The sequence below is a fragment of the Dactylosporangium sp. NPDC049140 genome (assembly GCF_040648435.1).
Window position 1 is genome coordinate 16023 of sequence record NZ_JBEZDS010000021.1, and the last position, 56580, is coordinate 72602.

Here is a 56580-nt window from a genome sequence, read left to right on the forward strand (position 1 = left end):
CGGCCTGCTCGGCCTGCTCGGCCTGCTCGGCCTGCTCGGCCTGCTCGGCCTGCTCGGCCTGCTCGGCCTGCTCGGCCTGCTCGGCCTGCTCGGCCTGCTCGGCCAGGAGTGAGGCGAGCGCGGGGGCCGGCAGCGGGCGGGCGAACAGGAAGCCCTGGGCCAGGAGGACGCGCCGCGGGTCAAGCTGCACCAGACGTTCCTCCCCGGCGGCGGCCCGCCGGCGGACGCGGTCAGCCACCTGCTCGCCCTCGGCCGGCGGCTGGACCTCAAGGTGGATGTTTCAGGCTACGGCGGCGGCACGATCTCCCTCGTTCTCGTCGGCTGACGCGGTGCCCGGAAAATACGGTATTTTTCGGGCACCCAACCGGCCGGCTCCGGGCCCACACGGTTGCGTGGGTGACATCGTGCAAAAAATTGCGTAGTCATGCACTACGCTTGCGGGCATGACTCGACGACTCGCTGAGGTGGCGAAGTACGCCGGCGTGAGCGAGGCGACCGTGAGTCGGGTGCTCAACGGCAAGCCAGGCATCTCCGACGCGACCCGCACGGCGGTGCTCACCGCGCTCGACGTGCTCGGCTACGAGCGCCCGACCAAGCTGCGCGGCGAGCGGGCCCGCCTGGTCGGCCTCGTGCTGCCGGAACTGCAGAACCCGATCTTCCCGGCCTTCGCCGAGGTGGTCGCCGGCGCGCTGTCCAAGCGCGGCTTCACCCCGGTGCTGTGCACCCGCACCGCCGACGGCGTCTCCGAGGCCGACTACGTCGAGATGCTGCTGGACCAGCACGTGTCCGGCATCATCTTCTGCGGTGGCCTCTACCACCAGGCGGCCGCGGAGCACGAGCACTACCACCGCCTGCACGACCGCGGCCTGCCCGCGGTGCTGGTCAACGCCGCGATCGACGACCTGGGCTTCCCGCGGGTGTCGGTCGACGACGGCCACGCGGTGGACCAGGCGTTCAACCACCTCACCTCGCTGGGGCACAAGCGGATCGGGCTGATCCTCGGCCCGGCCGACCACGCGCCGTCCAACCGCAAGCTGGCCGCCTTCCAGGCCGCCGCGGCGGACTCGGGCACCGTCAACCCCGACGACGTGGAGCGCGTCATCTTCTCGATGGAGGGCGGCCGCGCCGGCGCCACCCGGCTCATCAAGCACGGCGTCACCGGCATGATCTGCGCCTCCGACGTGCAGGCGCTCGGCGCGATCCGGGCCGCCCGCCGGCTCGGCCGCGAGGTGCCCGACGACATCTCGGTGGTCGGCTTCGACGACTCGCTGTTCATGAACTGCACCGACCCGCCGCTGACCACGGTGCGCCAGCCCATCCAGTCGATGGGCCAGGCCGCGGTGACCCTGCTCGTCAGCCAGGTGGCCGGCACGCTCGTGCCGACCGAGGAGATGCTCTTCGAGCCCGAGCTCGTCGTGCGCGGCTCCACGGGTGCCCTGCAGGAGGCGCGGGCGGCCACCACGGCCGCGTAACCCCGACCGACCTCGAGCGCCACGACTCCTGCGGGAGTCGTGGCGCTCTTTGCGTTGGTTGCGCAACCGGCTTGCTGGGCGCGCTCCCACCGGCCGCCGCCGGGCGCCGCGCTTTCCGCCTGCGCGTTTTCGGGCGATTCCGTGCAAGTTGCGGGCCCTTGGGAGCGTGTTCGTGCAAACGCCTGTACGGAGATCATTAAAATTTTGCAACGGACCATGGACTTCTTGTGCGACGTGAGCCTAATCTCTTGCCAACGCCAGGCGGAAACCCTGACGCGATGCGATGGAAACCGAGCAGTAACGCGCTTGATGCACTCCGGCAGCCGACGTCAGGCTGCGCGCCCGTGCGGAGCGGCCCAGGTCGGACGCCCCCCGCCCGCATGCCTTGCCGAAACACCCCCCAACAAGGAGCGACGATGAAGTTCTCACGTACCACGATGGCGCTGGCCGTCGCGGGTGCGCTCGCGCTCAGCAGCACGCTCGTCGCGTGCTCCTCGAGCGACAGTCCGAGCGGCGATGCGGGATCGACCACGCTCGACCCGAACACCAAGGTCACCCTCAACGTCGTGGGCCTGCTCCCCGGCGCCAAGCCCGAGGCGCAGAAGGCACTGGCCGACGAGGTCGCGGACTTCCAGAAGGAAAACCCGAACATCACGGTCAAGACCCACGACTACGAGTGGAAGGCCACCACGTTCGCGGCCGACCTCGCGGGCGGCACGCTGCCGACGGTGTTCGAGATCCCCTTCACCGACGCCAAGACGCTGATCGCCAACCAGCAGATCGTCGACATGCAGGCGTACCTCAACCAGCTGTCGTACGCGGGCAACTTCAACAAGAACCTGCTGCAGTACGGCCAGGGCCCCGACGGCCACGTCTACGCCATCCCGGCGAAGAGCATCTACGCGGTCGGCCTGCACTACAACCGTGACCTGTTCACCCAGGCCGGCCTCGACCCCAGCAAGCCGCCGACCACCTGGGACGAGGTACGCACCGCCGCCAAGACGATCGCGTCGAAGACCGGCCAGGCCGGCTTCGCCCAGATGGCCAAGGACGGCACCGGCGGCTGGCAGCTGACGGTCGACACCTACGCCCGCGGCGGGCGCATGGAGGACGGCAAGAAGGCGACGCTCACCAACGAGCAGACCAAGGCCTCGCTGCAGTTCCTCAAGGACCTGCGCTGGACCGACAACTCGATGGGCGCGAACTTCGACTACGACTGGTCGAGCATCAACCAGGCCTTCGCCGCCGGCAAGGTCGGCATGTACACCTCGGGCCAGGACGTCTACACGAGCCTGGTGCAGACGAACAACATCTCCCCGAAGATGTACGGCCTCACGATGATCCCCCTCGCGGGCGGTGACTCCGGCGTCCTCGGCGGTGGCACCATGGCCGCCGTGTCCAGCAAGGCCGCGGGCAACGACAAGGCCGCCGCGGTCAAGTGGATCGACTACCACTACCTGCGCAAGTACACCAACCAGGACGCCGCCAAGAAGAGCGCGGAGATCCAGATCGCGAGCAAGCAGCCCGTGGGCACCCCCGAGCTGCCGATCTTCTCGCAGCAGCAGTACCAGCAGTACCAGGACTGGATCAAGACGTACGTCAACGTCCCGGTGGACCAGATGACCACGTTCACCGGCAAGGTCTTCGACGCCAAGCTCGTCAACGAGCCGGCCGTGGCCACCCAGGACGTGTACAAGTCGCTCGACACGGTCGTGCAGGCCGTCCTGACCAACAAGGACGCCAACATCGACCAGCTCCTCACCGACGCCAACACGAAGGCGCAGCGCGCCATCGACGCGGCCGGCTGACCCGCACCGCGATGACCCGCACGGTGTGGGCCGCCGGGAGTCCGGCGGCCCACACCGGGCACTGTCCCCGAACATCAGGACGAGGAGTGATGTTGTCGTGAGTACCTCGGACGTCGCCGGGGGCGGTCAGGGTGGGCGGGTCCGCCGGCGCAATCCGGTGACCTGGGTCCAGCGCGGCGGGCTGAGCTCGGTCGTGTTCGCGCTGCCGCTGCTGGTCATCTTCGGCGTCTTCTCGTGGTGGCCGATCGTGCGGTCGGTCGTCATGAGCTTCCAGAAGACCAACCTCGTCGGGGACCCCCGCTGGGTCGGCTGGAACAACTTCCACTACGTGCTGACCGATCCGGACCTGCCGACCGCGATCGGCAACACCCTCTACTTCGCGCTGCTGGCCCTGGTGATCGGCTTCCCGATCCCGCTGGTGACGGCGGTGCTCATCAGCTCGGTCCGGCGGCGCAAGGGCCTGTACTCCGTGCTCGCCTACCTCCCGGTGGTGGTACCGCCGGTCGTCGCCGTGCTGCTGTGGAAGTTCTTCTACGACGGCGCCCCCGACGGCGTGTTCAACACGATCCTCGGCTGGGTCGGCCTCGGCCCCTACACCTGGCTGTCGAGCCCCGGCCTGGCGATGCCCTCGCTGGTCGTCGAGGCGACGTGGGCCGCGGCCGGCGGCACGGTCATCATCTACCTGGCCGCGCTCATCGGCGTCCCGGACGAGCTCTACGACGCCGCCGAGGTCGACGGGGCCGGCCTCTGGCGCAAGGTGTGGCACGTGACCATGCCGCAGCTGCGCGGCGTCCTGCTCATCACGTTCATCCTGCAGATCATCGGTACCGTCCAGGTGTTCCTGGAGCCCTACCTGTTCACCGGCGGCGGCCCCGCGAACGCGACACTGACGATCCTGCTCATGATCTACAACTACGCGTTCGGCAGCTCCCTGGGCGCGAACTACGGCGCCGCGACGGCCCTGTCCGTCCTGCTGGCCGCCTTCCTGGCGATCCTGTCGCTGGTGTACTTCAAGCTCACGTCCGGCTGGAGCAAGTCGTGACCGGTCCCGAGGGGAAGCGAAGCACCATGGCCGTCATCGATCCCGCCCGGCAGCGGCCGGGCGCCGGGCCCGTCGCGACACCGGTCGACGTGGCCAAGGCGGCCCGCCCGCCCCGCAAGCGCAAGACCTCCCAGTTCGAGGGCAGCCGCGGCTACGTCTCGGCCCAGGACTGGCGCAGTCCCCGGGTCGGCCTGGTCATGAAGACCATGCATACGATCCTGCTGGTGTTGCTCCTCGTGGTCGGCATCGGGCCGGTGCTGCTGCTGGCGAAGTACGCGATCACGCCCACCCAGGACATCATCCGCACGCCCCTGGCGATCTTCCCGCACGGCGTGCGCTGGCAGAACATCAGCGAGGCCTGGAACGACGTCCATATCAGCCACTACTTCCTCAACACGATCTGGCTCGCCGCCGGCTCGTGGTTCGTGCAGCTGCTGGTCGCGACCACGGGCGGCTTCATGCTCTCGGTCCTGCGCCCGGCCTGGGCCCGGTTCGTCAACGGCCTGGTGATCGCGACCCTGTTCGTGCCGAGCGTCGTGCTCCTCGTGCCGCTGTACCTCACGATCCTGAACCCGCCGCTGGTCGGTACGTCGCTCATCAACAATTTCTTCGCCGTCTGGCTGCCCTCGGGCGCGAGCGCGTTCAACGTGGTACTTGTGACACGGTTCTTCGACAGCCTCCCGCGCGAGGTGTTCGAGGCGGCCCGGGTCGACGGGGCCAGCTCGTTCCGGCTGTTCTGGTCGGTCGTCCTGCCGATGTCCAAGCCGATCCTCGGCGTGGTGTCCGTGTTCGCGGCGATCGCGAGCTGGAAGGACTTCCTGTGGCCGATGCTGGTGCTCAAGGATCCGAACATGCAGCCGCTGTCGGTGCGGCTGCCCGCGATCGCGTCACAGACCGACCTGGGCGTGTTCCTCGCGGCCCTGGCCATCTCGACGCTCATCCCGGTCGTGTTCTTCCTCATCTTCCAGCGCATGTTCCTGTCGAGCGCCGGCCTGGGAGGAGCGGTCAAGGGCTGAGCCCGGGACCGTAGTTTCAACACCTTCGATCTTCGTGAGAAAGCAGGTTCCACGTGGCCGACCAAGCTTGGTGGCGTAGCGCCGCTATCTACCAGGTGTACTTGCGGAGCTTCGCCGACGGCAACGGCGACGGCGTCGGCGACCTGGCGGGCCTGCGGTCGCGCCTGCCGTACCTGGCCGGCCTGGGCATCGACGCCATCTGGATCGTGCCGTGGTACCCCTCGCCGCTCGCCGACGGCGGCTACGACGTCGCCGACTTCCGGGCCATCGACCCGATCTTCGGCACCCTCGCCGAGGCCGAGAAGCTCATCGAGGAGGCCCACGCCACCGGCATCCGGGTCATCTGCGACATCGTGCCGAACCACTGCTCCGACCAGCACGCGTGGTTCCAGCGGGCCCTCGCGGCCGCGCCCGGCTCGCCCGAGCGGGACCTGTTCTGGTTCCGCAAGGGCCGCGGCGAGCACGGCGAGCTGCCCCCGACCGACCTGCAGTCGATCTTCGGCGGCCCGGCCTGGACCCGGGTCGCCGACGGCGAGTGGTACCTGCACCTGTTCGCGTCCGAGCAGCCCGACTTCAACTGGGACCACCCGGCGGTGCGCGAGGAGTTCGAGGAAATCCTGCGGTTCTGGTTCGACCGCGGCATCGACGGCATCCGCATCGACTCGGCCGCCGTGCTCATCAAGGACCCGCTCGTCAGCGACGTCTACGAGGACAACGAGGGCATCCACGAGGTGTACCAGGCGTGGCGGCGCATCGCCGACACGTACACCCCGCGCCGGGCGCTCATCGGCGAGGTCTGGCTGCCCGACCACGAGGCGTTCGCCCGGTACCTGCGCCCCGACGAGCTGCACACCGCGTTCAACTTCGCGTTCCTGGGCGCCCCCTGGGAGGCCGCGCAGCTGCGCCGCGAGATCGACATGACGATCGAGGTGCACGCCCCCGTCGCCGCCCCCGCCACCTGGGTACTGAGCAACCACGACGTCACCCGCGAGGTGACCCGCTTCGGGCGCGAGGTGACCAACTTCGCCTTCGCCGACAAGCGCCGCGACGTGCCCTCCGACCTGGAGTTGGGCACCCGCCGGGCCCGGGCGGCCGCGCTGCTGACCATGTCGCTGCCCGGCGCCTACTACCTCTACCAGGGCGAGGAGCTCGGCCTGGAGGAGGTCGAGGACCTCGACGACGCGCTGCGCGAGGACCCCATGTTCCACCGCTCCGGGGGTGTGAACCCCGGCCGGGACGGCTGCCGCGTGCCGCTGCCCTGGTCGGGGACCTCGGCCCCGTTCGGCTTCAGCCCGCCCGACGCCACCGGGGAGCCGTGGCTGCCGCAGCCGGCGCGCTGGGGCGGGCTCGCCGTCGCCGCCCAGCAGGGCGAGCCGGGATCGTTCCTGCAGCTGTACTGCGACGCGCTGCGCATCCGCCGCAACGAGCCCGCGCTCGGCGACGGGCCGATGCACTGGCTGGACTCGGCGCCGCAGGTGCTCGCCTTCACCCGCGGCGCCGGCGACTTCGCCAACGTCACGAACCTGGGTGCGGAGCCGGCCGTGCTGCCGCCGCACCGCGAGGTGCTGCTCAGCAGCGCCCCGCTCAACCCGGACGGCACCCTGCCGGCCGACGCCTCCGCCTGGCTGCGCCTGGCGTAACGGCACCTGCACGGGGGACTCAGACGCCGGGCGGTCGCACAAGTTGGCGGGTGCGGCCGCCCGGCCCTTTCTCGCTAACTTAACTGTTAATACCGGGTCGACCCCAGAGCGTTAACTGTTAAGACGATCCACAATCTTGATGGTCCGCGGCGCCGCCCAATATGTTCTTGGACAAGGAAAGACACTTCCTTGTGGAGGCGGCACATGCGTTCCACCCTGACCGTCGCGGCGACATCCCAGCCGTTCCGATGGTGACGCCGGATTGTTCCGGGAACAGAGGCGGGGCGCTGGCCACACCGGCGCCCCGTTGTTCTTCACTGCCATCGAAGGTGCTGTGAAAAATGCCATCGAAGATTCTGTAGACCCCGCCGGGCGGCCCGACCCGCTCGCGCTACTCCCAGTCCCAGCGCAGGCCATAACGCCCGGGACCGTAGTCGAGCGCGATCGCGTGCACCGTGTGGCCCGTGTCGACCTCCATTGACAGGACCTGTTCGTCCTGCCCGTCCATCTGCTGGAACTGATACACGGCCCGGGGTAACGCGGCGGCGTCGAAACACACCTCGACGACGTATTCACGCACCGGCAGCCGGAACTTGCGCTCGTACTGAGTCGCCAGCGGAAACGGCGGATAATTGTGCAGCGCGTGCTCGGTGATGACCGTCTCGCCCTTGGCGAGCGGGCGGTCGAACAACAACTCGGCCAGCAGCAGGCCGCTTTCCGGGTGCTCCACGACCCGGCCGAGCCGGCAGTTGCGCACCGGGGTCAGCAGCGGCAGCGGGTTCCCCGGCACGTCGAGGCGGATGATCGCCACCCAGCGGTCCGGCCCGTCGGCCTCGGCCCGCAGCACCTGCCGTACCAGGAACGACACCTCGCCGCGGTCCGGGCCCACGTTGACCCGGTCGTGCTGGCTGAGCCGGGTCAGCCGCTCGTCCCACCGGGTCTCGATGCCCTGGGCGAGGTCGACGATCAGGTCCCGCTCGGACCAGAACGCGCCCAGCTCCACGGTGTCGGGGCTCTTGTGCAAGTGGCGGCCGCGCGGCCGCGGCGGCCCCACCAGGGCCGCGAGGGAGCCCGGCTCCACCTCGAGAATCTTCTCGAGCTCGGCCAGCGCCGCGAGTGACTCGCGCCGCTCCGGCCGGCTGCGCCCGGTCTGCCAGTAACTGAGCGTGGCCAGGCTCACCGAGTAGCCCTCCGCGCGCAACCGCTCCTGGATGCGCTCCAGCCCCAGACCACGTGCCTGGATTGCATCTCGTAGCGCGCCAGCGAAGTCGACCATCAGCCCCCCGGGAGCCATCCTCGCGTTCCGGGCCGCACACACGCAAGCGCGCGTTTGAGCCGAGGCCGATTCGGTTACCCGTCCGTCATGGGCGAGCGGTGGTACACCGAGAGTGTCATCTACTGCCTGGACGTCGAGACGTTCCAGGACTCCAACGGCGATGGTATCGGCGACTTTCAAGGTCTCATCGGCCGGCTGGACTATCTGACCAGGCTCGGAGTCAACTGCCTGTGGCTCAGTCCCATCCATCCGACGCCCGGCAAGGACGACGGCTACGACGTCACGGACTTCTACAACGTCGATCCGCGGCTGGGCACCCTCGGCGACTTCGCCGAACTGCTGCACCAGGCCGCGAACCGGGGCATCAAGATCATCATCGACCTCGTCGTCAACCACACCTCCGACGAGCACCCGTGGTTCCAGTCCGCGATCTCGTCGCCGGACTCGCCGTACCGCGACTGGTTCGTCTGGGCGGACAAGGAGCCCTCCGACCGCCACCAGGGCATGGTGTTCCCCGGTGAGCAGGCCGAGACGTGGACGTACAACCGCAAGGCCCGGGCCTGGTACTACCACCGCTTCTACAACTTCCAGCCCGACCTGAACTTCACCAACCCGCAGGTGCGCGCCGAGATCAAGAAGATCATGGCGTTCTGGCTCCAGCTCGGCGTGGCCGGGTTCCGCATGGACGCGGTGCCGTTCATCATCGAGCTCACCGAGCCCGGCAACCCGAACAGCCCGATGGACTTCGACTTCCTCTCCGAGCTGCGCGCCCACGTCCAGTGGCGCCGCGGCGACTCGATGCTGCTCGCCGAGGCCAACGTCGAGCCGGAGAAGCTCCCCGAGTACTTCGGCGACTCCGGCGGCTCCGGCAACCGCATCCACATGCTCTTCGACTTCATGCTCAACGTCCGCCTCGTGCTCGCCCTGGCCCGGCAGAACCCCGAGCCGGTCATCGAGTGGCTGCGCACCACCCCGAAGCTGCCGGCGGGCGGGCACTGGGCCACGTTCCTGCGCAACCACGACGAGATCGACCTGTCCCGGCTCACCGCCGAGCAGCGCGACGACGTCTTCGCCGAGTTCGGCCCCGACCCCGACATGAAGCTCTACGAGCGCGGCATCCGCCGGCGGCTCGCCCCGATGCTCGGCGGCGACCGCACCCGCATCGAGCTGGCGTACTCGCTGCAGTTCACCATGCGCGGCACGCCCGTCCTGCGCTACGGCGAGGAGATCGGCATGGGCGAGGACCTGTCCCAGCAGGGCCGCTACGCCATCCGCACCCCGATGCAGTGGTCGTTCGACAACAACGGCGGGTTCTCCGCGGCCGAGCCCATCCGGCCGGTGATCAGCAAGGGCGAGTACGCGTACCAGAAGGTCAACGTGACCGCCCAGCGCCACGACGACAAGTCCCTGCTCGCCTGGTTCGAGCGCATGATCCGCACGCTGCGGGAGAGCCCGGAGGTCGGCAACGGCACGTGCACCGCCGTCGACCAGCCGCTGCCGCCGGGGGTCCTGGCGCACCGGGCCGACGGGCCGACCGGCTCGATGCTGTTCCTGCACAACCTCGGCACCGACGACGTGGTCGCGGACCTGAGCTCGCTGGCGGCCGACACCAACCACCCCAACGACGTGTTCGCCGACAAGGAGTACCCGGAGGTCGGGGACTTCTCCGCGCTGACGCTCGGCCCGTACGGGTACCGCTGGATCCGGCTTAAGCGGGAGAACGTGTAAGAGGGATTTGCACGGGTTCGACCGGGCGGCCGAAGTGCCAGCCCTGACCCAGGTCGCAGCCCAGGGCGGCCAGGCGGGCGGCCTGGTCGGCCGTCTCGATCCCCTCGGCGGTGACCGTCATCTGCAGCGTGTGCGCGAGGCGGATGACGGTCTCGACGATCTGCTCGTCGACGTGGTCGCTCTCCAGCTTGCGGATGCCGGCCATGAAGGCGCCGGCCAGCTTCAGCCCGTGCACCGGCAGGTGGCGCAGGTAGGCCAGGTTCGAGTAGCCGATCCCGAAGTCGTCGATGACGATCCGCACGCCCAGGTCGGCCAGCTGCCGCAGGGTCTGTACCGGGCGGCCGGTCTCCTGCATGAGTACCGTCTCCGTCAGCTCCAGCTGCAGGCTGGCCGGCTCCAGCCCCGACTCGGCCAGCGCCGCCCGCACGTCGTCGAGCAGCCGCGGGTCGGAACACTGCCGGGGCGAGACGTTGACGCTGATCAGCAACGGCGCCCCGGACGGGTCACGCGGCCACGCGGCCGCGGCCAGGCACGCCTCGCGCAGCACCCACCGGCCCAGCGGCAGGATCATGCCGGACTGCTCGGCGACCGGGATGAACGTGTTGGGCGAGACCGTGCCGAGCTCCGGGTGCCGCCAGCGCAGCAGCGCCTCGGCGCCGCGCAGCCGGTTGTCGGCCAGGCCCACCAGCGGCTGGTACACCAGCTCGAACTCGCCGCGGTCCAGGGCGCCCGAGAGCCGCCCGGTCAGCCCGTACTGCAGCAGCTGCTGCGCGTTGCGCTGCTCGTCGAACACCGCGTAGCGGGCGCGGCCGTCGGCCTTGGCGAGGTACAGCGTGGCGTCGGCGGCCCGCAGCAGCTCCTCGGGCTCGGCCCCGCGTGCGGGCTGCTCGACGATGCCGATGCTCGCCGAGACCGCCAGCTCGTGGCCGTCGAGGTGCACCGGCCGGGACAGCGCCTCGAGCATCGACTCGGCCAGCGCGGTCAGCTCGTCGGGCCCCTTGGTGTCGCGCACCACGACGACGAACTCGTCGCCGCCGACCCGCGCCACGAAGTGCCCGGCCCCGTTGACACAGCCCCGCAGCCGATCGGCGAGGGCGACGAGCAGCTCGTCACCGTACCCGTGCCCGAGCGTGTCGTTGATGGTCTTGAACTCGTCGAGGTCCAGGAAGCACACCCCGATGCGGGCGCCGTCCTCGGCCTCGCGCAGCGCCTCGGTGAGGTGGCCGTAGAGCAGTACCCGGTTCGGTAAGCCGGTCAATGGGTCGTGGTGGGCCTGGTGGTGCAGCTCGCGCTGGAGGGTGTGCTCGGCGTCGGTGAGCGCCCGGGTCCACGCCCGCCGGATGCGCTCCTGGTCGTCGAGGATCTTCTGCCGCTGCGCCCGCGCGAACCCGGCCGCGAACCCGCCGAGCACCTCGCCCGTGGCCGTGTTCGTCAGCACCCCGATCGAGCGCTGCAGCGCTTCCGGGCTGTTGAGCCCGATCTGGATGAGGGCGGCCCCGACCTCCTCGGCCGCCGCCGCGTCACCCGTCGCGAGGGCGCCGGTCAGCTGGACGGCCTGGCGCTCGAAGAAGCGCTGCAGAGCATCGGCGCTGAGGTCGAGATAGCTCGTCTGCCGCACGGCCGCGAGCCACTGCCGGGCAAGCTGCGACAGCGCCGGATCGATGCTGTCCGTGCCCGCCACTCCATCACCCCCGGCGAAGATTACTGCACGGCGGCCCCGCGAAGAATCGACGGTCAGTACCGTTCTGCCGCCGTTTCGGTGAGCCCGTCGACGAACCGCGCCAGGAGCTGCGCGAACGCGGCCCGCTCGGCGCGCGACCAGTTCCGCGTCGCGTCGGCGAACCGCCCCCGGCGCGCCTCGTGGACGCGCTCGCAGAGTTCCCGGCCCGTCACCGTGAGTACCAGCAACGCTTTCCGCCCGTCGCGCTGATCCGCCTCCCGCCTGATCAGCCCCGCCTCGACCGCGTTCGCGACGAGCTTGCTGGCGCGCGGCTGCGCCACGTCGAGCGCGCTCGCGATGTCGGTCACGGTGACGGGCCGTTCGCCGGCCGCGCCGCCCTCGACCGCGTCGACGACGTCGAAGAGCGCGGGGTCGGCCTCGGGCGAACTACGGGCGAGCGCGCGCCGCGTCTGCCGCCGCCGGATGGTGACCATCGCGCCCTCGATGACGGCAAGCACTCTTGCGTCTTCGTCGTCGTGTTGCATAACCTTTATTATCTACATTCTCTCGTGTATGTAGTTCCGTCTCGTCAGGAGTGTGCCATGCGTCCCATCGGGTACTGGCTGCGCGAGCTCGACCGCCGCCTGGAACTGGCCTTCGCCGAGGCCTTGTCGGCGTCGGGGGCGACGCGACGGGAGTGGCAGGTGCTGAACGGCCTGGGCCCGGACGCGCCGTTCTGGGTGGCGGGCGAGCCCACGTACGCGGACGTGGTGTCATCCTTGACCGCGCGCGGCTGGACCACGCCGGACGGCACCGTGACGGAGACGGGCGCAGCGGCGCGGTCGGCACTGGCCAAGTCGGTCGAAGAAATCCGGGCGAAGTCCTTGACAGGCGTGGAGGACGATTCTTACCTGGTCACGGTGCGGACGCTGGAGCTGATGGCCGCGAACCTTCCGGCGGGGGGTCACGGATAGCTACGGCGGTTGACGGTGGGCGATCGGCGGAGATCGACTGAGGCCGAAATTTGGATGGCCTGGGTAGCGTGGATTTAGCGGAACGGCCCACCGCACGGCAGGGGTGCGTTGTTTCGCTCGTGCTTTGGTTGCTGTTGCCTTTCGCCTGTCGTTTGGTTACGGGTCGCTCGCTCGCTCGGGTCGTGGCTTGCTCGGGTCGTGGCTTGCTCGCTCGGTCGTGGCTTGCTCGCTCGGGTCGCATGCTCGCTCGGGTCGCATGCTCGCTCGCTCGGGTCGCGGTTCGCTCGCTCGCGCGCGTGGCTCACGGCGATGGGGTAGGTGCTGTCGTCGTCGGCGGCGGGTGTCTGCCGCCGCCGCGGCGGTCACGGCCGCTCGGTCGCCGGGGCGCGCTGTCAGCGGCGGTTGATGGTGGCGGCTCGGGCGATCGCGGCCAAGGTGTACGGGGTCAGGCGCCCATCGCCCAGGCCGAGCTCGATCAGCGCGTCGAAGACCCGCTGGTCGCGGTCGGCGGCTCGGACGGCGGCGTCGACGACCCACTGGCGCTGGCTGAGGGCCGCGGCCACGCGCGAGTGGCGCAGGTGCGGGCCGAGACGGGCACGTAGGGCGCGGCGGTAGCGGCCGGCCGGGTCGTCGCGGTGGGCCGCGGCGGCGCCGGCCAGGGCGCCGGAGAGTACGGCGTAGAAGATGCCCTCGCCGGTGAAGGGGTTGATCAGGGAGAGGGCGTCGCCGGCCAGGAGGAGGCGGCCGCCGGCCGGGGGCGGGCGGTGCGTGGAGAGCGGGAGGTGGTGGGCGCGCAGGTTCGTGGCGGCCGTTGTGTCCAGGTCCGGGAGGAGCTCGGCCAGGCGGTCCAGGAGCCGGCGGCGCGACAGTGCCGGGCCGCGCAGGACCTCGCCGTAGCCGATGTTGGCGCGACCGTCGCCGATGGGGAAGGCCCAGGCGTACGCGGGCCAGCCCGACTTCGTGGTGACGATTCGCTGCTCCGGGGCCAGGTTCGGCGCGGGGGCGTAGCCGCGGATGGCCAGGGCCAGGTGGCCGGGGCCGTTGGGGGCGTGGCCCAGGGCCTTGCGGACCAGGGAGTACGCGCCGTCGGCGCCCACCACGGCGCCGGCGTGGATCTCGCCGTCGACGACGGCGTGGGTGCCGTGGTCGGCGACGCTGCGCACGGTGTGGCGGCGTAAGACCGCGCCGGCCCGAATCGCGGCCTCCACCAGGTGGTTGTCGAAGATCGTTCTTGGGATCGTGTACGCGGGGCGGGCATGTGGGCGGGCCACCGCGCCGCCGGACGGGCCGACCAGGTGCAAAGCCGGAATTGGCGCGAAATTTGCGGAAATGTCCGGCACGCCCAGATCTGTCAGGACGTCCAAGGCGTGCGGCGCTATGCCGTCGCCGCACGGCTTGTCGCGGGGAAAGTCCGATTTGTCCAGCAGGAGGACCGTCGCCCCCGACCTGCGGGCTGACAGGGCCGCCGCCGCGCCGGCCGGGCCGGCGCCGATCACGACCACGTCGTACCGATCTGTGCCGGTATCCATGGGCATGACACTGCCACACGCCACGCGGGGAGGAGTGATAGCGGCATGGCGGAACCAACCGGCCGTCCGTCCTGCGCAGTCCGTCGATTCGTCGCCCACGCGGGACGCACGGTGGTTCACGCCGGTTGCCGTGGATCGTTACGCTCGCGGCATGCCCTGCCCTACTTGTTACTTTCCGGGCAACGACCCTGCCGCCACGCAGTGTGCGCAGTGCGGTTCGGCGTTGACGCCCACGGCGGGCGCATACCCCGGCTCGCCCGTCGCCTATGACGTGCAGCCGATGTCCGACCAGGGTGCGATGCCGGCGCCCCCGGCGCAGTACCCGCCGGGCTATATCGCGCAGCCGCCGTTTCCCGGCCCTCCGGGCCAGTACCCGCCCGGTCCTCCGGGCCAGTACCCGCCCGGTCCTCCGGGCCAGTACCCGCCCGGCATTCAGGGCCAGTACCCGCCCACTAATCCCGTGCAGTACCCGCCCGCCAACCCGGGCCAGTACCCCTCCGGCGCCTACCCGCAGTACCCCACCGGCGGATACCAGCAGGTGCCGCCCGTCTCCGGCGCGCCCTATCCAGGGGTTCCGGTCTCGCCCACCCCGATCTCGGTAACGCCGATCTCCGGCTCGCCCCAGCCGGAGTACTACCAGCCGCTCAAGCCGTCCCGATCCCGCGTGCTGCTGCCGCTCACCGTCATCGTGGTCGTGCTCGTCATCGCCAGTACCGTCATCGCCGTCGTCAAGCTCACCGGCGGGCCGAGCGGCGGGGCGGTGGCAAGTCAGTCCTCCGACGCGCCGGGGCCGGGGCCGGTGCCCACCACGACGGCGCCCGGGCCGACACCGACCACGGCCGGGCCGACACAGCCGGCCGGCGACCCCAAGGCGCAGGCCGCGGCGGTCGACGCCTTGCTCGATGCGAGCATTTCCAGCCGTACGAAGCTCAACGCCGCGATCGACCTGGTGAACAACTGCACGTTGTTCGAGAAGGCGATCGGGGACATGCAGACCGTCGGCACCGAGCGGCAGTCCCAGATCGACAGCGTCAGCCGGTTCGACCTGTCGGCCATCCCCGAGGGCGAGCAGGTGCGCTCGATGCTCAAGGAGGCGCTCGGGTTCTCCCTCGCCGCCGACCGCAGCTTCGTGCCGTGGGGGCAGGCTCGGCAGTCCAGCGGGTGCAACGGCGGCGGGCAGGCCGACTACCAGGAGGCGCAGCGGCAGTCGCAGAACGCCAGCGACGCCAAGGGCCGGTTCCTGGGCGTGTGGAACCCCGTCGCGAGCCGCTACGGGCTGCGCACGCGGTCGTCCAACGACATCTAGGTGCCGTCCTCCGAGCGGCGCTGCGGGAACGGCCCACCCGCGACCGCCTCGGCGCGCAGCGGCTCGCCGGCGACGCGATCAGCAACGCCAGGAACAGCGTCGGGAACCGCGCCATGCCGAGCACCTCAGCCACCCACCAGGCTCAGCCGCTCACAGAGCATCGTGGTCCACTGGAACGGCTGTGTCACCGTCCATGGCGGTGCGGGATGAGCGATCCTTGCTCACTGGGGCCATCGGCCCGATACGCGCGATGTTGAGGCAGAACGGTGCTTTCCTCGGTTGCCACTCGGTGGCACCGTGTGGGCCCTGATACTCAGGGAAACCCCCGGTTCGCGGATCCGGGTGCGGGGCGGGTGCAGCCCGGATGTCCGCGGCCCGCCGGATCCATAGCGTCGACGGCGTGGAGAAGAGACCAGTCACCGTTCGCGTCGCCCGCTGGAGTGCCGAGCACCCGTGGCGCGCCATTGCTCTGTGGGTCGTGTTCGTCGCCGTCTGCTTCGTCGGCGGGAGCATGGCCGGTACCGTCGAGGCCACCAACCGCGACCAGGCCATCGGCGAGTCCGGCCGGGCCGACGTCATCGTCGACGACGGCCACTTCGACAACCCGGCCGCCGAGAGCATCCTCATCACCGCGCGCACCGGCGCGCTGGACAACGACGCGGCGATGCGCGCCGCGGCCGACGTCAAGACCGCGATGCAGGCGCTGCCCGACGTCGCCGAGGTCGCCGACCCGCTGCCGTCGCACGACAAGAGCGCCCTGATGGTCCGGGTGACCCTGAAGGGCGACCCCGACACAGCTCAGGACCGCCTCGCCCCGCTCGTCGCGGCGACCGCCGACGTCCAGCAGCGCCACCCGGACCTGCGCGTCGAGGAGACCGGCGGTCCGTCCATCTCCAAGGCGATGGACGACACCCTGGGCAAGGACTTCCAGCGCGCGGAGTACCTCAGCCTGCCCGTCACCTTCGCCATCCTCATCGTCGCCTTCGGCGCACTCATCGCGGCCGGCGTGCCCGTGCTGCTCGCGCTCTCCTCGGTCGCGGCCGCCCTCGGCCTCTCGACCCTCGCCTCGCACCTGGTGCCGTCGACCGACACCACCTCCAGCGTCATCCTGCTCATCGGCATGGCCGTCGGCGTCGACTACTCCCTGTTCTACCTGCGCCGCGAGCGCGAGGAACGGGCCCGCGGCCGCAAGCACCTCGACGCGGTCGAGATCGCCGCGGAGACCTCCGGGCACGCCGTCGTCGTCTCCGGCATCGCCGTGACGATCGCCATGGCCGGGCTCTTCCTCGCCGGCGACGTTGTCTTCTCGTCCCTGGCCATCGGCTCCATCCTCGTCGTGCTCGTCGCCGTGCTCGGCTCGCTGACCGTGCTGCCGGCGCTGCTGTCGAAGCTCGGCCGCTGGATCGACCGGCCCCGCGTGCCGCTGCTGTGGCGCCTGACCCGCCCCCGCACCGATGAGAAGGGTTCCCGAGTCTGGTCGGCGATCCTGCGCCCGGCCCTGCGCCGGCCCGCCGCGACGCTCGCCATCTCGGTGCTGGCCCTGCTGGCGCTGGCCGCGCCGGCGCTGAGCATGCGGCTCACCTTCCCCGGCATGGAGGACCTCCCGCGGACCACGCCGGCGATGCAGGCGTACGACCGGCTCGTGAAGGCGTACCCGAGCAACGGCACGACGCACACCGTCGCCGTGCGGGTCCCGGCCGGGCAGGCGGACAACGCGAAGGCCGCGCTGACCCAGCTGGCCCAGAAGGCGGCGGCCGACCCGCTGTTCGCGCCGCTGGACCAGGAGCCGCAGATCGAGGTGTCCGCGGACGGGCGGGTCGCCGTGCTCGACGTCGCCACCCCGTTCGAGGGCCGCTCCGAACAGGCCCGGGAGTCGCTGACCCGGCTGCGCACCCAGCTCGTGCCGCAGACCCTCGGCGCGGTCCCCGGCGCCGAGACCGCCGTCGGCGGGTTCGTCGCGGCCGACGTCGACTACGCCGACCACGTCCAGCAGAAGCTGCCGCTGGTGATGGGTTTCGTACTCGTACTGACCTTCATCGTCATGGCGTTCACGTTCCGCTCGGTGGTCGTCGCGCTGACCTCCATCGCGCTGAACATGCTGTCCGCGGCCGCCTCCTACGGCCTGGTGGTGCTCATCTTCCAGGGCACCTGGGCCGAGGGCATCCTCGGCTTCAAGTCCATGGACGCGGTCGTGTCCTGGCTGCCGCTGTTCCTCTTCGTGGTCCTCTTCGGCCTGTCGATGGACTACCACGTCTTCGTCGTCAGCCGGATCCGCGAGGCGGTCCGCCGGGGCCTGACCACCCGCGAGGCGGTCGCCCAGGGCATCTCCGGCTCGGCCGGCGTGGTCACCAGCGCGGCCGTGGTCATGGTGGCCGTCTTCACCATCTTCGCCACGCTGAGCACCATCGACATGAAGCAGCTCGGCGTCGGCCTCGCCGCGGCCATCCTGCTCGACGCGACGATCATCCGGGCGGTCGTACTGCCCTCGCTGATGACCCTGCTCGGCGACGCCAACTGGTGGGCGCCGCGGTTCATGCGCCCGCGGCCCAAGCCGCAGCACGCGCTCGCCGAGGGCGAGCGGGTTTTCCTAAAGGTGTGATTCGGGTGCCGATGGGGCCGGTGTGCGCGACAACACACGCCGGCCCTGTGCGGCCGCCATCCTGCCCTCCCGGCGCTGCGTCACCCTGGCCCGCCCGGTCGCGGCGCGGGGCTGGGACGTGCTGACGATCGAGCCGGACCGGGGCCCGGCGCTCCTGCTCCAGTCATCGTGAGGAATCTATGAGCGTCGCGACCGTTGACAACCCGGAGACGACCACGCTACCGGTGATCGACTTCGTCGCGCCGATCCCGGGCTTCCCGGAGGACCGCCGCTTCGTGCTCGTGCGCCTCGACGACGCCGGCGTGCTGTTCTCCCTCAAGTCGGTCGACTCGGACGGGCTGCGCTTCCTTGTGGTACCGCCGACGCAGTTCTTCCCCGACAACGAGGCCGACCTGCTCGTGCTGCTGGTGGTCACGGCCGGCGACAGCGGGGCCGAGGACGCCACCGCCAACCTGATGGCCCCGATCGTGCTCGACCAGCGCAGGCGCCGCGCGGTGCAGCTGATCCTGAGCCACAGCGGCCTTCCGGTGCGGCAGAAGCTCATGGTCGCCTGAACGGGGTGGCGCCGGGCATACCGGCCCGGCGATGCCGACAATTCGGCTACTGTTCGCCTATCGCCCAGCGAAGGAGCGGCTTGTGCTCGTCCTGACCCGACGTCCCGGGGAAAGCGTGATGGTCGGTGACGACGTCGTCGTCACCGTGCTCGACGTGCGTGGCGACGTGGTGCGGCTGGGCATCAAGGCGCCCCGCAGCATCCAGGTCCACCGCGAAGAGGTGTACCGCGAGCTGCAGAAGGCCAACCGCGAGGCCGCCTCGCCCAGCGACGTGGCGGTGCGGGCGCTGAGCCGGATGCTGCGAACCGAACCCAAGTAGCAACATCGCGGGCACCGCCACCCGCAACAGCAAGGAGGCGGGCACCTCGCTCACCGCGGCCCAGTCCCTCGCGGGCATGGCCGAGCGGATGAACGGCCTGGTCACACGGTTCAGGTTCTGAGCGCGTTCGTCCGCGTCGGCCCGGCCGAAGATCGGAGAACGGTGGCATGGCCCAGGTCGACGCGCCGCCGAAGTCCATTGTGGAGCGCCACTGCGGCCGGATCTGGGCCGCGCCCGCGCCCGGCGAGGGCACCGTGGTCACGTGCCTGCTGCCGTGGACGGGCGCGGCCCGCGCGGACAGCACGGACCGCACCCACGCATTGGACTAGATGTGGCCGGTTGCAGCGTCCTCGTACGCCTCGGCGAGCCAGCCGTGCAGCCGCTCGTCGACCTGGCCGCCGCCGGTGAGGCGCACGACGTTGACGAACCGCTCGCGGCCGATGGCGTAGTGCCGCACGACCCGCGCGTCGCCCTCGATCCTTCGGGGGAGGTAGAGCTCGACGGAGAGGGCGCGGGCCATGGGCCGGACCTCGGCGAGCTTGCGGTCGGCCTTCAGGAAGACGCCGACCTTTACCGCGTCCTCGTGCACCGGCCCGAGCTCGGCGAGGAACGCGAGGATGGCGTCGTAGGCGGCGCGCTGGTACGCCGGCCGTCCTTCGAACGTCTCGTCCACCGTGCCCCCAGGCACGCACACGTGGCCCTGCCGGGCCTTGTCGAACTCCCGCTCGCACTGCGGGCACACCCACCGCGCCATGGACCGATTGTGCCGGGTGCGGCGCGCCCGCGAACTATCGCCGGACGGCGACGTTCACCCGGCGGGCCGGTGCCGGGTGGGTGTCGAACGGGCGCAGATGGGCAGCTAGCGGGCCATGGCGTCGCGGGCGCATTTGCCGAAAGTCACCCCTGCGGGGGGTTGCGCGGATCAGAATGGATTCGTGCCGAAGATCGACACTGGTCTGGCGGTGGTCCTGCGGGCCCTCCTTCCGCTGGTGCTCTGCGCGGCCTGGCTGGTGGGCGAGCCGCCCCCCGTTGTGCAGACCGCCCAGTTCGCCATCGTGATCCCGGGCCCGCCGACCGGGCAACTCGCCGAGGCGGCCCTGGACAGCCGTCGCTGCGCCGACCCGGCCGGGACCTGGCTGGGCATGCGCTGGCGCAACGAGCTCAAGTGGCGCGTCAACGAGCAGACCATCCCGGCGTACCTGGGCGACCGCGCGGCCGTCGTCAACGCCCTGCGCAGCGCGGCCTACACGGTCGACACCGGGCGCAACGACTGCGGCCTGCCCGAGAACCTGGGCATCTCCGAGTCGTACGAGGGCAAGACCGACCACATCGCGGGGGTCACGCCCACTGGCGGCTGCGGCGAGCGCGACGGGCACAACGCCGTGTCGTTCGGCCCGCTCAACCAGGGGCTGCTCGCGGTCACGTGCATCTGGTGGTACGGCGGGAAGGACAACGGCCGCAGCGTCGAGGCCGACATCCTGATCGACGACACCGAGGGCCTGTTCTTCCTGAACACCCCGCCGGCGTGCGGCAGCCGCTGGGACCTCGAGGGCACCGTCACGCACGAGTTCGGCCATGCCTTCGGGCTCGGCCACGTCGCGTACGCCCAGCACGCCGCGCTCACCATGACCGACGGGCTGCCCGACTGCTCCACCGCGTACCGGGGCCTGGGCCTCGGCGACTACCTGGCGCTCAAGCAGCAGTACGGCACCAACTGAACCGGCTCGTGCCGCAGGGCTCCGGCGCGCTCGAGCGCCTGCGCGCCCTGGGTGTCCGCGTGGGGCTGGCAACGGTCGTGCACCCGGCGAGGAACGAGGCACGCAACGCCGGTTGACGATCTGCAGGGCGAGCGGGCAGTACCTGCGCGGAAACGTGCGCCGCAGCGCGCAGTGGGACCGCCCCCGCCCCGGCCGCGCCGGCCGCGCCCGTGGCCGCGGTGCCGGCCGGCCCACCGGCACCATGACCAACGAGCAGTTCCTGGCCGCCTCGATCCCGGCCGCCCAGCAGAGCCAACGCGACACGAGGGTGCCGGCGTCGGTGACCCTGGCGCAGGCGATCCACGACCTCAGTGTGTGACCTGGTCGAACTGCGGTCAGTAAACAAAGTTAAACAATTCATAGTTGGACATTGTTCGATGGCTGGCCGGTGGGACACACTGGGCGCTCCTGACCCGTCCGCCAACGGGAGATGCCCATGTTTCGATTGTGGTTCCAGCCGAGGCGCAGGGTTCTGGTCATGCTGGCCGGGGCTCTGCTGGTTGTCGGTGTCGGTACGGCGCCTGCGTGGGCGCAGCAGCAGGGGCCGCCGGATCCGGTGGTTCCGGCGAATGACGGTGCGCGGGGTTTGGACTATGACGGGTTCAAGGTCGGTACCGGGCGGTGTAAAGGCCTGTTCGAGGTGCGGAGTGTGCCGGGGGCGTGTACGCACGGGCCGGATGCGGCGTTCGCCGGGTCCGATGTGCGGCGGTCGGTGGCGCCGTTGGCCGCCACGGTGGCGGCGGTGCCGGCGGGTGTCGTGTGTGATGGTGATGGGCAGTCCGGGAACCGGGTGCAGGTGTTGTATGTGCACGGTTCGGGGAACGCGGACCGGTACGGGCAGTATCTGGCGTCGATCCGGACGTGGACGTCGGGTGTGGACGATATTTACAGTGCCAGTGCGGCGCAGACGGGTGGGGTGCGGCATATCCGGTTCGTGACGGATGGTGCGTGCGCTGTTGCGGTGGCTGATGTGGCGATCGCGAACGGTGCGTTGAGTGATTTCGGGAACTCGGTCAATGCGGTCAAGGCGGTGGGGTACAACCGGACCGACCGGAAGTATCTGATGTATGTCGACGCGACCGCGTTGTGTGGGGTGGCGTATGTGACGTTGGATGACCGGCCGGGGCAGGACAACGCGAACAACTCGGGGGCGAGTTTTTCCCGGGTGGATTCGGGGTGCTGGGGTTCGGGGCCGGCCGCGCATGAGTTGACGCATGCGATGGGTGCGGTGATGTCCAGTTCGCCGAACCACACGGCGTATGGGCACTGCACCGATGATTACGACATCATGTGTTACAACGACGGGCCGGGGACGGTCCTGCGGGTCGTCTGTGGTGACCAGGCGCAGGACAACCGTCTGGACTGCAACAAGGACGACTACTTCAACACCAGCCCGCCCGCCGGGTCGTACCTCGCCACCCATTGGAACACGGCCAACAACCGGTTCCTGCTCACCAGCGGCGGAACCGGCGGCGGAGGGGCGAAGACGGGTCCGGTGACGCTCGTGCAACTGGGCAAGTGCGTCGACGTGAACAACTCGGGCACCGCCAACGGCACGAAGATCCAGGTCTGGGGCTGCAACGGTACCGGCGCCCAGCAGTGGACCTTGCCGGGTGACGGGACCGTCCGCGCGCTCGGCAAGTGCCTCGACGTGACGTCGGCCGGCACCGCCAGCGGCACGAAGATCCAGCTGTGGGACTGCAACGGTACCGGCGCGCAGCAGTGGACCTACGTGTCCGGCACGCAGGCGCTGCGGAACCCGGCGTCGGGGCGCTGCCTCGACGACCCGAACAGCAGTACCGCCGATGGCACCCAGTTCCAGATCTGGGACTGCAACGCCACCAACGCCCAGCGCGTGACCGTCCCGGCGTAGAACGGGAAACGGCCCGGCTCCAGGGGAGGAGCCGGGCCGTTCGTCCACGCCCCCGCCAGGCGGCGTCCGCCGAGACGAGCAGGCCCTGGTTGACCGCGGCCATGAGCGCCTGCGAGCGGTTGTTCACGCGCAGCTTGCTGTACGAGGGCTGCAATGGACCTGCGCTCGGCGGCACCCGTGCTGCACCGGATGACAATCGGACACCGGCTGACGCTCGTCCTCATCTAGGGTGAAGCGCATGACCGATGTGGTGACACGGGTCCGCGCGATCTGCCTCGCGCTGCCCGGCGTGACCGAGCACGTCAGCCACGGCACGCCCCTGTTCAAGCGCGGGCGGAAGGCGTTCGTGCAGGTCTGGCCGGACGGTCACCACCAGAACCGGTTCCCGCACCTGTGGGCGGCGGCCCCGGAGGGCGTGCAGGAGCTGCTCATCGAGCAGGATTCCGAGGTGTACTTCCGGCCGCCCTACGTCGGGCACCGGGGCTGGGTGGGCGTCGCGCTCACCGCGCCCGACTGGCAGGACGTGGAGGAGCGCATCGACTCGGCGTACGAGTCGGTCCGCTGAGCAGCGCCGGACCGATCTGTTCGACCGGCTTGGGCAGCGTCACGCGCAGGATTGCAGCGGGCGGGGAGGGCGATCCGGACGGTCACGCCCGGTCGGCCGGCCGACGTGACCATCGCGCCGCCGTGCCGGGCCGCGATCTCCCGGTCGAGCATGAGGGCCAGGGCGCCGGTGCGGTGCTCGCCGGGCTGCTCGTTGTGCAGGATGCGCATCGACAGTAGCCGCTCGGGGTCGGCGCCGAGGTCCGCGACGACGGCGTCGGCATCGGCGCCGAGGAGCGGCCGCAGCTGTTCACGCGCTTCTTCCGCGGCACCTTCGCGGTAGTCGTCCGCGCCGGCCCCGAAGCCGACCTCGACGTCGCCCTCCTGGGCACGCGCGGTCAGCAGGATGATCGGCAGCGCCTTGGTGCCCTGCTCCTGGCGCAGCTGCCGGCAGACGTCGATGCCGGACATGCCCGGCATCATGACGTCGAGCACCACCAGGTCCGGAGGGTTCTCGGTGAGGGCGGCGAGGCCGTTGTCGACCGCCACCACCTCGTAGCCCGCCTGCTCCAGCTTGAAGGCGACGAGGTCCCGGATGTCCATGTCATGGGTCCGCTCGCTCCTCTCAACCGGTGCGATTCAGATCATATGCGGCTTTCGTAGGTATATCTGCGGGATGGCCAAAGGGCGCCGGTCGGTCGGCCGACGCCCCTGGATGCGCGGTCCTAGAAAGGCTGCTGCGGCGTGGGCCGGGTGCGCGAGGCCCGCTCCGGGCCGTGGTGCGCGCCGAGGTTGCCGCTACTGGGCAGGGGTTGCGCGGGCCGCTCGTTGGCCGCGTGCGCGGGCTTTTCGCCGGTCCCGGGCGTCCCCGGCGCGATGCCCTGGGCTGGTGCGACGCCTCGCGCGACCGCACCCGGGCCGGGCCGGGCGCCGGGCATGTTCGCCGGCGACGGCCTGATCTCCCGCGTGGCCGCGCTGCCGCTCCCGGTGATGGTGGTGTTCGCGGTCGTGTTCATCGCGTTTGTCGCGTTCATCGCGCGAGGCCCGGCCGACTCCTCGCAGAAGCGCTTGAAGCCCTTCAGGTCGGCCTTGAGACGGTGGTTGAGCACCTCGACCGCGTGCTCCTCGGCCGGCATCAGCTCGCGCGCGTCGATCTGCAGCTCGGCGATGACCCGGGTCATGTCCCCGGCCATCGGCTCCAGCCGCAGCGTCTCGATGACCTGCGGGCCGTCCATCGCCTCCCAGCACAGGAACTCGTCGGTGCGGCTCTCGGTGATCCGCGCGTCGAACTCGGCCCGGTTGCCGCCGATGTCGAGCACCATGTGCGCGGTGGACGCGTCGATCGGCGCCATGCTCATGACGCTGGACATGAACTGCGGATAGTTCTCGAAGTGGGCGAGCTGCTCGTAGGCCACTGCCACCGGTACGGCCACCTCGATCGAATCTCGGGCGGTGCTCATGGTGGTCCCCCTTGCCGTCGGAGCCTGATGATTGCCCACACCGTACGGCCGATTCGCCCCTTTTGCGGGTGATTCCGGGGAATGGTCGGAGACGCCGGAAAGCCCCCGCCGAGATGGCGGGGGCCTCTGGTGTGGATGGGTCAGACGGTGAGGGTCCAGCCGGTCAGGGTGCCCGCGTCGCCCGCGAAGACGTCCTTGACCTGCAGCGTCCAGATGCCGTTGAGGTCCACCGTGTAGGTCGCGGTGCCGAAGGCCACGTCGTCGGCGGAGATCGAGCTCTTGACCTTGTAGTCGGTGCCGTCCGGGGCGATCAGGTCGCCGCGGTCGAGGTGGGCGATCGCGACCTTGACGGTGGCGGTCCTGGACGCGGTGCCGGCGCAGTTGGCCACGGTCACCTTGCTCGCGACGGTGGCGCGGTCGGCGATCGCGACCGGCGTGGTGCTCACGGCCGGGGTGCAGGTCGCCGGGGTGCTCGGCGTGGTCGGGACGGCGGGGGTGGTGACCAGAGGGGTCGCCATCGAGGTGCCGCTCATCTTCTGCGTGCCGGTGTACGACGCGTTCGACGCAGCACCAGGAAGAACGGCTTGGCCGCTCAGGCTCTTCTCGAGCCACGCGGTGTCGGCGACGCGGCTGAGCGTCAGCGTGCCGGGCAGGTTGCCCGAGTCGCGGGTCAGGGTCACCTTGGTGCCCTTGACCGTCGCGCCCGAGGCCGGCGTGGCGACCTTGAACTTCAGGAAGCCGATCATCTGGTCCCCGCCCTGGCGGCCGGCGACGACCGTGGGGGAGGCGCCGAACTTGTACGTCGGGCGGGCGCTCGAGCTGTAGGTGTCCTCCGCGGCGCCCGAGCGCACAACGCCGGTCGTCTCGGCAGCGGCGGCAATACCGCTGTGCACCGTGGCGCCGATTCCGGCACCGATGGCAAGCGCGCCGATCGGCATGAATGTGCGGGCGTTACGGGGAAACATCTATTGGGGCCCTTCCGTGGCTGGCGAATCCTGTGGAGCAGGTTCTGCATCCGGCGTTGTCATCCGGACCTCCACAAGATTCGGCAGTCGGGGTTACACCCCCGGTTCGCCGGAAGTTGCCGTTCGGGGGTGCACCGGCCGGTCGATGTGTCCACAGTGGATTCGCCGCGCTCGGGCCGCGCTCAGGACCGCCGTCGGCGACCTCGCCGGAGGCCTGGTGTCGAAACGTTGCCGGGCGGGTATGCGAATTGCCCGCGTGATGCATCGGACGATCGGACAGGAGTGGCAACCGAGCGGTGACCGAATGCCAACGCATCTGAACTAGGCGCTCAAATCCGACGAACGTAATGTTGGTTAGGTACGGCGCAACTCCCGGATAAGCCTCAAAACGGACCGCACATACCCCGTCACGATTTTTCGAGGAGACTTGAGATGACCCCGATGCTGATCTCGCGCCCGGCCGTTCACGTCGTCCCCGAGCTGGCGGGCGAGCGCTGCGACAGCTGCAACGCCGCGGCCAAGGCCGTCGTGACCTTCGCGAACGCCGGCGACCTGGCGTTCTGCGGGCACCACGCGAAGAAGTTCGCCGACCGAATCACCGCTACGGCCGACAAGGTCGTGGTGGAGGAGGGCTTCGACTGGCGGAACTGAGCCACCAGGCAACCGGCGGGGCGTCGCGGCATTGTGGCCGCGGCGCCCCGCTGTCGTTTGTGCCGCCTGGGGGCGACGCGGGGCTGGCGCTGCAGGCGGCCAAGGACGGCGGCAAGGACCGTATCGACCGGACCTTCGTCGCCACCGCGGTCGACACGACCCTCATGCGCGCGATCCTGCAGCTGGCCGGCGGGCTGTCGCTGCAGACCGTCGCCGAGGGCGTGGAGACCGAGGAGCAGGCGGCCACCCTGCGCGCGCTCGGCTGCGAGTACGCCCAGGGCTTCCTCTTCTCCCGCCCGGTGCCGCCGGCCGACCTCGACGCGCTGCTCTCAGGCCGCCTCGAGCTCGGCGCGGCGCGGGCGGGGTAGCGGGACGGGCCACTCGTCGGTCACGGGCTCGTCGTGCTTGGCCGCGCCGGGGGAGATGGCCACATCCGCGGCTGCCGCGCGCCGGTCGACAGGCGCGGTCGCGTTCGCGGCGTTCGCGGCGGCCCAGTCGCGCGGGGCGCCCGCCGGTGGCCCGCCGACGGCCTCCGCGGCCCGGTCGCGGGCGGCGCGCGCGGGCGGCGTGTCCATGGCGTCTGCGGCGCGGTCGCGAACGGCGGTCTCGGCGCCGCCGGCCCGGTCGCGCGTGGCGGCCTTGGCCTCTGCGGCTCGGCTGCGCGTGGCGCCCTTGGCGCCCTTGGCGCCGTTGGCGTCTGCGGCGCGGTCGCGCGTGGCGCCCTTGGTGCCGGCGGCGCGGTCGCGCGTGGTGGTCTCGGCCTCTGCGGCTCGGCTGCGCGTGGTGGTCTTGGCGCCGGCGGCGCGGTCGCGCGTGGCGGGCCTGGCTGCGAAGGCCCGGTCGCGCGTTGTTCCGGGGCGCGGCGCCGGGGTGGCGGCGACCACGCGGTCGCGGCCCGCGCGCTTGGCGGCGTAGAGGGCGCGGTCGGCCAGGGGAATGAGCTCGTCGGGGCTTGTGGTGTCGGTGGGCAGCACGGCGGTACCGGCGGAAATTGTCACGACGCGAACCGCGCCGCCGCCCAGGTCGACCGCGGTCGCGCCGATCGCCGCGCGCAACCGGTCGGCCAGGCGGGCCGCGTGCGGGGCGTCGGCGTCGGGGATGAGCAGGGCGAACTCCTCGCCGCCGTAGCGGGCGACGGTGACGCCGGGGCCGGCCGCCTCCCGCAGCCGGTGCGCGACCGCGCGGAGGACCCGGTCGCCGGCCGGGTGGCCGAAGGCGTCGTTGATGCGCTTGAAGCGGTCGATGTCCAGCAGCAGCACGGCCACCGGGCGCCCGCGCCGCAGCCCGTGCAGGCGCTCCTCGAACGCGCGGCGGGTGCACAGCCCGGTCAGAACGTCGGTCGCGGCGATGCGGCGCTGGTCCGCGACGAGCCGGGCCATCCGCCCGAGGACCAGCAGGAACACCAGCGCTCCGGCGATCGCGGCCGGCGGCACGTCGCGCATTTGATTTTGGGTGTACCGCACGAGCAGTACACCCGGAGCCACCAGCGACACGAGAACCAGCGTGGCCGGGCCGGCGGCTCGGGCGACCGGAAGCCGGCGCAGCCACGGGTGCAGCGTGATCACGGCGAGCAAGGTGGCGAGCGCCGCCGGCACCGCACGCGGGCCTGGCAGGTACACCCAGCTCAGCAGGCCCGTGACGACCGCCGCGACCCCGGCGTCGAGCGCCGCCGGGCCGAGCCTGTGATCACGGAACGTATTCACTCCACTATTTTCCGTCATCTCGTCAAGGATCGCCAGGTTGTGTCGCCGGACCGATACCACCCGGTCTGCACCTGTCCCGGACCGCCCGTGCTCTGGCGGAGGCGTGGACCGGGTTCAGGCGAAGGGAGCAAGTCATGACGCCACAGCTGCTCGAACACGTCCGCGCCGACGCACTCTTCGTGTCGGACGTGCAGTCCTCGGACACGCTGGACCCCGAGCGCATCCGCCGGGCGGTCATGCTCAGCGTGTGCCGGCACGGGCCCCACGGCTGTGCGGCGCTGGTCGCCCACGAGTTCGGCGAGCACCCCGACATCGCCGTGAGCCGGATGGGCTGGGTGCTGGACTGCATCCGCCGCGCGATGGTCTGAGCCGGGTTTTTGTCGTACCCCTGGGCGAGAATCCGGGGTATGCGATTCGAGCAGCTGGCCGAGGTCTCCGGGGCGGTGGCGGCCACCCCCGCCCGCAACGCCAAGATCGAGCTTCTGGCGGCCGCCCTCCGCGACCTGGCCGCCTCCGGCGACGAGCGCACGGTCTCGGCCGGGGCCGGGTATCTCGCGGGTGAGCTGCGCCAGCGCCAGACCGGGGTCGGGTATGCCAGCCTGCGCGACCTGCCGCCGCCCGCGACCGGCGCGTCGCTGAGCGTCGCCGAGGTCGACCTCGCCTTCGAGCGCATGGCCGGGCTGGCCGGCAAGGGCTCCCAGGCCGCGCGCCGGGCCGAGGTCGCCGCGCTCTTCGGCGCCGCCACCGAGCCCGAGCGCCGCCTGCTGGTCGGGCTGCTCAGCGGCGAACTGCGCCAGGGCGCCCAGGCCGGGCTCCTCGCCGACGCCGTCGCCCGGGCCGCCGGGATCCCCTCCGCCGCCGTGCGCCGCGCCCTGCTGCTCGCCGGCGACCTCAAGGCCGTCGCCGCCGACGCGCTGCTGCACGGGCCCGAGGCGCTCGACGCCTACCGGCTCACCGTCGGGCGGCCGCTCGCCCCGATGCTCGCCTCCAGCGCCCCCGACGCCACCGAGGCGCTCGCGGCCACCGGCACACCGGCCGCGGCCGACATCAAGATCGACGGGGTGCGGATCCAGGTGCACCGGGACGGGGACGCGATCTCGGTGTACAGCCGCAGCCTCGACGACATCACCGCCCGCGTGCCCGGGGTGGTCGCGGCCATCGCCGGGCTCGGGGTGTCCTCGGTCGTGCTCGACGGGGAGGCGGTCGGCGTCGACCCGGGCACCGGCCGGGCGATCCCGTTCCAGGAGACGTCCAGCCGGGCCGCCCGGCGCGACGGGGTGTCGATCCTGCAGCCGTACTTCTTCGACGTGCTCCACCTCGACGGCGAGGACCTGCTCGACCGCCCGGCCGGGGAGCGCTGGGCGGCCCTGGAACGGGTCGTGCCGGAGCCGATGCGGGTCGGGCGCACCGTGGTCGACTCGCCCGAGGCGGCCGAGGAGGCGTTCGCCGCGGCGGTCGCGGCCGGGCACGAGGGGCTGGTGATCAAGTCGGCCGCCGCCCCCTACGACGTCGGTCGGCGCGGCGCGGCCTGGGTCAAGGTCAAGCCCCGGCACACGCTCGACCTCGTGGTGCTCGCCGTCGAGTGGGGGCACGGGCGGCGCCGCGGCTGGCTGTCCAACCTGCACCTGGGCGCCCGCGACTCCGCGACCGGCGGGTTCGTGATGCTGGGCAAGACCTTCAAGGGCATGACCGACGAGATGCTGCGCTGGCAGACGGAGAAGCTGCGGGCGCTGGCCGTCGAGGAGTCCGAGTGGGTGGTGAAGGTGCGCCCCGAGATGGTCGTCGAGATCGCCTTCGACGGGGTGCAGACCTCGCCGCGCTATCCGGGCGGGGTGGCGCTGCGGTTTGCGCGCGTGTTGCGGTACCGGGAGGACAAACGCCCCGACGAGGCCGACACGATCGACGCCGTCCGGGCGATTCACAAGGGGGCGTTGTGAACCGGCTCCTCCTCCTCGTCCAACTCCTCGTCCAGCAGGTTGTCCGGCCGCGGGCCGATCGCCTCCCGGCGCGCCAGGTAGCCGAAGCCGTAGAGGGTCATGGCCGCGAAGAGCCACCACTGCAGGACGTAGCCGGCGTTCTGCAGGGCGTTCTGCTTCTCGGCGGGCACGGCGGTGAAGCCGGCCGCGGGCTCGTCGGAGCTGACGTAGGCGTCGAAGAGCGCGTAGGGCACGGTCGGCGCGATCGCCGCGGGCGTGATCCGGCGGATCTCCGCGTGGCCGGCGACCTCCTGCGGGCGGCCGCCCCGGCTCTCCGACGGGCGCAGCCGGCCCGCGACGGTCACCGCGCCGGAGGGCGCGGCGGGCACGTCGGGGGCGGTCAGGGCGCCGGACGAGGCGGGCCGCACCCAGCCCCGGTCGACGAGCACCGCGGTGCCGTCGCGCAGCACGAGCGGGGTGAGCACCTCGAAGCCGACGGCGCCCTCGACCGTACGGCCGCGGACGAGGATCTCGTGCGCCGGGTCGTAGGTGCCGGTCACGGTCACCCGCGTCCACTCCGAGTGCTCCGCCGGCTCGGGCCCGACCGTCCCGGCGCCCGCCCGCGGTGCGCCGACGACGTCCGTCAGCGGCACCGGCGTCGCCGAGGTGCCGGCGTTGATCCGGGCGTTGATCTCCGCCCGCTGGTCGTAGCGGTCGAGCTGCCACAGGCCGAGCAGCACCATGACCGTCGCCGCGGCCAGGGTCAGCGCGGCGTAGCCGAGCCACCGGGGCGTCGCGAGAAACCGGTACACAACCATGCACGGTAGCCCGTCCAGTTCCGGACGGTCATGTTGGCGCCCGTTCGGTATCGTCCGGGACACACGTATGCCTCAGCGCCGGAGGAGCCCATGAGCACGATCCCGCGGCTGGTGATCAGCGCCCCGTCGTCCGGTCACGGCAAGACCGCCGTGTCGGTGGGGCTGCTCGCCGCGCTTTCCGCCCGTGGCTACCGCGCCGCCGGCTTCAAGATCGGGCCCGACCACGTCGACGCCGCCTACCTGGGCCTGGCCGCGGGCCGCCCGGGGCGCAACCTCGACCCGCGCATGGTGAGCGCCAAGCGGATGGGCCCGCTGTTCGCGCACGGGGCCGCGTCGCTGGACATCGCCGTGGTCGAGGGCACGATGGGTCTCTTCGACGGCCTCGCCGGGCGCACCGACAGCGAGTCGACCGCGCAGATCTCCGGCCTGCTGCGCGCGCCGGTGATCCTGGTCGTCGACGTCGGGGCGATGGGGCAGTCGGTGGCCGCGCTGGTGCACGGCTTCCGGGCCTACGACGAACTGCTCTGGCTCGGCGGCGTGATCCTCAACCGGGTCGCCTCCACCCGCCACGAGCAGCTGCTGCGGGAGGCCCTCGACGACATCGGGGTCCCGGTCCTGGGCGCCCTGCGCCGCCACGCGCTCACCGACGCCGGCGAGTCGGGGGCCCCGCTGCCCTCCCGCCACCACGGCGTCGCCCCGGTCGTGCACCACAACCTCGACGCCGTGCGGGCCGTGCGCCGCCTCGGCGAGGTCATCGCGGGCGCCGTCGACATCGACCGCACCATGGCCCTGGCCCGCTCCGCACCCCGGCTGACCTCCGACCCGTGGAGCGCGGAGGCCGAGATCGCCGCGGCCGCCGAGAGCCAGTCCCCGGTCGCCGCCACCCGCATCGGCCGCCGCCCGATCGTCGGCGTCGCGTTCGCCTACCCGGAGACCGCCGAGCTGCTCACCGCGGCCGGCGCCGAGGTCGTCCCGTTCGACCCGCTGCGCGACGAGGTCCTCCCGGCCGGCGTCGACGGCCTGGTCATCGGGGCCGCGCTGCCCGAGTCGTACGCGGAGGAGCTGACCTTCAACGGCCGGCTCCGCAGCGCCGTGGCCGCGCACGCCGCCGCGGGCAAGCCGATCGCCGCGGAGGGCACCGGCCTGGTCTGGCTCTGCCGCGACTTCAACGGGCGCCCGATGTGCGGGGTCGTGGACGCCTCGGCCCGCGAGACCGACCTCGTCGTGCTCGGCTACCGCGAGGCGACCGCCCGCTCCTCCTCGGTCCTGCTGCCCGTCGGCGCGCAGGTCATCGGCCACAAGATGCACCGCACGAGCATCACCCCGCGGGCCGGCCTGCAGGCCGCCTGGACCTGGGCCGGCGGCCCGGCGGAGGGCTTCGTGCAGCGCGGCGTGCACGCCTCCTACCTCGGCCTGCACTGGGCCGGAACGCCCGCGATCGCGTCCCGCTTCGTGGCGGCGGCCGGGGCCACGGCGGCGCCGGCTCCGGGGCAGTGGAGCACGCCGTCGGCCAGCCCGTACGGCCGGCCCTCCGTGCCCGTCATGAACTTCCCGACCGCGCCGGTGCTGCCCGCTGCGCCGATCACCGGGATTCCGGCGTCGGCCTCGGTCACCGCGCCGCCGGCCGCCGCGCTCGCCTCGTCTCCGGCCGGCGCGCTCGCCTCGTCTCCGGCCGGCGCGCTCACCTCGTCTCCGGCCGGCGCGCTCACCGCGTCTCCGGCCGGCGCCCTCGTCGCGTCTCCGGCCGCCGCCCCGGTCACCGGGCCGCCGGCCGCCCCTGTTGCCGGGTCTTCGGCGGCCGCTTCGGTCACCGCTCCGCCGGCTGCTGCCTCCGTGCTCAGCTCCGCGGCCGGTCCTCTGGCGGGTGCCTCCGCGGCCGGCTTTTCGCCGGGCGGCTCCGGGGCCGGGCCTGCGCCGGTCGCCTTGCACGGAATTTCGTCCGAGGGTGAGCCGCTGCCGCCCGGGGCGCTCAGTTACGCGGCCGACTACACGACGCCGGACGCGCCGGCGCCGAAACTGCCGGCCGCGATTCCGGGGTCGATCCTGGCCAGCCCGGGCGGGGCCGGGACCATCGCGGCGTCGGTGCCGGCGTCGGCGGGGACGCATCCGGCGGTGGGGGCGACGTACCGGTCTTCGGCTCCGGCCAGCGCGCCGACCTCGCCGGGGGCGTCTTCGCCGTTCGGGCCGGCGCTGGGGCCGGCCATGCCGGTTCCGTGGTCGTCGGCGACCGGGTCGGCGCCCGCCGGGGGTGCGGCGTCGTCGTCGGTTTCCGCCCCTGCGCCGTCGTTGGTCTCTGCTCCCGGGTCGGTTTTGTCGGTTTCGGGCCCTGCGGCAGCGTCGTCCGTTTCCGCCCCCGCGGCCGGCCCGTCCTCGGTCTCGGCTCCTCCGGCCGGGGTGCCTTCGGTCTCCGGTCCTCCCGCTGGGGTGCCTTCGGTCTCCGGTCCTCCGGCCGGGGCGTCGTCTGGCTTCTCCTCCGCGGCGGGATCGTTGCCGGGTGCGACGGCTCCGGTTTCCGGGGCGGCCGCGTCCGTGTCCGGTGCGCCCGCGGTGGCCTCGCCGACCGCTGAACCTGTCTCCGGGGCGAATGCCGACTCGGGGGACGTTTCGGGCAATTCGGGCGACGGGGATGGGTCCGAGGCTACGACGGTGCTGGCTGTTCCTGGCGCGACGGATGAGGCGAGCGTTGGGGTGCCTTCCGGGCCGAACGAGCCCGCGGGGGCGTCCGGGCTGCCATCGTCTGGGGTTGTGCCCGTCCAGTCTTCCGCCCGGCCGGTGTCGTCGCCGGCTCAGTCTGCGTCTTCGGCCGCCGCGCCCGTGTCCTCGCCCGCGCGCCCGGTGTCGTCGCCCGCTCATTCCGTGTCCTCGCCTGCCGCGCCCGTGTCTTCGGCTGCCGGGCCGGTGTCCTCGCCTGCCGGGTCCGTGTCCTTGGCGGGGGGTTCGGTGACGGGGCCGATCACCGCGTACGGGCCGGGGGCCGGTGCTCGGGGCGCCTCCGCCGCCGGTGTGCAGCCCGTCTCATCGCCCGTTGCCGGGCCGGTCTCCGGGGCGGCCGGGGGTGCCGGGCTCGTCGCGGGCGGGGCGGCCACGTCGGCCGCTATGCCGGTGTCCTCGGCGCCGATGCCGGTCTTCGCCGACCCGATGCCGCAGGCCTCGGCGCCCGTGTCGGCGGCGCCCGGCGGGGTGACCTCGATGCCGGCGGGGGAGTCGGAGGCGGTGCAGTCGGGGGAGGCGGGGTCGTACCCGTCGCAGGAGCGCCCGGGGGTCGAGATCGCGGAGCAGGCGCCGGTGTCGGCGCCGCCGGTCTCGGGGCCGCCCGCGGGTGGGCGCTCTGTCGGAACTTCGTCGATTCCCGCCGCGCCCGTGTCGGGGCCCGTGTCGGCGCCGCCCGGTTCGGTAGTGTCCGGTTCCGTGCCTTCTTCGCCAGTTTCGGGAACAGCGTCCGATCCATCCGCCGCCGCGATCTCCGCTCCGCCCCTCTCCGGTGTCGCCGGACAGGGCGCGCCCGGCGCTTCGAACGTGGGTGTCATCGGGGCCGGGGGTCGGGGCGCCGGTCACGTCGCGCCGGGTGTCCCAGGCGCCGTCGCTGGGCCGGGCGCCTCGGGGGCCGTGGCCGCGCCGGGTGCGGGGGCCGCGCCAGGGGTGTCCGGCGCCTCGGGTCTCGGTGCGCCGCGGGCCGACGGCGATACGGACGGTGACGGGGGCGGCGGGAAGCCGCCCGCCGGTGGGTCCAGCGAGGCGGCCTAGTGTCGACCTGGTCGGTGGCGTTGCGGCGCTTTCCATCGTTGCTCGTTGACACGCCGCGGCTCAGCGTGCGGCCGCTCTGTGCCGATGACGACAAGCGTGTCGGGGAGATTTTCGCCGACCGGCTCGTGCGGCGGTGGCTGCCCGTGGCGCAGGACGAGATCGAGGAGTTCGACGGGTACGCGTGGTGCACCGAGCTCGCGGTCGAGCGCCGCGACAGCGGGGCCGGGGACCACTACGGCATCGTGCGGCGCGAGGACGAGCGGCTCGTCGGGTGTCTCTGGACCAAGAACACCGACTGGCTGACGCGCTCGACCGAGATCGCCTACGCCGTGGCCGCCGACGCCCGGGGGTACGGGGTCGCGCCCGAGGCCGTCGACGTGCTCGCGCTCTCACTGCTGCTCGAGCACCGGTTCCAGCGCATCGAGCTGCGGGTCGCGCCCGGGAACGTGGCCTCGCGGCGGGTGGCGGAGAAGGCCGGGTTCACGTACGAGGGGCTGATGCGCAACGCCGGGTCGCTGGCCAGCGGGCGGGTCGACCTCGAGAGCTGGTCGTTGCTGCCCTCGGACATTCGGTAAGGGCGAGCGCTCCAGACCCGGCCGCGGGTGCGGGGCTTCGCGGCCGGTTTCCGGCCCACGATCTGCGGGCCGGGCGCCACGAAGCCGCGCACCGGCGTGCCCGCCAGGGCGTCGCGCATGGTCTCGGCCACCGTCTCGCGCGGCTTGCCCGCGTTGCCGGCGCCCACGCGGTGCACGGGATTGTCCGGGTCGGCGATGAAGCCGGCGACCGTGAGGCCCGGGGTCATGCCCACGAACCAGGCCGAACGGTCGTCGTCCGTCGTGCCGGACTTGCCGGCGATCGGGCGGCGTACCGCCGCGAAGACCCGCGACTGCGCGAGCATCGTGGTGCGGTCCGCGGCGTACACGTGCGTGGTCTGGGCCGGCCGGGACTCGCGCAGTGCCCCCGCGGGCATGGCCGGCTCGTCGGCGCCCTTCTTGGCCCCCATGCCGCCGATCGCCGCCAGCGGATAGATCAGCGCGGCCAGCGCCAGCCCGGCGATGAGGCCGGTTCGCAGGAGCGCGAAGAGGCCGCCGGCCACCCGCAGCGTGCGCGCGATCACATTCTTAAGCTCGGACAATTCGGGTCGCCGTACGCGACGATCGCCTGATGCTGCGGTTCCACGGCGACGCTGAGATCGCGCCGGGCCTCGTCGACCTCGCCGTCAACGTGCGCACGGCGGCGCCCCCGTCGTGGCTCATGGCGCCGGTGGCGGCCTCGCTGGCGCACCTGGCCCGGTACCCGGACCCGGCCGAGGCCACCGCGGCGATCGCGGCGCGGCACGGGCGGCCCCCGGACGAGGTGCTGCTGACCGCCGGGGCCGCGCAGGCCTTCGTGCTCCTCGCGCGGGCGCTGCGCCCCGAGCGGGCGGTGGTGGTACACCCACAGTTCACCGAGCCCGAGGCCGCCCTGCTGGCCGCTGGTCACGCCGTCGGGCGGGTCGTGCTGCGCGCGGCCGACGGCTTCACGCTGCGCGGGTCCGACGTGCCCGCCGAGGCCGATCTGGTGGTCGTGGGCAACCCCACAAACCCGACGTCGGTACTCCATGAGGCGACCGTGCTCGCGAGCCTGACGCGGCCGGGCCGGACCACCGTGGTCGACGAGGCCTTCGCCGACACGGTCCCGGCCGAGCCCGAGTCCCTCGCCGCCCGCCGCGACCTGTCCGGGCTGCTGGTGATCCGCAGCCTGACCAAGACGTGGGGCCTGGCCGGGCTGCGGATCGGCTACGTGCTCGGCCCGGCCGGCCTGCTCGACCGGATGCGCGAGCAGGCGCCGCTGTGGAGCGTCTCCACGCCCGCGCTCGCCGCCGCGATCGCGTGCGCCTCCGAGCGGGCGGTCGACACGGAGCGTGAGATCGCCGTCCGGCTCGCGGCCGAGCGTGAGCACCTCGTCGCGGCGCTGACGCGGGCCGGCGTGACCGTCGCCGGGCGCCCGGCGAGCTCGTTCGTGCTGATCAGGGTCGCGGACGGCGAGCGGGTGCGGGCCGCGCTGCGCGAGCGCGGGTTCGCGGTGCGACGTGGCGAAACCTTCCCGGGACTGGGCCCGGACTGGTTACGTATTGCCGTGCGGGACACTGCCACCAGTGACGCCTTCGTCGCGGTGTTGTCCGACGTACTGGGAGGGTGAACATGCTGAACGAGACGATCGCCGCGATCCGGCCGCTCGACGACGAGGCCATCGCGGCCGCCCGGGCCCTGCAGGGCCGACTCACGAAGCCGATGGGGTCGCTGGGGGCGCTGGAGACGCTGGCGGTACGCCTGGCCGGTCTCGCCGGCACCTGCCCGCCGCCGATCCCGGAGCCGGCCGCGCTCGCGATCTTCGCCGGTGACCACGGCGTGCACGACCAGGGCGTGACCCCGTGGCCGCAGGAGGTCACCGCGCAGATGGTGGCCAACTTCCTGGCCGGCGGGGCCGTGGTCAACGCCTTCGCGCGCCAGGCCGGAGTGGCGGTCACGGTCGTGGACGTGGGCGTGAAGGCGACCCTGGACCCGGCCGAGGGGCTGCTCGACCGCAAGATCCGCGCGAGTACCCGCGACCTGAGCGTCGAGCCGGCGATGACCCGCGACGAGGCGGTACGCGCGATCGAGGCCGGCATGCGGGTCGCCGAGGACCTGGTCGCCGGCGGCGCCCGGGCGCTGCTCACCGGCGACATGGGCATCGCCAACACCACCCCGTCGGCGGCGCTCATCGCGGCGTTCACGCACGCCGACCCGGCCGCCGTGACCGGCCTCGGCACCGGCATCGACAGCGAGACCCACGCCCGCAAGGTGGCCGTGGTCACGTCCGCGGTCGTCGGGCTGCACGCCGAGGACCCGCTCGACGTGCTGGCCGCGGTCGGCGGGCTGGAGCACGCGGCGCTGGCCGGGTACATCCTGAAGGCCGCCGAGCTGCGTGTGCCGGTCGTGCTCGACGGCGTGATCGCCGCCTCGGCCGCCCTGGCCGCCCACGCGCTCGCCCCGGCCGCGACCGTCGCGATGGTGGCCGGGCACCGCTCGGCCGAGCCGGGCGCGACCGTCGCCCTGGGCTATCTTGAGCTCGAACCGCTCGTCGACCTCGGCCTGCGCCTGGGCGAGGGCACCGGCGCCGTCCTGGCGCTGCCGATCGTGGCCAGTGCTGTCCGCGTGTTGCACGAGGTTGCCACTTTCGATTCCGCTGGAGTAGCCCACAAGTGAACCCCTACCCCCTCGGTCTGCGGCTCGACGGGTTGCGCGTCCTGGTGGTCGGCGGCGGCGCGGTCGCCACCAGGCGCGTGCCCGCCCTGCTCGACGCGGGCGCGGACGTCGTGCTCGTCTCGCCCCACATCACCCCCGCCCTGCGCGCGCACCTCGACGCCGGCCGGCTCACCTGGCGCGAGCGCCGCTTCGAGCCCGCCGACGCCGACGACGCCTGGCTCGTCCACGTCGCCGTCAGCGACCCGGAGGCGGCCCGCGCGATAAGCGAGGTGACCGCGGCGAAGCGGATCTTCACCGTGCGCGCCGACGACCGGCACGCCGCGACCGCGTGGACGCCCGCGGTGACCCGCCAGGGCCCGCTCACCGTGGCCGTCCTGGCCGGCGGCGACCCGGTGCGCGCGGTCGCCGTGCGCGACGCGATCGGCGAGCAGCTGGCGACCGGCGCGGTCCCGCTCGGGGAGAACCGGGCCGGGACGGTGGCGCTGGTCGGCTCCGGCCCCGGCGACCCCGAGCTGCTGACCGTGCGGGGCCGCCGCCTCCTCGCCGCCGCCGACGTCGTGGTGATCGACCGCCTGGCGGCCGGCCTGCTCCTGGACGAGCTGCGCCCCGAGGTCGAGCTCGTCGACGCCTCCAAGATCCCCTACGGCCCCTCGGCCGCCCAGGAGGAGATCAACCGCGTCCTGGTCGAGCGGGCCCAGGCCGGCAAGTTCGTGGTCCGCCTCAAGGGCGGCGACCCGTACGTCTTCGGCCGCGGCGGCGAGGAGGTGCTCGCCTGCGCCGCGGCCGGGGTGCCGGTCGTGGTGGTACCGGGGATCACGAGCGCGATCGCGGTACCGTCGGCGGCCGGAATCCCGGTGACGCACCGCGGGGTGGCGCACGAGTTCACGGTCGTCTCCGGGCACCTCGCGCCCGGGCACGCGGAGTCCCTGGTCGACTGGGCGGCGCTGGCCCGGTTGCGGGGGACGGTGTGCGTGCTCATGGGGCTGAAGAACCTGGCGGCGATCGCGGCGGTACTGCAGGAGCACGGACGGTCCCCCGACACGCCCGTGGCCGTGGTCCAGGAGGGCACGACGCGCGACCAGCGCACGGTGCGGGCGACGCTGTCGACGGTCGCGGACGCGGCGAAGACCGCGGGCCTGCGCCCACCGGCCGTGATCGTCATCGGCCCGGTCGTCGAGGCGCTCCCGACCGACCCGCCCGCGGGGTCGTGACCGCTGGGCAGTGCCGTACAACTGCCGTACACTGACGGATGGAGGCGGACGCCATGGCCAAGACCGAACGCATCGAGATGCGAACGACACCCGAGGAACACGAGCTCATCCTCCAAGCCGCCAGCCTGACGCAGACCAGCGCGTCAGCGTTCGTGCTTGAAGCCGCCAGAGCGGCCGCGAACAAGGTTCTTGCTCGTTCGGATGTCACGCTCATGCCGGAAGACCAGTACGAGGAGCTGCTGGCCGCCCTGGAAGAGCCCGCGGAGATCCCGAGCCTCGCGCGCCTCGCCGCAAGACCGCGGAGGTTCACGCGGCGATGACGACGTGGGAGTCCGGCCCGCTGAGACCGGAGCACGAACTGGAAGGTTTCGACTGCACCGACGAGGCCCTGAACAGCTGGCTCCGGCAAGCGGCCAGGCGCGTCAACGACGACGGCTTGGCCAAGGTGTATGTCTGGACGGCGTCCGGTTCGCACATCGTCAAGGCGTACTACGCGGTCATGCCGCACGCGGTGGCCAAGTCGGATCTGACGAGCAAGCAGGCCAAGGGCTCGAATTCGGTGCCGGGCTACCTGATCGCCAAACTCGCGCTGCATCGCGACCTGCACGGCGATGGCCTGGGTGGTGAGCTGCTCCTGGACGCCCTCGAGAACCTCGTGGAGGCCGCCGACAGGGGCGGCGGGCGGCTGGTCGTCGTCGATGCCATCAGTGATGCGGCCGCGGGGTTCTATCGCCACTACGGCTTCAAGCCGGTCACGCTGACCGAGCGGCGCCTGGTCACGACGATCGCCGAGGCCCGGATGAGCCTCGGGATGGCTTCGCTGACCGTTGCCGGCGACGGGCGGCTGGGCCTGGCCACGGTGGTCTACAAGGGGCCCGACGGCCGGCCTCTGCCGTTCGTCGGCGACGCGAGCGACCTGCGACAGATCGCCGACCGGCTCGAAGAGATCTCGGCCCAGCGTGGGGCGGCCGGCGATGATCGGCCGGTCGACCTCGCCGCCGTCATGATCGACGTGCTCGGGCGCAATCCGTTCACAGGTTGAGGCGGGGCAGGTACGACCGGGGCGCCCCCTCTGGCCACAGAAGGAGCGCCCCGGCAAACCAGCGTTACGCGCGGTCGAGCTCCAGGGCACAGCGGATCAGGCCCAGGTGCGAGTACGCCTGCGGGTGGTTGCCCAGTGCGCGCTCGGTCAGCGGGTCGTACTCCTCCGGGAGCAGCCCCGTCGGGCCGGCGCACTCGATGAACTGGGCGAACAGCTCCTCGGCGTCGGCTCGGCGGCCCGTGCGCAGGTAGGCCTCGATCATCCACGTGGTGCACAGGTGGAAGCCGCCCTCGACGCCCGGTAGGCCGTCGTCCCAGCGGTAGCGGTACACCGTCGGGCCCTCCCGCAGGTCGGCCTCGACGGCCAGGACCGTGGCCAGGAAGCGCGGGTCGTCGTCCTGCAGCAGGCCGGACAGGCCGATCCACAGCACCGAGGCGTCCATCTCCTCGTAGCCGTAGGCGACCGTGTAGGCGCCGATCTTGTCGTTCCAGCCCTTGTCCAGCACGTTGCCCGCGATGGTCTTGCGCAGCGTGTGCCAGGCCTCGGGCACCGGGCGGCCCTGGCGCTCGCAGAGCTGGATGCCGCGGTCGACGGTCATCCAGCACATGACCTTGGAGTACACGTAGTGCCGCGGGCGGCGGCGGGCCTCCCAGATGCCGTGGTCCGGCTCGTGCCAGCGGCGCTCGACGGCCTCGACCATCGCGCTCATGAGCGCGAAGTCGCCCTCCTCGGGCGGGCGCACGTCGGCCAGGGCGCAGATCAGGTCGGCGACCGGGCCGAAGACGTCCAGCTGGACCTGGCCGTTGGCCGCGTTGCCGATGCGTACCGGGCGGGAGCCCGCGTAGCCCGGCAGCGCCTCGATCACGGCCTCGGGGCCGAGCTCGTTGCCGTCGAGGGTGTACAGCGGGTGGAGCCGCTCCGGATGGCCGTCGGTGTTGTCGGACACCCGCAGGGTCCAGCGCACCAGCGACTCGGCCTCCTCGGTCGAGCCGAGGTCGACCAGGGCCTTGGCGGTCAGGGACGCGTCGCGCAGCCAGCAGTACCGGTAGTCCCAGTTGCGGGAGCCGCCGATCTCCTCCGGCAGCGACGAGGTCGCCGCGGCCAGGATCGCGCCGCTGGGCTTGTGCCACAGGCCACGCAGGGTGAGCGCGCTGCGCCGGACCAGGTCCTTGGCGACCGAGGGCAGCTTCAGCGACTCCGCCCAGTCCCGCCAGGTGGCCTCGGCGGCGATCTGGCGCTCGGCCAGGGCGACCCGGGGGGCCTCGATCGAGTCGGTACCCAGGCGCAGCTCCAGCATGGCCGAGCCACCGACGGCGTTGAGGTCGACCGTCGCGCGGGCCATGTCGCTGTGGCCGTCGGAGCTGATCTCCCATTCGATGCCGGGGGAGTACAGGGCGATCGGCTCGTTCGAGCCCAGCACCAGCAGGCCGTCGCCGCCGAGCGGCTGCAGGCGGATGTGCACCTGGCCGAAGTCGGGGCGCGGGACGAAGTCGATGCGGGCCCGGGAGCTGCCCGACAGCACGCGGATCAGCGAGTTGCCGGTGCGGTGGTGGTCCAGCCAGTCGGTGACGGTCAGCCCCGACCAGCGGGTCTCCACCGTCATGGTCCCGGGGCGGTACCGCTGCCCGAGCGGCGTGCCGCCCTTCTCCGGCTGCACCGTGAAGTGCCCGGCCGCGGTGTCGCCGAGCAGGTCGGCGAAGACCGCGCCGGAGTCCGGCTTCGGGTGGCACAGCCAGGTCACCCGGGCGGCCGGGGTCAGCAGCGCGACGGTGTGGGTGTTGGAGAGCATCGAGTGGCGCTCGATCGGCACCGCCTGCTCGCCGAAGAGCCAGCGCCGGCGGGTGAACAGCAGCAGCTCGAGCACGGCCACGGCCGCGGTCGCGTCGGCGATGCGGAAGCGGGCCTGGGTCTCCTCGTCCGCGGTGCCGACCTTGATGCCGAGGTCGGGGCCGTGCAGGTGGGCGAAGGCCTTCTCGTCGGTGGCGTCGTCGCCGAGGTACACCACCGCGCTCGCCGAGACCTGCATGCGCAGGGCGTCGACGGCCAGGCCCTTGTCGGTCGGCACCACCGAGAGCTCGATGACCTCCTTGCCGGTGGTCACCTCGATGTCCGGCCACAGGGCCGCACCGCTGCGGACGGCGTCGAAGACCCGCTGGGCCACGTCCCGCGGCGCGGCCCGGGTGTGCACGGCCACGCTCGCGGGCTTGCCCTCCAGCCGGACGCCCGGCTGGTTGTTGCAGATGGCGGTGAGGGCCGCCTGGAGCTCGCTGCGCCGCTGCTGGCGTTCGGGGGGTAGCTCGTCGACGAAGCCGACGTCGAACTCGGAGCCGTGGCTGCCGACGAGGCGTACCTCGGCGGGGAGGCGGGACAGAGCGGCAAGATCGCGCAGGGCCCGTCCGCTGATCACGCCCACCGTCGTCTGCGGCAGCGACGAGAGGGCGCGTACGGCGGCTACGGACTCGGCGGTCGGAGTCGCCTTGGTGGGGTCGGCAACGATCGGCGCGAGGGTGCCGTCGTAGTCACATGCCACCAAGAGGTTGGGCACGCGGGCGACGCGTAGCACCGCCGCGCGGAGGTCCGGGTCGAGCGAGAGGCCGCTGCCTGTCGTCGAGGTCTGGTTCATGTCCGGCCTGTTCGTGGAAGTCGGTTGTGCATTCCGGGTGTTCTGCAGGGTGTCGGGTGGTGCGGCGGTGCGGGCGCCGAGCCGACGGGCGGGTCATGATGCGGCGCCGAGCGCGTCGAGGAACGAGTCCGCCCAGGTGCGGACATCGTGCGCGCGCAGGTGGGAATGCATAGCATGCATTCGCTTGCGGCCCTCGACCGGGTCGACATGGATCGCACGCGTGAGTGCGTCTTTCACCCCGTCGAGGTCGTGCGGGTTGCACAGGAACGCCTGGCGCAGCTCGGCGGCCGCGCCCGCGAACTCGGAGAGCACGATGGCGCCCTTGCCGTCGGCGTGGGCCCCGACGTACTCCTTGGCCACCAGGTTCATGCCATCCCTCAGCGGAGTCACCATCATCACGTCGGCCGCAACATACAACGCAGCCAGCTCAGCCCGACTGTACGACTGATGGAGATAGTGCACGGCCGGTTGGCCCACACGTCCGTACTCGCCATTGATCCGCCCGACCTCACGCTCAACGTTCACCCGGAGCGTCTGGTAGTGCTCCACCCGCTCCCGGCTCGGCGTAGCCACTTGTACCATCACCGTCTCGGGCGCCGTGAGTCGTCCATCCGACAGCAGTTCCCTGAATGCCTTGAGCCTTCTTTCGATGCCCTTGGTGTAGTCGAGCCGGTCCACGCCGAGGATGATCGTGCGGGGCTCGCCGAGCTCGGTGCGGATCGCGGCCGCCCTGGCCTGCACCTCCGGGGAGGCGGCGAGACGGCGCATCTCCTCGACGTCGATCGAGATCGGGAAGGCCTCGGCGCGCACCGTGCGCCCCTCCCACTCCACGATGCCGCGGCGCACGCGGGTGCCCAGCAGATGTCGGGCCAGTTGGACGAAGTTCTGTGCGCCGAGTGGACGTTGAAAACCGACCAAATCGGCACCGAGCAGACCCTTGAGAATGTCGGCGCGACGCGGTAGTTGCATGAACAATTCGACCGGGGGAAATGGAATGTGCAGAAAAAATCCGATCTTGAGATCGGGCCGGGACTCGCGCAGCAGGGCCGGCACGAGCTGCAGCTGGTAGTCCTGCACCCACACCGTCGCGCCGGGCGCGGCATCGTCGGCGACCGCTTTCGCGAACCGCTCGTTGACCAGGCGGTACGACTCCCACCAACGCCGTTTGAAGATCGGCGTCTCCACGGCGTCGTGGTAGAGCGGCCAGAGGCTGGAGTTGGAGAAGCCCTCGTAGTAGCGCTCGATCTCGCCGGCGCTCAGCGGCACGGTGTGCTGGTGGACCCCGCCGGCCTCGAACGTCTCCTCCTTGGCGTCGGCGTCCCCGGCCCCGCCGGGCCAGCCCACCCAGGTCCCGTTGCGCTGCTGGAGGACCGGCTCGAGCGCCGTCACCAGACCGCCCGGGCTCCTGCGGTAGCTGACCTCCCCGTCCGGGCCCACCACCTTGTCGACGGGCAATCGGTTGGCGACCACTACGAATGCACTGTCTCCAGCCACGTGTCGAGTCCTCCCCCTGGGTGATCCACCCTCGTACTTTCAGCCTACTGATCGCGGGAGCGACCTGGCAGCATGCGGAGTGCTGGCTCACAGGTGCGATCCTGCTGTGCATGTCGCGAATCGGGACCGAGCCCGCCCCGGAGTCGAGCCGAACCGTCACCGTCGTCGGTCTCTCGTTGCTCATCCTCACTGTCGTCGGAGCGCTCTTCGGATACGTCCTGGGTTTACGCGACATAGATGAGAATAAGTCAACGACCGGTGACGATCCGTTGGTGGTGTCCTCGGGCGGGGCGACGGCGAAGCCGAGCACGATCAGCCGGCCGGCGAACTGCCCGCAGTTCATCAGCGACGGCGCGCGCAAGCAGGACCCCGGCGCCGCGGTGCCGATGCAGCTGGTGCAGTACGTGCGCAGCTCCACCAACAAAGAGGCCTGGATCTGCCAGGAGCGCGACGGGTCCGGGCTGTGGTACCAGGGCCACGACCGGGTCCAGGACTGGTACGCCGAGGTCGGCGGCGAGATCCCGGAGGAGGGCCGCAACGGCCTGCTGCGGCCGAATGTGCGCGCGGACACGAAGAACCGCTCGTACTCGGTCACCAACGACGACACGACCTACACCGTCACGCCGCGGGGCCTGACCATCGGGTCGAAGACGTACCCCGCGATCCAGGCATATCCGCCCGCGTGAGGGCCGGGTTGGGCGCTTCGGCGCGGGCCTGGAAAGATTGAGCCGATTCCGCACACGAAAGCTACCGGAGGTAGGGGCGCACCGTGGCTCAGTACATCTACGTGCTCGAGAAGGCGCGCAAGGCGCACGGCGACAAGGTCGTGCTCGACAACGTCACGCTGTCGTTCCTGCCTGGCGCCAAAATCGGTGTGGTCGGCCCGAACGGGGCCGGCAAGTCGAGCCTGCTCAAGATCATGGCCGGGCTGGACAAGCCCAGCAACGGCGAGGCGCGGCTCATGCCCGGGTACACCGTCGGCATGCTGCTGCAGGAGCCCCCGCTCAACGAGAGCAAGACGGTCCTGGGCAACATCGAGGAGGCCGTCGCCGAGACCAAGGCCAAGCTCGCGCGGTTCAACGAGGTCGCCGAGCTCATGGCGACCGACTACACCGAAGAGCTCATGGACGAGATGGGCCGCCTGCAGGAGGAGCTCGACCACGCCGACGCGTGGGACATCGACTCCAAGCTCCAGCTGGCCATGGACGCCCTGCGCTGCCCGGCCCCCGACGCCGATGTGACGCAGCTCTCCGGTGGCGAGCGCCGCCGCGTCGCGCTGTGCCGGCTGCTGCTCGAGGCGCCCGACCTGCTGCTGCTCGACGAGCCCACCAACCACCTCGACGCCGAGAGCGTCAACTGGCTGGAGCAGCACCTGCAGAAGTACGCCGGCGCCGTGCTGGCCGTCACCCACGACCGGTACTTCCTCGACCACGTCGCCGAGTGGATCGCCGAGGTCGACCGCGGCCAGGTGCACGGCTACCAGGGCAACTACTCGACCTACCTGGAGAAGAAGGCCCAGCGGCTGGCGGTCGCGGGCCGCAAGGACCAGAAACTGCAGAAGCGCCTCACCGAGGAGCTCGAGTGGGTCCGCTCCAACGCCAAGGCCCGCCAGACGAAGTCCAAGGCCCGCCTCGAGCGCTACGAGGAGATGGCCAACGAGGCCGAGAAGACCCGCAAGCTCGACTTCGAGGAGATCCAGATCCCGCCGGGCCCGCGCCTGGGCAACCTGGTGATCGAGGCCCAGAGCCTGGTCAAGGGCTTCGACGAGCGCGGCGTGCTGATCGACGGGCTGTCGTTCTCGCTGCCCCGCAACGGCATCGTCGGCATCATCGGCCCCAACGGCGTCGGCAAGACGACGCTGTTCAAGACCATCGTCGGGCTGGAGAAGCCCGACGCCGGTCAGGTGCGGGTCGGCGAGACGGTCAAGCTGTCCTACGTCGACCAGAACCGCTCCGGCCTCGATGGCGACAAGACGGTGTGGGAGGTCGTCTCCGACGGCCTGGACCACCTGATGGTCGGCAAGGTCGAGATGCCCTCGCGGGCCTACGTGGCCGCCTTCGGCTTCAAGGGCCCCGACCAGCAGAAGCAGACCAAGGTGCTCTCCGGCGGCGAGCGCAACCGGCTCAACCTCGCGCTGACGCTCAAGATCGGCGGCAACGTGGTGCTGCTCGACGAGCCGACCAACGACCTCGACGTCGAGACGCTCTCCTCGCTGGAGAACGCGCTGCTGGAGTTCCCGGGCTGCGCCGTGGTCATCTCCCACGACCGGATGTTCCTGGACCGGGTCGCCACCCACATCCTGGCCTGGGAAGGCGACGACAAGGATCCGGCCAGATGGTTCTGGTTCGAGGGCAACTTCGAGTCGTACGAGAAGAACAAAGTTGACCGGCTCGGCCCCGAGGCCACCCGGCCGCACAGTGTCACGTACCGCAAGCTGACCCGCGACTGACAGTAGTGGGACGCTTCATCTATCACTGCGCCCTGCGCTGGTCCGACCTGGACGCGTACGGGCACGTCAACAACGCGCGCTTCCTCACCCTGTACGAGGAGGCGCGCGTTGCGCTGATGTTCACCGCTGCCCGGGCGGCCGGCCTGGAGTCGTTCGAGAACGGGATCGTCATCTCACGTCATGAGATCGACTATCTCCGGCCGATCGACTACGGCGACCCGGTGCGCATCGAGCTGTGGATCGAGGAGATCCGGGTCTCCCGGCTGACGGTGGCCTACGAGCTCTTCGACGGCGACGATCTCGCGTCCCGGGCGCGGACCGTCTGCGTGCCCTACGACCTCGAGGCCGGGCGTCCCCGCCGGGTCCGCGACATCGAGCGCGAGTTCCTCTCACCATGGCTTGGATAACGGGTTCCGGGCGCGCCGACGCCGTCGCCTTCCTCTCCCGGGTGGTCCGCCTGGACCCCGGGGCGATGGCCCGGTTGCGGCCCGCCGGCCAGGGCGTTCTCGTGCTCTGGTCCCGGCTGCCCTGGGGGGTGCTGGTGTGCCGGGCGCTGCCGGCGACCGTCGCCTCGGACCGGACCGTCGCGGCCGGTGATCTACTGACGTCCGTCGATGGCGAGCTTCCCGCATCGCGGGACACGGATTGGCGATGGTCGCTGCCCACGGTGCCCGGCGAGGCCGTCGAGCGCATCCCGGCGCCCGACGTCCACCGGGTCGGCGCGGCCGCCGCCGAGACCCTGCGCACCGCCGCCGCCGAGGGGGTCGGCGGCCGCCCGGTCGGCTCCCGGATGCTGCGCGACACCCTGCTCGATCATGAACCCATCGTGGTCACCACCGACGCCGGCCGGCGTATACCCGTCACGCAGCGTCTCGTCCAGGCAGTCATCCGGATGGGTTTCGTCGGACCGGGTCCGCAAGACTTCGTCGATGTTCGGATTTCGGGTCCATGGACGGCCCTGGCCTGCGCATATGGCTCTGCCTGGCATCGCGGTGGCGGATCACTGCTCATCGGATAGACGGCTATAAGACCCTCACCCGAACGGGTGGTACGAGGGTGAAATTGGGGGCTGCTGAAACTCGACCGAACGGGTACCGTCCTCTTTCGGGTCCACCGCCGAGCGAATCCGGTTGGCGACGGACCGCACATGCGGGTGGAGGCGCACGGGGGAGCAGGGAGCCGGGACGATGCCAAGGTGGCCATGGCGGGCGGAGCAGGCGAGCGGGTCGAAGACCGACTCGAACGTCGCTCAGCTGCCGCGGAAAGATGTGACCCCGACGATCGACGGAGTGTGCGAGAAGCCGCAGGAGGAACTCGCGGGCGGGATAGCGCCCGTGACACTGCCACGGGTCGCGGAGGCCCTCGAGCAGCTCGACATCCGATACCTGACCGACGGCGACGGCAGCCTGCTCGCGCTGTGGGAGCGCCACGCGGTGCTCTTCGCGCTGGAGGGGCCGTCGGACGAGATCCTGGTCATCCGGGCCCGGCCGCATGGGACGGTCCCGCCGGACTGGGTCGATCGCGCCTACCGGGTGATCAACGAGTGGAACCACACGCGGCGCTTCTACAAGGCCTATGTCGGTGACGCCACGGACCGCGGCCAGCTGCCCATCTACGCCGAGATGCAGGTGCCGCTGCTGTCGGGCGCGCACGATGCGCTCGTCGCCGAGCTCGTCGACTGCGCGGCCGTGGTGGCCCTGGGCTTCGTCGACTGGCTCCACGACGAGGGCGCACTGCTCTGACGCCCAGCTCTTCTTGACTTGACGACCCTCGGGGGCCTCGCTCCGGAGCGTGCCTTCAGCGGTCCCACTGGCGTCCGGTCGGCGAGGCCGGGCGCGCGACCTGTCTCGCCGACCCCCGTTCCGGACGTGACCCGGGGGACCGCGGTCCAGTATTCGATGCAGGCCTCTCGATGTCCTCTCGACCGGCTCTCATGGGCCTCTCGGTGGCGTTCCGACCTGGGTCAGGTACCCAATGGTGCCCGGTTTATGCGGGGAACGCCCGGGATTCCCGGAAGAGCCGGTCGGGGAGATCCCCCGCGAGGCACGGCCATGAGCCGGATTCGCGGCGGGCGTGGGACGATGTAACTGATCCCAGCCCGATGGAGAACGGAAGCCTGTGCCACCGACGATCGACCCCGGCGTGAACCGCCCCGGCGCCACCGTGCCGGACCGGATTCGCAACTTCTGCATCATCGCCCACATCGACCACGGCAAGTCGACCCTGGCCGACCGGATGCTGCAGCTCACCGAGGTGGTCGACGTCCGGCAGATGCGGGCGCAGTACCTCGACCGCATGGACATCGAGCGCGAGCGCGGCATCACGATCAAGAGCCAGGCCGTGCGCATGCCCTGGCGGGTCCGCGAGGGCGGCCAGGCCGGCGACGAGTTCGTCCTCAACATGATCGACACGCCGGGCCACGTGGACTTCACCTACGAGGTCTCGCGCAGCCTGGCCGCGTGCGAGGGCGCCGTCCTGCTCGTCGACGCCGCCCAGGGCATCGAGGCGCAGACACTGGCCAACCTGTACCTCGCGCTCGAGAACGACATGCAGATCATCCCCGTGCTCAACAAGATCGACCTGCCGGCCGCGCAGCCGGAGAAGTACGCGGAGGAGCTGGCCCACCTGATCGGCTGCGAGCCGGACGACTGCCTGCGGGTCTCGGGCAAGACCGGCGTCGGCGTCGCGCACCTGCTCGACGAGATCGTGCGGCAGCTGCCGGCCCCGGTCGGCGACACCCCGGGCCCGGCCCGGGCGATGATCTTCGACTCGGTCTACGACGTGTACCGCGGCGTGGTCACCTACGTCCGGGTCGTCGACGGGCGGATCGAGGCCCGCGACCGCATCCGCATGATGTCCACCGGCGCCGTGCACGAGCTGCTGGAGATCGGCGTCATCTCGCCCGAGCCGATCAAGAGCACCGGGCTCGGGGCGGGCGAGGTGGGGTACCTCATCACCGGCGTGAAGGACGTGCGCCAGTCGCGGGTGGGCGACACGGTCACCATCAACGCGCGGCCCGCCACGGAGGCGCTGGGGGGCTACAAGGACCCCAAGCCGATGGTGTACTCGGGCCTGTACCCGATCGACGGCTCGGACTACCCGCTGCTGCGCGACGCCCTCGACAAGCTCAAGCTCAACGACGCCGCGCTGGTGTACGAGCCCGAGACGAGCCTCGCGCTCGGCTTCGGCTTCCGCTGCGGCTTCCTCGGCCTCCTGCACCTGGAGATCATCCAGGAGCGGCTGGAGCGCGAGTTCAACCTCGACCTGATCTCCACGGCGCCCAACGTGGTGTACCGCGTGATCACCACGGACGGCACCGAGGTCGCGGTCACCAACCCCAGCGAGTTCCCCGACGGCAAGACCGGCGAGATCTTCGAGCCGACCGTCCGGGCCACGGTGCTGACCCCGAACGACTTCGTCGGCGCGGTCATGGAGCTGTGCCAGGGCCGGCGCGGCACGCTGCTCGGCATGGACTACCTGTCCGCCGACCGCGTCGAGCTGCGGTACACGCTGCCGCTGGGCGAGATCATCTACGACTTCTTCGACCAGCTGAAGAGCCGGACCAAGGGCTACGCGAGCCTCGACTACGAGCCCTCCGGCGAACAGGCCTCCGACCTGGTGAAGGTCGACATCCTGCTGCACGGCGAGCCGGTCGACGCCTTCAGCTCGATCGTGCACAAGGACAAGGCGTACAACTACGGCGTCACCATCGCCGGCAAGCTGCAGAAGCTCATTCCGCGCCAGCAGTTCGAGGTGCCGATCCAGGCCGCCATCGGCAGCCGGATCATCGCCCGCGAGACGATCCGCGCCATCCGTAAGGACGTGCTCGCCAAGTGCTACGGCGGTGACATCAGCCGCAAGCGCAAGCTGCTGGAGAAGCAGAAGGAAGGCAAGAAGCGCATGAAGATGGTGGGCCGGGTCGAGGTGCCGCAGGAGGCGTTCATCGCGGCCCTGTCGACCTCCGACGCGCCGAGCGGCGACAAGACCAAGAAGTGACGGGCCCGGCGGGCCGGCACTGCCCCCGCTGCGGCGCGTCCACCGGTGCGCTGCCCGCCAGGTGTGCCGCCTGCGGCTACGAGAGCTACCTCAACCCGCGCCCGACCGGCACCGCCATCATCGTGCGCGACGGGACGTTCCTGGCCATCTGGCGGGTCCGGGAGCCGCGCGCGGGCTTCTGGGACCTGCCCGGCGGCTTCTGCGACGCCTTCGAACACCCCGCCGACGCGGCCGTGCGCGAGGCCCGGGAGGAGCTCGGCGTGACCGTCGAGCTCGGCGAGTTCGCCGGCATGTTCATCGGCTCGTACGACTTCCAGGGCGAGCGGCTGCCGGTGCTGGACTGCTTCTGGCTGGCCACCATCACCGCCGGCGAGATCGACCTCGATCCGGCCGAGGGCAGCGAGTACACGTGGTTGTCGCTGGCCGACCCGCCCGAGATGGCGTTTCCGACGATGGACGCGGTTTTGCGCAATCCGGTCGTACTTCGAAGCAGGTCGCGTTTGGGTCGCTGAGGCGTCGGGCAATACAAGTTCAACCGCAAAGCAACGCCCCCTGGTTGAGCTTTTTCAAGGAGGAAGACCAGTGACTGTCACCGGAATCATTACCGCGCTGATCGTCGGTCTCATCGTCGGTGTGCTCGGGCGACTGGTCGTCCCCGGCCGCCAGAACATGCCGATCTGGCTGACCATCGTGGTCGGCATCATCGCCGCCTTCCTGGGCACCCTGATCGCCAACGCCATCGGCATCTCCACCGACACCCCGGGTGTCGACTGGGGCGAGCTGCTGTGCCAGGTCGTCGTCGCCGCCATCGGCGTGGCCCTGGTGGCCGGGTTCGCCGGCCGTGGCCGCCGCGCCCTGTAAGTTTCAAGATCTGCAAAACGCGAATGGCCCCCGGTTTCGACCGGGGGCCATTCGCGTTTACGTGCGCCGATTTTACCGGAGCCAGGGAATCGAACGGTCGAGCAGGCCGCGGGTCTTCAGCTCCTTGCGGAGCGGAATCTCCTCGTCGATGTAACCGTTCCAGTTGATGCCCCAGTAGTTCGCGGTGTGACTCGCCTCACCGAGCAGCTGCCGCTGCACCGGGGTGCGGTTCTTCCACCACTCGCCGTCGAAGTCGATCGGCATGTCGTCGAGGATGCGGATCCAGCGGTAGGTGTACCCGACGAACAGCATCTTGCGGGTGACGTCGGAGTAGTTGGGCGACCGCGAGTGCCAGAGGCGGCGGTCGAAGATGAAGCAGTCACCGGGGTTCGCGGTGATCTCGACGGTGCCCTCGGGGTCGGGGTTGTGCACCGTGGTGTCGGCCGGGCGGGGCAGCGAGTTCCAGAGGTGGCTGCCCGGGATGACCTTCGTGGCGCCCCGGCCGGTCTCCGAGAGGTCGGAGATCACGTAGGCGACCTTCAGCGAGAACATGGGCCGCGGGAGGTTCGGGTCCATGGTCTCCGGGTCGGAGTTCTGGCGGTACCCGTCCTGGTGCCAGCCCCACGAGGGCGGCTCCTCCTCGGAGGTCGGCGGGGTCACGTCGAGGTGGTTGTGGTGCGTGTAGATGTTCCACCCGGCCAGGCCCCACATGTAAGGGAAGATGGTCGGCTGGGTCAGCAGGTGCCCGAAGAGCTCGTCGCGGTTGAGGAAGCCCAGCAGGTGCAGCGTGCCGTCCTTCTTCATGCTCTTGGAGCCGGCCGCCTTCTCCTCCCCGTAGACCCGGTCCATCGCGGCCTCGAGCTCGGCCCGGTGGTCCTCCTTGAGGACGTTGCGGACCAGCAGGAAGCCGTTTTCGAGGAACTCCTTGCGGTCAGCCTCGCCGATCGGCTCGTAGCCGGTGAGGTCGCCGTAGTCGGGTGCAGCGGACGTCATGTCCTCCCCTTACCTTCGTCGTGCGCTCGCGATGTCTCGAACGACCGATGGTAACGCGAGGTGCATGCGGGGCCGACTCGGGAGTTGGCCACCGGACAATGTCCGAACGGGCGACAACCCGCTGCTCGCGCGCAACGTCAAGGTCTTCAGTAGACCTCGGCGACGACCCGCTCCCCGCCCGGACCGGCATCGATGCCGCCACGCTCCGTCACGTGGACCCAGGCGCCGCCGGAGGCCGTCCACTGCATGTCGCCATAGACGACCCGCTTCACGCCGCGCTCCTGGGCGTGGGCGACCAGCCAGTGCGCGTACTGCCAGCCGGTCTTCGCCTCGCCGACCTTCAGCGCCACCCCGACGATGTCGTTCACGTCGGCGGTCTTCACGCTGCCCCAGTCCAGCTTCAGGCTGGCACCGAGGGAGCGGGCCGCCTCGGGGCCGTGGCTGGACTCCTCGGTGACCGAGCACGCGACCGCGCCGGGCACCTCGCCGCTGAGCGCCTTGACCATGATCTCGGACTCGTCGGCCCACTTCTCGTAGGCGTCCGGGTGGGCGCTGCGCTGCACCTGCTGGGCCGCGTCGGTGACCCGCATCTTGTCCCAGCCCTTGATCTTGAGCAGGGCGGTGAAGAAGGCGCCGGCGGCGAAGCGGGGGTCGGCGATCTGCTCCGGCGTGCCCCAGCCCTGGCTCGGCCGCTGCTGGAACAGCCCGATCGAGTCGCGGTCGCCGCCGGTCAGGTTCTCCAGCTTCGACTCCTGCCAGGCGGTGGCCAGCGCGACGACGAGGGCGCGGGACGGGACCTTGCGGGTCAGCCCGACGGCGGTGATGGTGGCCGCGTTGGCCAGCTGCTCGGCGTCGAGCTCGACCTCCGCGGCGCCCGCGGTGGCCCCGGCGGCCGCGTTGCCCGCGCTCACCACGCAGGCGCGGCCGGTGGCGATGGTCAGCGGGAGGTTCTCGCCGATGCGGTTGATGACGACGTACGCGCACAGCGCCACGGCCACGGCCGCCAGGACCGCCACCGTCAGCAGTCGTCCTGCACGCATCGTCACCTCCTACACATCAGGTCGAACAGCGTACGTGCCACGGGCCACCGTGCGCGGTCAGGCGGCGCCGTCCGGTACCCAGTTCGGGTCTCTTTTCTCGCGGAATGCGAGGATTCCCTCGACTCCTTCGGGGGAACCGAAGTACGACACCGACAGCTCGGTCATCGCGCGGACCTCGTCACCGAACGTATCGGACCGCGGCCGGCGCAGCAGCTCCTTCGCGCCGGCCAAGGCCCGCGGGGCGCCCCGCACCAGGTCGCGCACGTAGCCCTCGACGGCCGCGTCGAGCTGTTCGGGAGCCACGGCGGCGCTCACCAGCCCGATGCGCTCGGCCCGGGTGCCGTCGAACGTCGCGCCGGTCAGGAACAGCTCGGCCGCGGCCCGCCGGTCCAGCCGCGGCAGGACTGTGGCGGAGATCACCGCCGGGATCACGCCGAGGCGCACCTCGGAGAACGCGAACGTGGCCGTGCTCGCGCACACCGCGATGTCGGCCGCGGCGACCAGCCCCAGGCCGCCTGCCCGGGCCGGCCCCGCCACCCGGGCCACGACCGGCTTGCGGCTCTCCCAGATCGCGGCCAGCACCTCGCCGAGCCGGCTCACCGGCGGGCGGCCGGAGCCGAACGCGGCGGCCGTCTCCTTCAGGTCGGCACCCGAGGAGAAGACCGGCCCGGTGTGGGTCAGCACGATCGCGCGGACCGCGTCGTCGGCGTCGGCCGCGGCCAGCGCGGCGAGCAGCTCCTCGATCAGGGCCGTGGACAGCGCGTTGCGGTTGGGCGGGCTGTCCAGGGTGAGCGTCGCCACGCCCCGCACGGTTTCCGAGAGCACCAGAGACATGCGGGCACACTAGTGGGATGCCCGGATCACTGCCAGAAGGCGAGCCGATGCCCCGCGACGGGAGCCTGCCCGCCGGCGTCGCCGACGGAGCCGGTCGCGCGGGCTTCGGGGTGTACGTCCACGTGCCCTTCTGTGCCACGCGGTGCGGATACTGCGACTTCAACACGTACACCGCGAGCGAGGGCGTGCTCAGCGCCGGCTACGCCGAGCAGGTGCTCGACGAGCTGGCCCTGGCCGCGAAGGTGGTCCGGCCGCCGCGCGTGGACACCGTCTTCTTCGGCGGCGGCACCCCGACGCTGCTGCCCCCGGCCGAGCTCGGGCGCATCCTGGCGGGCATCGACCGCACCTGGGGCCTGGCCGCCGGCGCCGAGGTGACCACCGAGGCCAACCCCGAGTCCGTCGACGCGGCCGGGCTGCGCGAGCTGCGCGCGGCCGGCTTCAACCGCATCTCCCTCGGCATGCAGTCCGCCGCCCCGCACGTGCTGGCCGTGCTGGACCGCCGGCACACGCCCGGCCGGCCGGCCCTGGCCGCGGCCGAGGCGCGCGCAGCCGGGTTCGAGCGGGTCAACCTCGACCTGATCTACGGCACGCCGGGGGAGCGGCCCGAGGACTTCGCGGCGTCCCTGCGCACCGTGGTCGACGCGGGGGTGGACCACGTCAGCGCGTACGCGCTCATCGTGGAGGACGGCACCCGCATGGCCGCCCGGATGCGCCGGGGCGAGCTGCCGTACCCCGACGACGACGTGGCCGCCGACCGGTACATCGCCGCCGACGAGGCGCTGCATGCGGCGGGCTTCGGCTGGTACGAGGTGTCGAACTGGTCGCGCGACTCGCCGTGCCGGCACAACGAGCTGTATTGGCGCGGCGGGGACTGGTGGGGGTTCGGCCCGGGCGCGCACAGCCACGTCGGCGGGGTGCGCTGGTGGAACGTGAAGCACCCGCACGCCTACGCCGCGCGGCTCGCGGACTCCGCTTCGCCGGGGCAGGCTCGTGAGGTACTGACGCCGGATGAACGGCATCTGGAGGACGTGTTGCTGCGCATCCGGCTCGCGGACGGCCTGCCGCTGTCGGTGCTCGACGCGGCCGGGCTCGCGGGCGCGCGCGACTGCCTGGCCGACGGGCAGCTGGACCCGTCGGCGTTCGCGGCCGGCCGCGCGGTGCTCACGCTGCGGGGGCGGCTGCTCGCCGACGGGGTGGCGCGGGCCCTGACGTGAGCCCGCGCCCTCCCGGGGTGTTACTTGATCATGCGAATGCTCATCGGGTAGCGGTACAGCTCCCCGTTCGTGGCCTTCATGCCGCCGATGATCGCGAAGACCACCGGCACGATCCACACGAGCAGCGGCAGGAAGAACAGGATGCCGAACGAGCAGACCGCGATGATCGCCGAGACGAGGATGGCGATGCCCCACGTGATGTGGAAGTTCAGCGCCTCGGTCGCGTGCGCCTTGACGGTCGGCGACTCGTTGCCCTTCGCGAGGAGCGCGATGAGCGGGCCGATGAAGCCGACCAGGCCGCCGAAGTGGGCGATCTGGGCCCACGTCTTCTCGTCACTGTTGGCGTAGCCGACCGGCGCACCGGGCTGCCCGTAGGCGCCGGGCTGCTGGTACCCGGGCTGCTGGTACCCGGGCTGCTGGTACGCGCCGGGCTGCTGGTACCCGGGCTGCTGCTGCTGATATCCCGGCTGCTGGTACCCGGGCTGCTCGTACCCGGCACCCGACGTGGGCGGGGTGCCGTAGGCCCCGCCACCGCTCGACGGCGGGGGGTACCCGGAATTGGGGTCCGAGGGCGGGCCGTAATCCCCCGGCGGACGAGGTGGTTCACTCATGGGGGTCACGGTAGGTGCATCGATCAAGTGGCGCCAGCGACACGTCATGACTTCTTTTGGACAACTTTTGCCCAGTCCAGCGCCGTTGGCGTCTATCGTGCGCCAAACGATCATCGCGTGCCCCTGCGCGACTGACGTAGACTGGCACTCACCAGTTGGGAGTGCCAGTCCTGGAGGAGGTGTCATGGGCCTTGACGAGCGGAAGCTCGAAGTGCTTCGCGCCATCGTCGAGGACTACGTCGCCACCCAGGAACCGGTCGGGAGCAAGTCGCTCGTCGAGCGGCACAACCTGCGGGTGTCCCCGGCGACGGTCCGTAACGACATGGCCGTGCTGGAGGAGGAGGGGTACATCCGGCAGCCGCACACCAGCGCGGGCCGGGTGCCCACCGACGCCGGCTACCGGCTCTTCGTCGACAAGCTCTCCCGGGTCAAGCCGCTGAGCCAGGCCGAGCGCCGGGCCATCGAGCGGTTCCTGATCGGGGCGGTCGACCTCGACGACGTGGTCCACCGCACGGTGCGGCTGCTCGCGCAGCTCACCCGGCAGGTGGCCGTGGTGCAGTACCCGAGCCTGTCGCGGGCCAGCGTGCGGCACTTCGAGCTGGTGCCGATCTCGACCACGCGGATCATGGTCG

55 protein-coding genes and 1 pseudogene (1 of these 56 cut by a window edge) are annotated in these 56580 nt (G+C 71.4%); 38 read left to right on the top strand and 18 right to left on the bottom strand.

Features of this window, described 5'->3' with window-relative positions:
* On the bottom strand, positions 1–238 hold a 238-nt coding region (locus AB0B76_RS29710; RefSeq protein ID WP_360381693.1), incomplete at its 3' end, for a hypothetical protein.
* Between the two features lie 205 nt (positions 239–443).
* Between AB0B76_RS29710 and AB0B76_RS29715 the strand changes: the two genes are divergently transcribed.
* The 5 genes from AB0B76_RS29715 (at position 444) to AB0B76_RS29735 (ending at position 6978) form a co-directional block, all read left to right on the top strand.
* Complete coding sequence (locus AB0B76_RS29715) at positions 444–1472, top strand: LacI family DNA-binding transcriptional regulator (protein ID WP_360381695.1); 1029 nt, start codon at positions 444–446, stop codon at positions 1470–1472.
* 416 nt (positions 1473–1888) lie between these two features.
* A complete protein-coding gene (locus AB0B76_RS29720; protein WP_360381697.1) occupies positions 1889–3280 on the top strand; it encodes an extracellular solute-binding protein in 1392 nt (463 codons plus the stop codon).
* Positions 3281–3377: 97 nt separating this feature from the next.
* Complete coding sequence (locus AB0B76_RS29725) at positions 3378–4322, top strand: sugar ABC transporter permease (protein ID WP_360381699.1); 945 nt, start codon at positions 3378–3380, stop codon at positions 4320–4322.
* Between the two features lie 26 nt (positions 4323–4348).
* The gene (locus AB0B76_RS29730) at positions 4349–5338 is read left to right on the top strand and encodes a carbohydrate ABC transporter permease (RefSeq protein WP_360381700.1); all 990 of its coding nucleotides are present in this window, start codon (positions 4349–4351) and stop codon (positions 5336–5338) included.
* A gap of 53 nt (positions 5339–5391) precedes the next feature.
* Positions 5392–6978, top strand: coding sequence for a glycoside hydrolase family 13 protein (locus AB0B76_RS29735; RefSeq protein ID WP_360381701.1), 1587 nt, complete (start codon positions 5392–5394; stop codon positions 6976–6978).
* A 391-nt stretch (positions 6979–7369) separates the two neighbouring features.
* Here the strand turns inward: AB0B76_RS29735 and AB0B76_RS29740 are convergent, their stop codons facing one another.
* On the bottom strand, positions 7370–8254 hold the full coding sequence (locus tag AB0B76_RS29740; protein WP_360381703.1) for a hypothetical protein: 885 nt from the start codon (positions 8252–8254) through the stop codon (positions 7370–7372).
* An 87-nt stretch (positions 8255–8341) separates the two neighbouring features.
* Between AB0B76_RS29740 and AB0B76_RS29745 the strand changes: the two genes are divergently transcribed.
* Entirely contained in the window at positions 8342–9982 is a 1641-nt protein-coding gene (locus AB0B76_RS29745) for an alpha-amylase family protein (protein WP_360381705.1), read from the top strand.
* On the opposite strand, the gene AB0B76_RS29750 is transcribed toward AB0B76_RS29745, so the two are convergent.
* Positions 9963–11663, bottom strand: a complete 1701-nt coding sequence (locus AB0B76_RS29750) for a bifunctional diguanylate cyclase/phosphodiesterase (RefSeq protein WP_360381706.1) — start codon at positions 11661–11663, stop codon at positions 9963–9965. The two genes, AB0B76_RS29745 and AB0B76_RS29750, sit on opposite strands and share 20 nt — an antisense overlap.
* Before the next feature lie 53 nt (positions 11664–11716).
* Complete coding sequence (locus AB0B76_RS29755; protein ID WP_360381708.1) at positions 11717–12187, bottom strand: MarR family transcriptional regulator; 471 nt, start codon at positions 12185–12187, stop codon at positions 11717–11719.
* Between the two features lie 57 nt (positions 12188–12244).
* On the opposite strand from AB0B76_RS29755, the gene AB0B76_RS29760 reads away from it, so the two are divergent.
* Positions 12245–12616, top strand: coding sequence for a hypothetical protein (locus AB0B76_RS29760; RefSeq protein WP_360381710.1), 372 nt, complete (start codon positions 12245–12247; stop codon positions 12614–12616).
* Between the two features lie 392 nt (positions 12617–13008).
* On the opposite strand, the gene AB0B76_RS29765 is transcribed toward AB0B76_RS29760, so the two are convergent.
* Positions 13009–14145 carry a geranylgeranyl reductase family protein gene (locus AB0B76_RS29765; protein WP_360381712.1) on the bottom strand — a complete coding sequence of 379 codons (1137 nt, stop codon included), beginning with the start codon at positions 14143–14145 and terminating at the stop codon, positions 13009–13011.
* Positions 14146–14425: 280 nt separating this feature from the next.
* Between AB0B76_RS29765 and AB0B76_RS29770 the strand changes: the two genes are divergently transcribed.
* The 6 genes from AB0B76_RS29770 to AB0B76_RS29795 all read left to right on the top strand — a co-directional run bounded on the left by AB0B76_RS29770 (position 14426) and on the right by AB0B76_RS29795 (position 19252).
* Positions 14426–15451: a hypothetical protein gene (locus tag AB0B76_RS29770; RefSeq protein WP_360381714.1), complete on the top strand. Its 1026-nt coding sequence runs from the start codon at positions 14426–14428 to the stop codon at positions 15449–15451.
* A gap of 400 nt (positions 15452–15851) precedes the next feature.
* Positions 15852–18050: an MMPL family transporter gene (locus AB0B76_RS29775; RefSeq protein ID WP_360381715.1), complete on the top strand. Its 2199-nt coding sequence runs from the start codon at positions 15852–15854 to the stop codon at positions 18048–18050.
* Positions 18051–18072: 22 nt separating this feature from the next.
* Positions 18073–18222 (top strand): hypothetical protein, encoded by a 150-nt coding sequence (locus AB0B76_RS29780; protein WP_360381716.1) that lies wholly within the window; start codon positions 18073–18075, stop codon positions 18220–18222.
* 7 nt (positions 18223–18229) lie between these two features.
* Entirely contained in the window at positions 18230–18604 is a 375-nt protein-coding gene (locus tag AB0B76_RS29785) for a flagellar assembly protein FliW (RefSeq protein ID WP_360381718.1), read from the top strand.
* 82 nt (positions 18605–18686) lie between these two features.
* Complete coding sequence (gene csrA, locus AB0B76_RS29790) at positions 18687–18923, top strand: carbon storage regulator CsrA (RefSeq protein ID WP_223098070.1); 237 nt, start codon at positions 18687–18689, stop codon at positions 18921–18923.
* 167 nt (positions 18924–19090) lie between these two features.
* Positions 19091–19252, top strand: coding sequence for a hypothetical protein (locus AB0B76_RS29795; RefSeq protein WP_360381720.1), 162 nt, complete (start codon positions 19091–19093; stop codon positions 19250–19252).
* Here the strand turns inward: AB0B76_RS29795 and AB0B76_RS29800 are convergent.
* On the bottom strand, positions 19249–19677 hold the full coding sequence (locus AB0B76_RS29800; protein ID WP_360381721.1) for a DUF5655 domain-containing protein: 429 nt from the start codon (positions 19675–19677) through the stop codon (positions 19249–19251). The two genes, AB0B76_RS29795 and AB0B76_RS29800, sit on opposite strands and share 4 nt — an antisense overlap.
* Before the next feature lie 181 nt (positions 19678–19858).
* Between AB0B76_RS29800 and AB0B76_RS29805 the strand changes: the two genes are divergently transcribed.
* The 4 genes from AB0B76_RS29805 to AB0B76_RS29820 all read left to right on the top strand — a co-directional run bounded on the left by AB0B76_RS29805 (position 19859) and on the right by AB0B76_RS29820 (position 23118).
* Positions 19859–20641 carry a hypothetical protein gene (locus tag AB0B76_RS29805; RefSeq protein ID WP_360381723.1) on the top strand — a complete coding sequence of 261 codons (783 nt, stop codon included), beginning with the start codon at positions 19859–19861 and terminating at the stop codon, positions 20639–20641.
* Positions 20642–20753: 112 nt separating this feature from the next.
* On the top strand, positions 20754–20999 hold the full coding sequence (locus AB0B76_RS29810) for a hypothetical protein (protein ID WP_360381725.1): 246 nt from the start codon (positions 20754–20756) through the stop codon (positions 20997–20999).
* Between the two features lie 159 nt (positions 21000–21158).
* On the top strand, positions 21159–22553 hold the full coding sequence (locus AB0B76_RS29815) for an RICIN domain-containing protein (protein ID WP_360381726.1): 1395 nt from the start codon (positions 21159–21161) through the stop codon (positions 22551–22553).
* 238 nt (positions 22554–22791) lie between these two features.
* Positions 22792–23118 carry an MmcQ/YjbR family DNA-binding protein gene (locus tag AB0B76_RS29820; RefSeq protein WP_360381727.1) on the top strand — a complete coding sequence of 109 codons (327 nt, stop codon included), beginning with the start codon at positions 22792–22794 and terminating at the stop codon, positions 23116–23118.
* On the opposite strand, the gene AB0B76_RS29825 is transcribed toward AB0B76_RS29820, so the two are convergent.
* The 3 genes from AB0B76_RS29825 to AB0B76_RS29835 form a co-directional block, all read right to left on the bottom strand.
* Positions 23019–23699, bottom strand: coding sequence for a response regulator (locus AB0B76_RS29825; RefSeq protein WP_360381728.1), 681 nt, complete (start codon positions 23697–23699; stop codon positions 23019–23021). The two genes, AB0B76_RS29820 and AB0B76_RS29825, sit on opposite strands and share 100 nt — an antisense overlap.
* 122 nt (positions 23700–23821) lie before the next feature.
* Positions 23822–24556: an SRPBCC family protein gene (locus tag AB0B76_RS29830; RefSeq protein ID WP_360381729.1), complete on the bottom strand. Its 735-nt coding sequence runs from the start codon at positions 24554–24556 to the stop codon at positions 23822–23824.
* A 140-nt stretch (positions 24557–24696) separates the two neighbouring features.
* Positions 24697–25521, bottom strand: a complete 825-nt coding sequence (locus AB0B76_RS29835; protein ID WP_360381731.1) for a proprotein convertase P-domain-containing protein — start codon at positions 25519–25521, stop codon at positions 24697–24699.
* A 432-nt stretch (positions 25522–25953) separates the two neighbouring features.
* Here AB0B76_RS29835 and AB0B76_RS29840 point away from each other — a divergent pair, with 432 nt between their 5' ends.
* The gene (locus AB0B76_RS29840) at positions 25954–26172 is read left to right on the top strand and encodes a hypothetical protein (RefSeq protein WP_360381733.1); all 219 of its coding nucleotides are present in this window, start codon (positions 25954–25956) and stop codon (positions 26170–26172) included.
* A gap of 59 nt (positions 26173–26231) precedes the next feature.
* The gene (locus AB0B76_RS29845; protein ID WP_360381735.1) at positions 26232–26540 is read left to right on the top strand and encodes an EAL domain-containing protein; all 309 of its coding nucleotides are present in this window, start codon (positions 26232–26234) and stop codon (positions 26538–26540) included.
* On the opposite strand, the gene AB0B76_RS29850 is transcribed toward AB0B76_RS29845, so the two are convergent.
* A complete protein-coding gene (locus tag AB0B76_RS29850; protein WP_360381736.1) occupies positions 26502–27875 on the bottom strand; it encodes a diguanylate cyclase in 1374 nt (457 codons plus the stop codon). The two genes, AB0B76_RS29845 and AB0B76_RS29850, sit on opposite strands and share 39 nt — an antisense overlap.
* Positions 27876–28009: 134 nt before the next feature.
* Between AB0B76_RS29850 and AB0B76_RS29855 the strand changes: the two genes are divergently transcribed.
* Together AB0B76_RS29855 and AB0B76_RS29860 are read left to right on the top strand one after the other, a co-directional pair.
* Positions 28010–28243 (top strand): hypothetical protein, encoded by a 234-nt coding sequence (locus tag AB0B76_RS29855; protein ID WP_360381738.1) that lies wholly within the window; start codon positions 28010–28012, stop codon positions 28241–28243.
* A gap of 39 nt (positions 28244–28282) precedes the next feature.
* A complete protein-coding gene (locus AB0B76_RS29860; protein ID WP_360381740.1) occupies positions 28283–29812 on the top strand; it encodes an ATP-dependent DNA ligase in 1530 nt (509 codons plus the stop codon).
* Here AB0B76_RS29860 and AB0B76_RS29865 read toward each other — a convergent pair.
* On the bottom strand, positions 29794–30603 hold the full coding sequence (locus AB0B76_RS29865) for an SURF1 family protein (protein ID WP_360381742.1): 810 nt from the start codon (positions 30601–30603) through the stop codon (positions 29794–29796). The two genes, AB0B76_RS29860 and AB0B76_RS29865, sit on opposite strands and share 19 nt — an antisense overlap.
* Positions 30604–30699: 96 nt before the next feature.
* Between AB0B76_RS29865 and AB0B76_RS29870 the strand changes: the two genes are divergently transcribed.
* Complete coding sequence (locus tag AB0B76_RS29870; RefSeq protein WP_360381744.1) at positions 30700–34353, top strand: cobyrinate a,c-diamide synthase; 3654 nt, start codon at positions 30700–30702, stop codon at positions 34351–34353.
* Between the two features lie 65 nt (positions 34354–34418).
* Positions 34419–34928, top strand: coding sequence for a GNAT family protein (locus AB0B76_RS29875; protein ID WP_360381947.1), 510 nt, complete (start codon positions 34419–34421; stop codon positions 34926–34928).
* Positions 34929–35032: 104 nt separating this feature from the next.
* On the opposite strand, the pseudogene AB0B76_RS29880 reads toward AB0B76_RS29875, so the two are convergent.
* A pseudogene (locus tag AB0B76_RS29880) lies at positions 35033–35221 on the bottom strand (hypothetical protein); the annotation flags it as partial.
* A gap of 296 nt (positions 35222–35517) precedes the next feature.
* Here AB0B76_RS29880 and cobC point away from each other — a divergent pair.
* From cobC to AB0B76_RS29905, 5 genes are read left to right on the top strand one after another with little or no spacing between them, the layout of a single operon-like run.
* Positions 35518–36534, top strand: coding sequence for an Rv2231c family pyridoxal phosphate-dependent protein CobC (gene cobC / locus AB0B76_RS29885; protein ID WP_360381746.1), 1017 nt, complete (start codon positions 35518–35520; stop codon positions 36532–36534).
* A gap of 2 nt (positions 36535–36536) precedes the next feature.
* A complete protein-coding gene (gene cobT, locus AB0B76_RS29890; RefSeq protein ID WP_360381748.1) occupies positions 36537–37580 on the top strand; it encodes a nicotinate-nucleotide--dimethylbenzimidazole phosphoribosyltransferase in 1044 nt (347 codons plus the stop codon).
* The gene (gene cobA, locus AB0B76_RS29895; protein WP_360381749.1) at positions 37577–38791 is read left to right on the top strand and encodes a uroporphyrinogen-III C-methyltransferase; all 1215 of its coding nucleotides are present in this window, start codon (positions 37577–37579) and stop codon (positions 38789–38791) included. Before cobT ends, cobA begins: the two co-directional genes overlap by 4 nt.
* Positions 38792–38829: 38 nt before the next feature.
* The gene (locus tag AB0B76_RS29900; RefSeq protein WP_360381751.1) at positions 38830–39111 is read left to right on the top strand and encodes a DUF1778 domain-containing protein; all 282 of its coding nucleotides are present in this window, start codon (positions 38830–38832) and stop codon (positions 39109–39111) included.
* Complete coding sequence (locus AB0B76_RS29905) at positions 39108–39833, top strand: GNAT family N-acetyltransferase (RefSeq protein ID WP_360381753.1); 726 nt, start codon at positions 39108–39110, stop codon at positions 39831–39833. The genes AB0B76_RS29900 and AB0B76_RS29905 overlap by 4 nt, the downstream gene beginning before the upstream one ends.
* A 64-nt stretch (positions 39834–39897) precedes the next feature.
* On the opposite strand, the gene otsB is transcribed toward AB0B76_RS29905, so the two are convergent.
* Positions 39898–42456, bottom strand: a complete 2559-nt coding sequence (gene otsB, locus AB0B76_RS29910) for a trehalose-phosphatase (protein ID WP_360381755.1) — start codon at positions 42454–42456, stop codon at positions 39898–39900.
* Positions 42457–42549: 93 nt separating this feature from the next.
* The gene (locus AB0B76_RS29915; protein ID WP_360381757.1) at positions 42550–43950 is read right to left on the bottom strand and encodes a trehalose-6-phosphate synthase; all 1401 of its coding nucleotides are present in this window, start codon (positions 43948–43950) and stop codon (positions 42550–42552) included.
* A gap of 272 nt (positions 43951–44222) precedes the next feature.
* Here AB0B76_RS29915 and AB0B76_RS29920 point away from each other — a divergent pair, with 272 nt between their 5' ends.
* The 8 genes from AB0B76_RS29920 (at position 44223) to AB0B76_RS29955 (ending at position 51256) form a co-directional block, all read left to right on the top strand.
* A complete protein-coding gene (locus tag AB0B76_RS29920; protein WP_360381759.1) occupies positions 44223–44636 on the top strand; it encodes a hypothetical protein in 414 nt (137 codons plus the stop codon).
* Between the two features lie 83 nt (positions 44637–44719).
* Positions 44720–46399, top strand: coding sequence for an energy-dependent translational throttle protein EttA (gene ettA / locus AB0B76_RS29925; RefSeq protein ID WP_360381761.1), 1680 nt, complete (start codon positions 44720–44722; stop codon positions 46397–46399).
* Between the two features lie 5 nt (positions 46400–46404).
* A complete protein-coding gene (locus AB0B76_RS29930; protein ID WP_360381762.1) occupies positions 46405–46806 on the top strand; it encodes a thioesterase family protein in 402 nt (133 codons plus the stop codon).
* On the top strand, positions 46794–47417 hold the full coding sequence (locus AB0B76_RS29935; RefSeq protein WP_360381764.1) for a hypothetical protein: 624 nt from the start codon (positions 46794–46796) through the stop codon (positions 47415–47417). The genes AB0B76_RS29930 and AB0B76_RS29935 overlap by 13 nt, the downstream gene beginning before the upstream one ends.
* 169 nt (positions 47418–47586) lie before the next feature.
* Positions 47587–48141 (top strand): YbjN domain-containing protein, encoded by a 555-nt coding sequence (locus AB0B76_RS29940; RefSeq protein ID WP_360381766.1) that lies wholly within the window; start codon positions 47587–47589, stop codon positions 48139–48141.
* A 376-nt stretch (positions 48142–48517) separates the two neighbouring features.
* The gene (lepA, locus tag AB0B76_RS29945) at positions 48518–50395 is read left to right on the top strand and encodes a translation elongation factor 4 (protein WP_360381767.1); all 1878 of its coding nucleotides are present in this window, start codon (positions 48518–48520) and stop codon (positions 50393–50395) included.
* Positions 50392–50907, top strand: coding sequence for an NUDIX domain-containing protein (locus AB0B76_RS29950; protein ID WP_360381768.1), 516 nt, complete (start codon positions 50392–50394; stop codon positions 50905–50907). Before lepA ends, AB0B76_RS29950 begins: the two co-directional genes overlap by 4 nt.
* Positions 50908–50977: 70 nt before the next feature.
* Positions 50978–51256, top strand: a complete 279-nt coding sequence (locus AB0B76_RS29955; RefSeq protein ID WP_360381770.1) for a GlsB/YeaQ/YmgE family stress response membrane protein — start codon at positions 50978–50980, stop codon at positions 51254–51256.
* Positions 51257–51328: 72 nt separating this feature from the next.
* On the opposite strand, the gene AB0B76_RS29960 is transcribed toward AB0B76_RS29955, so the two are convergent.
* From AB0B76_RS29960 to AB0B76_RS29970, 3 genes are all read right to left on the bottom strand, one after another.
* Entirely contained in the window at positions 51329–52249 is a 921-nt protein-coding gene (locus AB0B76_RS29960) for a phytanoyl-CoA dioxygenase family protein (protein ID WP_360381772.1), read from the bottom strand.
* Between the two features lie 146 nt (positions 52250–52395).
* Positions 52396–53289: a hypothetical protein gene (locus AB0B76_RS29965; protein ID WP_360381774.1), complete on the bottom strand. Its 894-nt coding sequence runs from the start codon at positions 53287–53289 to the stop codon at positions 52396–52398.
* Positions 53290–53346: 57 nt separating this feature from the next.
* Complete coding sequence (locus AB0B76_RS29970; protein ID WP_360381775.1) at positions 53347–54123, bottom strand: enoyl-CoA hydratase-related protein; 777 nt, start codon at positions 54121–54123, stop codon at positions 53347–53349.
* A 17-nt stretch (positions 54124–54140) separates the two neighbouring features.
* On the opposite strand from AB0B76_RS29970, the gene hemW reads away from it, so the two are divergent.
* On the top strand, positions 54141–55337 hold the full coding sequence (gene hemW, locus AB0B76_RS29975; protein WP_360381777.1) for a radical SAM family heme chaperone HemW: 1197 nt from the start codon (positions 54141–54143) through the stop codon (positions 55335–55337).
* Positions 55338–55357: 20 nt separating this feature from the next.
* On the opposite strand, the gene AB0B76_RS29980 is transcribed toward hemW, so the two are convergent.
* Positions 55358–55948 carry a DUF4870 domain-containing protein gene (locus tag AB0B76_RS29980; RefSeq protein ID WP_360381779.1) on the bottom strand — a complete coding sequence of 197 codons (591 nt, stop codon included), beginning with the start codon at positions 55946–55948 and terminating at the stop codon, positions 55358–55360.
* A gap of 184 nt (positions 55949–56132) precedes the next feature.
* Between AB0B76_RS29980 and hrcA the strand changes: the two genes are divergently transcribed.
* On the top strand, positions 56133–56580 hold the start of the coding sequence (hrcA, locus tag AB0B76_RS29985; RefSeq protein ID WP_360381781.1) for a heat-inducible transcriptional repressor HrcA. 575 nt of this gene lie beyond the right edge of the window; 448 of the gene's 1023 nt are visible here — the first part of the coding sequence; it begins with the start codon at positions 56133–56135; the stop codon falls past the right edge of the window.

Bases quoted from the DNA above. Each gene is read 5' to 3' on its own strand.
- AB0B76_RS29715 (WP_360381695.1), top strand. From the start codon at position 444: ATGACTCGACGACTCGCTGAGGTGGCGAAGTACGCCGGCGTGAGCGAG.
- AB0B76_RS29720 (WP_360381697.1), top strand. From the start codon at position 1,889: ATGAAGTTCTCACGTACCACGATGGCGCTGGCCGTCGCGGGTGCGCTC.
- AB0B76_RS29730 (WP_360381700.1), top strand. From the start codon at position 4,349: ATGGCCGTCATCGATCCCGCCCGGCAGCGGCCGGGCGCCGGGCCCGTC.
- AB0B76_RS29740 (WP_360381703.1), bottom strand. From the start codon at position 8,254: ATGGTCGACTTCGCTGGCGCGCTACGAGATGCAATCCAGGCACGTGGT.
- AB0B76_RS29745 (WP_360381705.1), top strand. From the start codon at position 8,342: ATGGGCGAGCGGTGGTACACCGAGAGTGTCATCTACTGCCTGGACGTC.
- AB0B76_RS29755 (WP_360381708.1), bottom strand. From the start codon at position 12,187: ATGCAACACGACGACGAAGACGCAAGAGTGCTTGCCGTCATCGAGGGC.
- AB0B76_RS29760 (WP_360381710.1), top strand. From the start codon at position 12,245: ATGCGTCCCATCGGGTACTGGCTGCGCGAGCTCGACCGCCGCCTGGAA.
- AB0B76_RS29765 (WP_360381712.1), bottom strand. From the start codon at position 14,145: ATGGATACCGGCACAGATCGGTACGACGTGGTCGTGATCGGCGCCGGC.
- AB0B76_RS29770 (WP_360381714.1), top strand. From the start codon at position 14,426: ATGTCCGACCAGGGTGCGATGCCGGCGCCCCCGGCGCAGTACCCGCCG.
- AB0B76_RS29785 (WP_360381718.1), top strand. From the start codon at position 18,230: ATGAGCGTCGCGACCGTTGACAACCCGGAGACGACCACGCTACCGGTG.
- AB0B76_RS29795 (WP_360381720.1), top strand. From the start codon at position 19,091: ATGGCCCAGGTCGACGCGCCGCCGAAGTCCATTGTGGAGCGCCACTGC.
- AB0B76_RS29800 (WP_360381721.1), bottom strand. From the start codon at position 19,677: ATGGCGCGGTGGGTGTGCCCGCAGTGCGAGCGGGAGTTCGACAAGGCC.
- AB0B76_RS29815 (WP_360381726.1), top strand. From the start codon at position 21,159: ATGCTGGCCGGGGCTCTGCTGGTTGTCGGTGTCGGTACGGCGCCTGCG.
- AB0B76_RS29820 (WP_360381727.1), top strand. From the start codon at position 22,792: ATGACCGATGTGGTGACACGGGTCCGCGCGATCTGCCTCGCGCTGCCC.
- AB0B76_RS29825 (WP_360381728.1), bottom strand. From the start codon at position 23,699: ATGGACATCCGGGACCTCGTCGCCTTCAAGCTGGAGCAGGCGGGCTAC.
- AB0B76_RS29830 (WP_360381729.1), bottom strand. From the start codon at position 24,556: ATGAGCACCGCCCGAGATTCGATCGAGGTGGCCGTACCGGTGGCAGTG.
- AB0B76_RS29835 (WP_360381731.1), bottom strand. From the start codon at position 25,521: ATGTTTCCCCGTAACGCCCGCACATTCATGCCGATCGGCGCGCTTGCC.
- AB0B76_RS29840 (WP_360381733.1), top strand. From the start codon at position 25,954: ATGACCCCGATGCTGATCTCGCGCCCGGCCGTTCACGTCGTCCCCGAG.
- AB0B76_RS29855 (WP_360381738.1), top strand. From the start codon at position 28,010: ATGACGCCACAGCTGCTCGAACACGTCCGCGCCGACGCACTCTTCGTG.
- AB0B76_RS29860 (WP_360381740.1), top strand. From the start codon at position 28,283: ATGCGATTCGAGCAGCTGGCCGAGGTCTCCGGGGCGGTGGCGGCCACC.
- AB0B76_RS29870 (WP_360381744.1), top strand. From the start codon at position 30,700: ATGAGCACGATCCCGCGGCTGGTGATCAGCGCCCCGTCGTCCGGTCAC.
- cobC (WP_360381746.1), top strand. From the start codon at position 35,518: ATGCTGCGGTTCCACGGCGACGCTGAGATCGCGCCGGGCCTCGTCGAC.
- cobT (WP_360381748.1), top strand. From the start codon at position 36,537: ATGCTGAACGAGACGATCGCCGCGATCCGGCCGCTCGACGACGAGGCC.
- AB0B76_RS29900 (WP_360381751.1), top strand. From the start codon at position 38,830: ATGGAGGCGGACGCCATGGCCAAGACCGAACGCATCGAGATGCGAACG.
- AB0B76_RS29905 (WP_360381753.1), top strand. From the start codon at position 39,108: ATGACGACGTGGGAGTCCGGCCCGCTGAGACCGGAGCACGAACTGGAA.
- otsB (WP_360381755.1), bottom strand. From the start codon at position 42,456: ATGAACCAGACCTCGACGACAGGCAGCGGCCTCTCGCTCGACCCGGAC.
- AB0B76_RS29935 (WP_360381764.1), top strand. From the start codon at position 46,794: ATGGCTTGGATAACGGGTTCCGGGCGCGCCGACGCCGTCGCCTTCCTC.
- AB0B76_RS29940 (WP_360381766.1), top strand. From the start codon at position 47,587: ATGCCAAGGTGGCCATGGCGGGCGGAGCAGGCGAGCGGGTCGAAGACC.
- AB0B76_RS29960 (WP_360381772.1), bottom strand. From the start codon at position 52,249: ATGACGTCCGCTGCACCCGACTACGGCGACCTCACCGGCTACGAGCCG.
- AB0B76_RS29965 (WP_360381774.1), bottom strand. From the start codon at position 53,289: ATGCGTGCAGGACGACTGCTGACGGTGGCGGTCCTGGCGGCCGTGGCC.
- AB0B76_RS29970 (WP_360381775.1), bottom strand. From the start codon at position 54,123: ATGTCTCTGGTGCTCTCGGAAACCGTGCGGGGCGTGGCGACGCTCACC.
- hemW (WP_360381777.1), top strand. From the start codon at position 54,141: ATGCCCGGATCACTGCCAGAAGGCGAGCCGATGCCCCGCGACGGGAGC.
- AB0B76_RS29980 (WP_360381779.1), bottom strand. From the start codon at position 55,948: ATGAGTGAACCACCTCGTCCGCCGGGGGATTACGGCCCGCCCTCGGAC.